Source organism: Kluyvera intermedia, assembly GCF_021440345.1.
GTDB lineage: Bacteria > Pseudomonadota > Gammaproteobacteria > Enterobacterales > Enterobacteriaceae > Kluyvera > Kluyvera intermedia_A.
Map to the genome: position 1 here is coordinate 1 of NZ_JAKCNS010000047.1, position 57,671 is coordinate 57,671.

Annotated in this window: 55 protein-coding genes, 1 other RNA gene and 3 pseudogenes (1 of these 59 running past the window's edge); 38 read left to right on the forward strand and 21 right to left on the reverse strand. The window is 55.2% G+C overall.

The features are described 5' to 3' along the window. Positions 1-489: 489 nt before the first annotated feature. A complete protein-coding gene (locus LZ634_RS14635) occupies positions 490-1,143 on the forward strand; it encodes a LuxR C-terminal-related transcriptional regulator (RefSeq protein ID WP_234506579.1) in 654 nt (217 codons plus the stop codon). 169 nt (positions 1,144-1,312) lie between these two features. On the opposite strand, the gene ruvX is transcribed toward LZ634_RS14635, so the two are convergent. The 8 genes from ruvX to metK all read right to left on the reverse strand — a co-directional run bounded on the left by ruvX (position 1,313) and on the right by metK (position 8,627). Further along, entirely contained in the window at positions 1,313-1,729 is a 417-nt protein-coding gene (gene ruvX, locus LZ634_RS14640) for a Holliday junction resolvase RuvX (RefSeq protein WP_234506582.1), read from the reverse strand. Further along, a complete protein-coding gene (locus LZ634_RS14645) occupies positions 1,729-2,292 on the reverse strand; it encodes a YqgE/AlgH family protein (protein ID WP_234506584.1) in 564 nt (187 codons plus the stop codon). The genes ruvX and LZ634_RS14645 overlap by 1 nt, the downstream gene beginning before the upstream one ends. A gap of 146 nt (positions 2,293-2,438) precedes the next feature. Then, positions 2,439-3,386: a glutathione synthase gene (gene gshB, locus LZ634_RS14650; RefSeq protein ID WP_234506587.1), complete on the reverse strand. Its 948-nt coding sequence runs from the start codon at positions 3,384-3,386 to the stop codon at positions 2,439-2,441. Positions 3,387-3,398: 12 nt separating this feature from the next. Further along, on the reverse strand, positions 3,399-4,130 hold the full coding sequence (gene rsmE, locus LZ634_RS14655; protein WP_234506589.1) for a 16S rRNA (uracil(1498)-N(3))-methyltransferase: 732 nt from the start codon (positions 4,128-4,130) through the stop codon (positions 3,399-3,401). A gap of 192 nt (positions 4,131-4,322) precedes the next feature. Beyond that, the gene (gene endA, locus LZ634_RS14660) at positions 4,323-5,030 is read right to left on the reverse strand and encodes a deoxyribonuclease I (RefSeq protein ID WP_234506592.1); all 708 of its coding nucleotides are present in this window, start codon (positions 5,028-5,030) and stop codon (positions 4,323-4,325) included. 94 nt (positions 5,031-5,124) lie between these two features. Then, on the reverse strand, positions 5,125-5,625 hold the full coding sequence (locus LZ634_RS14665) for a SprT family zinc-dependent metalloprotease (RefSeq protein ID WP_234506596.1): 501 nt from the start codon (positions 5,623-5,625) through the stop codon (positions 5,125-5,127). A 76-nt stretch (positions 5,626-5,701) separates the two neighbouring features. Continuing rightward, complete coding sequence (locus LZ634_RS14670) at positions 5,702-7,096, reverse strand: sugar porter family MFS transporter (protein ID WP_234506599.1); 1,395 nt, start codon at positions 7,094-7,096, stop codon at positions 5,702-5,704. 376 nt (positions 7,097-7,472) lie between these two features. Next, positions 7,473-8,627, reverse strand: coding sequence for a methionine adenosyltransferase (gene metK / locus LZ634_RS14675; RefSeq protein WP_234506601.1), 1,155 nt, complete (start codon positions 8,625-8,627; stop codon positions 7,473-7,475). Between the two features lie 426 nt (positions 8,628-9,053). On the opposite strand from metK, the gene LZ634_RS22675 reads away from it, so the two are divergent. The 4 genes from LZ634_RS22675 (at position 9,054) to speB (ending at position 12,532) form a co-directional block, all read left to right on the forward strand. Further along, a complete protein-coding gene (locus tag LZ634_RS22675) occupies positions 9,054-9,191 on the forward strand; it encodes a hypothetical protein (protein WP_320673461.1) in 138 nt (45 codons plus the stop codon). A 96-nt stretch (positions 9,192-9,287) separates the two neighbouring features. Continuing rightward, positions 9,288-9,419 carry an acid stress response protein YqgB gene (gene yqgB / locus LZ634_RS14680; RefSeq protein ID WP_234506738.1) on the forward strand — a complete coding sequence of 44 codons (132 nt, stop codon included), beginning with the start codon at positions 9,288-9,290 and terminating at the stop codon, positions 9,417-9,419. A gap of 8 nt (positions 9,420-9,427) precedes the next feature. Next, positions 9,428-11,404 carry a biosynthetic arginine decarboxylase gene (gene speA / locus LZ634_RS14685; protein ID WP_072129034.1) on the forward strand — a complete coding sequence of 659 codons (1,977 nt, stop codon included), beginning with the start codon at positions 9,428-9,430 and terminating at the stop codon, positions 11,402-11,404. Between the two features lie 207 nt (positions 11,405-11,611). Then, entirely contained in the window at positions 11,612-12,532 is a 921-nt protein-coding gene (gene speB / locus LZ634_RS14690) for an agmatinase (RefSeq protein ID WP_025757725.1), read from the forward strand. Between the two features lie 3 nt (positions 12,533-12,535). Here speB and LZ634_RS14695 read toward each other — a convergent pair whose 3' ends face one another. Next, entirely contained in the window at positions 12,536-13,747 is a 1,212-nt protein-coding gene (locus LZ634_RS14695; RefSeq protein WP_234506604.1) for an MFS transporter, read from the reverse strand. 417 nt (positions 13,748-14,164) lie between these two features. Here LZ634_RS14695 and LZ634_RS14700 point away from each other — a divergent pair. From LZ634_RS14700 to LZ634_RS14765, 14 genes and pseudogenes are all read left to right on the forward strand, one after another. Beyond that, positions 14,165-14,487: pseudogene (locus LZ634_RS14700) on the forward strand (non-heme iron oxygenase ferredoxin subunit). Beyond that, positions 14,484-14,792: a recombinase-like helix-turn-helix domain-containing protein gene (locus LZ634_RS14705; protein ID WP_112204537.1), complete on the forward strand. Its 309-nt coding sequence runs from the start codon at positions 14,484-14,486 to the stop codon at positions 14,790-14,792. The pseudogene LZ634_RS14700 and the gene LZ634_RS14705 overlap by 4 nt, the downstream one beginning before the upstream one ends. Before the next feature lie 10 nt (positions 14,793-14,802). Then, positions 14,803-15,825 (forward strand): aromatic ring-hydroxylating oxygenase subunit alpha, encoded by a 1,023-nt coding sequence (locus LZ634_RS14710; RefSeq protein WP_052281958.1) that lies wholly within the window; start codon positions 14,803-14,805, stop codon positions 15,823-15,825. Then, a complete protein-coding gene (locus LZ634_RS14715; protein ID WP_234506607.1) occupies positions 15,825-16,574 on the forward strand; it encodes an SDR family oxidoreductase in 750 nt (249 codons plus the stop codon). The genes LZ634_RS14710 and LZ634_RS14715 overlap by 1 nt, the downstream gene beginning before the upstream one ends. Before the next feature lie 13 nt (positions 16,575-16,587). Beyond that, positions 16,588-17,376, forward strand: a complete 789-nt coding sequence (locus LZ634_RS14720) for an IclR family transcriptional regulator (protein WP_234506610.1) — start codon at positions 16,588-16,590, stop codon at positions 17,374-17,376. Between the two features lie 88 nt (positions 17,377-17,464). Further along, positions 17,465-18,390 (forward strand): annotated as a pseudogene (locus tag LZ634_RS14725) (VOC family protein). After that, entirely contained in the window at positions 18,387-19,574 is a 1,188-nt protein-coding gene (locus LZ634_RS14730; RefSeq protein WP_234506613.1) for an NAD(P)/FAD-dependent oxidoreductase, read from the forward strand. Before LZ634_RS14725 ends, LZ634_RS14730 begins: the two are co-directional and overlap by 4 nt. 26 nt (positions 19,575-19,600) lie before the next feature. Continuing rightward, the gene (locus tag LZ634_RS14735) at positions 19,601-20,857 is read left to right on the forward strand and encodes an MFS transporter (protein ID WP_234506614.1); all 1,257 of its coding nucleotides are present in this window, start codon (positions 19,601-19,603) and stop codon (positions 20,855-20,857) included. A gap of 10 nt (positions 20,858-20,867) precedes the next feature. Next, complete coding sequence (locus LZ634_RS14740; protein WP_234506618.1) at positions 20,868-21,398, forward strand: cupin domain-containing protein; 531 nt, start codon at positions 20,868-20,870, stop codon at positions 21,396-21,398. 9 nt (positions 21,399-21,407) lie between these two features. After that, complete coding sequence (locus tag LZ634_RS14745; RefSeq protein ID WP_234506740.1) at positions 21,408-22,178, forward strand: alpha/beta fold hydrolase; 771 nt, start codon at positions 21,408-21,410, stop codon at positions 22,176-22,178. Then, complete coding sequence (locus LZ634_RS14750; RefSeq protein ID WP_234506621.1) at positions 22,162-22,956, forward strand: SDR family oxidoreductase; 795 nt, start codon at positions 22,162-22,164, stop codon at positions 22,954-22,956. The genes LZ634_RS14745 and LZ634_RS14750 overlap by 17 nt, the downstream gene beginning before the upstream one ends. Positions 22,957-22,965: 9 nt before the next feature. Continuing rightward, entirely contained in the window at positions 22,966-23,736 is a 771-nt protein-coding gene (locus tag LZ634_RS14755; RefSeq protein ID WP_234506625.1) for an aspartate dehydrogenase, read from the forward strand. Between the two features lie 9 nt (positions 23,737-23,745). Further along, a pseudogene (locus tag LZ634_RS14760) lies at positions 23,746-25,215 on the forward strand (aldehyde dehydrogenase). Positions 25,216-25,228: 13 nt separating this feature from the next. Beyond that, the gene (locus LZ634_RS14765; protein WP_234506628.1) at positions 25,229-26,869 is read left to right on the forward strand and encodes a thiamine pyrophosphate-binding protein; all 1,641 of its coding nucleotides are present in this window, start codon (positions 25,229-25,231) and stop codon (positions 26,867-26,869) included. A gap of 71 nt (positions 26,870-26,940) precedes the next feature. Here the strand turns inward: LZ634_RS14765 and LZ634_RS14770 are convergent, their stop codons facing one another. Further along, on the reverse strand, positions 26,941-28,209 hold the full coding sequence (locus tag LZ634_RS14770; RefSeq protein ID WP_234506630.1) for an OprD family outer membrane porin: 1,269 nt from the start codon (positions 28,207-28,209) through the stop codon (positions 26,941-26,943). A 389-nt stretch (positions 28,210-28,598) separates the two neighbouring features. After that, positions 28,599-29,357, reverse strand: a complete 759-nt coding sequence (locus tag LZ634_RS14775; RefSeq protein WP_234506633.1) for a M48 family metallopeptidase — start codon at positions 29,355-29,357, stop codon at positions 28,599-28,601. Between the two features lie 268 nt (positions 29,358-29,625). On the opposite strand from LZ634_RS14775, the gene tkt reads away from it, so the two are divergent. Then, the gene (tkt, locus tag LZ634_RS14780; protein ID WP_234506636.1) at positions 29,626-31,617 is read left to right on the forward strand and encodes a transketolase; all 1,992 of its coding nucleotides are present in this window, start codon (positions 29,626-29,628) and stop codon (positions 31,615-31,617) included. A gap of 49 nt (positions 31,618-31,666) precedes the next feature. On the opposite strand, the gene LZ634_RS14785 is transcribed toward tkt, so the two are convergent. Genes LZ634_RS14785 through LZ634_RS14805 form a run of 5 tightly spaced genes read right to left on the reverse strand, consistent with a single transcriptional unit; the run spans position 31,667 to position 34,725 of the window. Beyond that, positions 31,667-32,338: an ABC transporter ATP-binding protein gene (locus LZ634_RS14785; RefSeq protein WP_234506640.1), complete on the reverse strand. Its 672-nt coding sequence runs from the start codon at positions 32,336-32,338 to the stop codon at positions 31,667-31,669. Then, entirely contained in the window at positions 32,332-33,009 is a 678-nt protein-coding gene (locus tag LZ634_RS14790) for an ABC transporter ATP-binding protein (protein ID WP_234506644.1), read from the reverse strand. Before LZ634_RS14790 ends, LZ634_RS14785 begins: the two co-directional genes overlap by 7 nt. Beyond that, positions 32,997-33,704 (reverse strand): energy-coupling factor transporter transmembrane component T, encoded by a 708-nt coding sequence (locus LZ634_RS14795; RefSeq protein WP_234506646.1) that lies wholly within the window; start codon positions 33,702-33,704, stop codon positions 32,997-32,999. Before LZ634_RS14795 ends, LZ634_RS14790 begins: the two co-directional genes overlap by 13 nt. Next, a complete protein-coding gene (locus LZ634_RS14800; RefSeq protein WP_234506649.1) occupies positions 33,705-34,283 on the reverse strand; it encodes an ECF transporter S component in 579 nt (192 codons plus the stop codon). A 22-nt stretch (positions 34,284-34,305) separates the two neighbouring features. After that, positions 34,306-34,725, reverse strand: a complete 420-nt coding sequence (locus LZ634_RS14805; RefSeq protein WP_234506652.1) for a PPC domain-containing DNA-binding protein — start codon at positions 34,723-34,725, stop codon at positions 34,306-34,308. Between the two features lie 373 nt (positions 34,726-35,098). Here LZ634_RS14805 and epd point away from each other — a divergent pair, with 373 nt between their 5' ends. The 7 genes from epd (at position 35,099) to LZ634_RS14840 (ending at position 41,978) form a co-directional block, all read left to right on the forward strand. Next, a complete protein-coding gene (gene epd / locus LZ634_RS14810; RefSeq protein ID WP_234506653.1) occupies positions 35,099-36,127 on the forward strand; it encodes an erythrose-4-phosphate dehydrogenase in 1,029 nt (342 codons plus the stop codon). A gap of 39 nt (positions 36,128-36,166) precedes the next feature. Beyond that, positions 36,167-37,330 (forward strand): phosphoglycerate kinase, encoded by a 1,164-nt coding sequence (gene pgk, locus LZ634_RS14815; RefSeq protein WP_052281974.1) that lies wholly within the window; start codon positions 36,167-36,169, stop codon positions 37,328-37,330. Positions 37,331-37,417: 87 nt separating this feature from the next. Beyond that, positions 37,418-38,497 (forward strand): class II fructose-bisphosphate aldolase, encoded by a 1,080-nt coding sequence (fbaA, locus tag LZ634_RS14820; RefSeq protein ID WP_234506656.1) that lies wholly within the window; start codon positions 37,418-37,420, stop codon positions 38,495-38,497. 177 nt (positions 38,498-38,674) lie between these two features. Continuing rightward, complete coding sequence (gene mscS / locus LZ634_RS14825) at positions 38,675-39,538, forward strand: small-conductance mechanosensitive channel MscS (RefSeq protein ID WP_234506659.1); 864 nt, start codon at positions 38,675-38,677, stop codon at positions 39,536-39,538. Between the two features lie 318 nt (positions 39,539-39,856). Further along, positions 39,857-40,192, forward strand: a complete 336-nt coding sequence (locus LZ634_RS14830; protein ID WP_234506662.1) for a hypothetical protein — start codon at positions 39,857-39,859, stop codon at positions 40,190-40,192. A gap of 306 nt (positions 40,193-40,498) precedes the next feature. Continuing rightward, positions 40,499-41,134, forward strand: coding sequence for an arginine exporter ArgO (gene argO / locus LZ634_RS14835; RefSeq protein ID WP_234506665.1), 636 nt, complete (start codon positions 40,499-40,501; stop codon positions 41,132-41,134). 85 nt (positions 41,135-41,219) lie between these two features. Then, positions 41,220-41,978 (forward strand): oxidative stress defense protein, encoded by a 759-nt coding sequence (locus LZ634_RS14840; RefSeq protein ID WP_234506668.1) that lies wholly within the window; start codon positions 41,220-41,222, stop codon positions 41,976-41,978. A 49-nt stretch (positions 41,979-42,027) separates the two neighbouring features. Here the strand turns inward: LZ634_RS14840 and argP are convergent, their stop codons facing one another. Continuing rightward, on the reverse strand, positions 42,028-42,921 hold the full coding sequence (gene argP / locus LZ634_RS14845) for a DNA-binding transcriptional regulator ArgP (protein WP_052281981.1): 894 nt from the start codon (positions 42,919-42,921) through the stop codon (positions 42,028-42,030). Positions 42,922-43,134: 213 nt separating this feature from the next. On the opposite strand from argP, the gene rpiA reads away from it, so the two are divergent. The 3 genes from rpiA (at position 43,135) to LZ634_RS22750 (ending at position 45,581) form a co-directional block, all read left to right on the forward strand. Further along, the gene (gene rpiA, locus LZ634_RS14850; RefSeq protein WP_234506671.1) at positions 43,135-43,794 is read left to right on the forward strand and encodes a ribose-5-phosphate isomerase RpiA; all 660 of its coding nucleotides are present in this window, start codon (positions 43,135-43,137) and stop codon (positions 43,792-43,794) included. A 265-nt stretch (positions 43,795-44,059) separates the two neighbouring features. Beyond that, positions 44,060-45,292: a phosphoglycerate dehydrogenase gene (gene serA, locus LZ634_RS14855; protein WP_234506673.1), complete on the forward strand. Its 1,233-nt coding sequence runs from the start codon at positions 44,060-44,062 to the stop codon at positions 45,290-45,292. Positions 45,293-45,521: 229 nt separating this feature from the next. Continuing rightward, positions 45,522-45,581, forward strand: a complete 60-nt coding sequence (locus LZ634_RS22750) for a type I toxin-antitoxin system Ibs family toxin (RefSeq protein ID WP_185669884.1) — start codon at positions 45,522-45,524, stop codon at positions 45,579-45,581. Positions 45,582-45,672: 91 nt separating this feature from the next. Here LZ634_RS22750 and LZ634_RS14860 read toward each other — a convergent pair whose 3' ends face one another. The 3 genes from LZ634_RS14860 to zapA all read right to left on the reverse strand — a co-directional run bounded on the left by LZ634_RS14860 (position 45,673) and on the right by zapA (position 46,844). Then, on the reverse strand, positions 45,673-46,269 hold the full coding sequence (locus LZ634_RS14860) for a 5-formyltetrahydrofolate cyclo-ligase (RefSeq protein WP_234506677.1): 597 nt from the start codon (positions 46,267-46,269) through the stop codon (positions 45,673-45,675). 20 nt (positions 46,270-46,289) lie between these two features. Beyond that, positions 46,290-46,473, reverse strand: a non-coding RNA gene (gene ssrS / locus LZ634_RS14865) — 6S RNA. A 41-nt stretch (positions 46,474-46,514) separates the two neighbouring features. Beyond that, positions 46,515-46,844 carry a cell division protein ZapA gene (gene zapA, locus LZ634_RS14870; protein WP_052281984.1) on the reverse strand — a complete coding sequence of 110 codons (330 nt, stop codon included), beginning with the start codon at positions 46,842-46,844 and terminating at the stop codon, positions 46,515-46,517. A gap of 157 nt (positions 46,845-47,001) precedes the next feature. Here zapA and LZ634_RS14875 point away from each other — a divergent pair, with 157 nt between their 5' ends. From LZ634_RS14875 to LZ634_RS14910, 8 genes are all read left to right on the forward strand, one after another. Beyond that, a complete protein-coding gene (locus tag LZ634_RS14875) occupies positions 47,002-47,580 on the forward strand; it encodes a YecA family protein (protein WP_234506679.1) in 579 nt (192 codons plus the stop codon). A gap of 65 nt (positions 47,581-47,645) precedes the next feature. Beyond that, a complete protein-coding gene (pepP, locus tag LZ634_RS14880) occupies positions 47,646-48,962 on the forward strand; it encodes a Xaa-Pro aminopeptidase (protein WP_234506682.1) in 1,317 nt (438 codons plus the stop codon). Then, positions 48,959-50,137, forward strand: coding sequence for a 2-octaprenyl-6-methoxyphenyl hydroxylase (ubiH, locus tag LZ634_RS14885; RefSeq protein WP_234506686.1), 1,179 nt, complete (start codon positions 48,959-48,961; stop codon positions 50,135-50,137). Before pepP ends, ubiH begins: the two co-directional genes overlap by 4 nt. Positions 50,138-50,157: 20 nt before the next feature. Next, the gene (gene ubiI, locus LZ634_RS14890) at positions 50,158-51,360 is read left to right on the forward strand and encodes an FAD-dependent 2-octaprenylphenol hydroxylase (protein WP_234506689.1); all 1,203 of its coding nucleotides are present in this window, start codon (positions 50,158-50,160) and stop codon (positions 51,358-51,360) included. Between the two features lie 392 nt (positions 51,361-51,752). Then, positions 51,753-52,847, forward strand: a complete 1,095-nt coding sequence (gcvT, locus tag LZ634_RS14895) for a glycine cleavage system aminomethyltransferase GcvT (protein WP_234506742.1) — start codon at positions 51,753-51,755, stop codon at positions 52,845-52,847. Positions 52,848-52,873: 26 nt separating this feature from the next. Then, positions 52,874-53,263, forward strand: coding sequence for a glycine cleavage system protein GcvH (gene gcvH / locus LZ634_RS14900; RefSeq protein WP_052281990.1), 390 nt, complete (start codon positions 52,874-52,876; stop codon positions 53,261-53,263). Positions 53,264-53,480: 217 nt separating this feature from the next. Beyond that, a complete protein-coding gene (gene gcvP / locus LZ634_RS14905) occupies positions 53,481-56,354 on the forward strand; it encodes an aminomethyl-transferring glycine dehydrogenase (protein WP_234506692.1) in 2,874 nt (957 codons plus the stop codon). 60 nt (positions 56,355-56,414) lie between these two features. Beyond that, positions 56,415-57,158: an SDR family oxidoreductase gene (locus LZ634_RS14910; RefSeq protein WP_234506694.1), complete on the forward strand. Its 744-nt coding sequence runs from the start codon at positions 56,415-56,417 to the stop codon at positions 57,156-57,158. Positions 57,159-57,199: 41 nt separating this feature from the next. Here the strand turns inward: LZ634_RS14910 and bglA are convergent, their stop codons facing one another. Beyond that, on the reverse strand, positions 57,200-57,671 hold the end of the coding sequence (gene bglA / locus LZ634_RS14915) for a 6-phospho-beta-glucosidase BglA (protein WP_234506697.1). It continues 962 nt past the right edge of the window; 472 of the gene's 1,434 nt are visible here — the last part of the coding sequence; its start codon lies off the right edge, out of view — the gene reads right to left on this strand; it ends in the stop codon at positions 57,200-57,202.

Below are 57,671 nucleotides of genomic sequence, written 5' to 3' on the forward strand. Positions count from 1 at the left end.
ACCATGAAATATTGATTCCCTTAAACAAATTTGCCGCTAGCATATCATTCATATTAGTAATGTGATTTGTGCTTTGTTTTGTTATTAATATTGAATTAATAATTTGTTTATTTACCGCAGGTTGTAAACTTTGATTTTATCACTGTTGCATTAATGTATTTTTTTGTAATGTTAGAGTGATTTTTTAATAGGCGGAAGTATAACTTCCTACGACATTTATTCTAATATGATCATGGTGAGGTAAATCATAAGGATGAGATTAATGTAATTAACTGATTACATTGTGTTGCGTAGACTTACAAAAAAAGGTTGATATTCTTTTGACACCTCCAAGGAGTTCGTTCTATGCTATTTGTGTAATTAGGACTAATCTTATGAAATAAAGTTTCACAAATTGATTGGTTCTTATTATTAATGGTATTAGGTTTGCCTTTGCTTTGACTTATTTAATCACCATGATGGTGGATATGAACTATGGAGAGTTTCAAAATGTTTGAAGTGACAGAGAGTGTATCTAATTCCCGTAAAATTATTTTAATCACCCATCCGTCCGTGCAGGCAAACGCGTTTGCAAACTACCTCACTAATTTACTGTCAGTTTCTGTTGATGTTCATAACATCAATAAGCCCCTGGTACAGCGCCTGAGTAAGGGAACTGTGGTGTTGTTCGATATCGCGGTTTCTAACAAAAAGCTGAACGGTATTTGGCGTGACATTATTCGTGCTCAGTTCGACTCCCCACGTCTGCTGATTATTAATAGCGCGCAGAAGTATGAATTATACGAAATGGCGCAGTGGCCTGCATTGTATGGCGTATTCCGTCACGACGATGAAGAATCGCGCTTAATTGAGGGCGTCAAAGCGGTGTTAAACGGCGAACAGACGGCTGAATTGAGCGTGATGCACCCGGCAATGTACGCAGTAGAACAAACCCCTGATACGAATGATAGCGTGCCGCTGACTGAGCGTGAATGCGAAATTCTGAACGAGTTACGCCATGGTGCAACCAATATGGATATTGCTCGTGCCTTGTTCATCAGTGAAAATACCGTGCGTACCCACCTGTATAATGTTTTCCGTAAACTCAGCGTGAAAAACAGAACTCAGGCGGTAAGCTGGGCGAACGAAAATCTGCGCCACTAATCGATAAACCATACCTGATAAAACACGCATTTCAGGACGGCGGTAAGCGCGAACTGATTTAAGTCAGTGATTCGAGTAAACGACTACCGCCAAGGTATATGCAATTTGCAATATGACGAGCGTAGTTATGTTGGCGAGTTCCCGGGAGGTTATTCCCGGGGCCGTCTGCCTAGAATCCCTGCTCGAAGAAGCTTTCCAGAATCACCACGGCAGATGCAGAGTCTACGCTGCCTTTGTCCAGCGCACGGAATCCACCGCGTTCAAACAACCCTGCGCGAGCCTCTACGGTACTCAATCTTTCGTCATGCAGCGTAATCGCCACGCCAAAGCGGCCATGAATTTTATTGGCAAAATTGCGTGCCCGGGCAGTTAACGGTTGCTCTGTGCCATCCATATTCAGCGGCAGACCCACGATCACCGATTCTGGCTGCCACTCTTTGAGCAGACGGCCAATAATATTCCAGTCCGGCGTACCGTCCTGTGCCTTGATAGCCGCCAGCGGGCGCGCCGTACCGGTAATGCGTTGGCCGATGGCCACGCCAATGCTGCGCGTGCCAAAGTCGAATGCCAGCAGTGTTCCACTCATTATGCGTGCCCCGCAGTGCCTGACATGGTCAGGATATTGATACCAATAAGCTTCGCCGCATCTTTCCAGCGATCGCTAATAGGCGTTTTAAACAGAATATTCAGATCGGCCGGGGCGGTAAGCCAGGCGTTATCGAGGATCTCTTGCTCAAGCTGCCCTTTTTCCCAGGATGCGTATCCCAGAGCAACCAGTACGTCCGACGGTTGACGTTCGGTACCCAGCGTTTCCAGTACGTCGCGTGATGTCGTGACAATGGTGTTGTCAGAGATGCGGATGCTGGAGGAGAACGCTGCCGGAGGCGTATGCACGATAAAACCGCGATCTTCTGCCAGTGGGCCACCCAGCATGACCGGTTTATCCAGACGGATAGACGGATCGCGAGGGTCTGGCGTGATCTTCAGTTTTTCGAGGATCCCTTCGATCTGCAAATTATCCAGCGGTTTATTGATGATGATCCCCATTGCACCGTCATCGTTATATTCGCAGATATAGACCACGGAACGACGGAAGATAGGATCCTGAAGGGTTGGCATAGCAATGAGAAAGTGATGCTGTAAATTCATTATCAGAGGTTCTTGTCCTGTTTCAAAAAGCAGCAGCGCCCAGTATGAGGGGAAAGCGCACTGCTGTCACCAGGCTTGCCCGCTTGCTCAATGACTCAGGTGCCTGACTGGCGGCGGGTTCCCTCCCGCCGTTTAAATACAACGTCTTATTTTTGCAGACGTTTTTCGATAGCATCCATCAACATACCGGTGATGGAAATCGGATATTCCGCTTCGATTTCACGCACGCAGGTTGGGCTGGTGACGTTAATTTCTGTCAGGCGGTCGCCGATGATATCGAGGCCAACGAAGATCAAGCCTTTTGCTTTCAGCGTCGGGCCGACTTTACGGGCGATAGCCCAATCGCTTTCGCTTAACGGACGCGGCTCACCGCGACCACCGGCGGCCAGGTTGCCGCGCGTTTCGCCGCCCTGCGGGATACGGGCCAGGCAGTAAGGCACCGGCTCGCCGTCAATGACCAGCACGCGTTTGTCGCCATCTTTGATAGCCGGCAGGTAGTTTTGCGCCATGCAATAGCGACTACCCAGCTCGGTCAGTGTTTCAGCAATCACACCGATATTCGGATCGCCTTCCTTCACGCGGAAGATAGACGCGCCGCCCATACCATCCAGCGGTTTCATAATGATGTCGCCGTGTTTTTCCCAGAACGCTTTCAGCTGTGCTTTATTACGCGTCACCAGCGTTTCCGGCGTCAGGTCGGAGAACCATGCGGTGAACAGCTTCTCGTTACAGTCGCGCAGGCTCTGCGGCTTGTTGACGATAAGCGTACCTTGCTCTTCTGCGCGCTCAAGAATATAGGTCGCGTAGATAAATTCAGTATCGAACGGCGGATCTTTACGCATCAAAACAACGTCGAGATCGGCCAGCTTAATATCCTGCTCGCTGCCGAACTCGTACCATTTGTCGTAGTTCTGCTCAACGCTCAGCAGACGCGTTCGGGCGTGCGACACGCCGTTTTCCAGATACAGGTCATTCATCTCCATATAGTGGAGTTCGTAACCGCGACGCTGTGCTTCCAGCAGCATAGCGAAGCTGGTGTCTTTCTTGATGTTGATGCTTGCGATGGGATCCATCACGATGCCGAGCTTGATCATTATTGTTCTCCTTTAACCCAAATCGCCAAAGCGCACCTGCAGTGCGGTGATGGCGGTGAGTGCGGTAGTCTCTGTGCGCAAAACGCGAGGCCCCAACAGAATATCAGTAAACTGGTAGCGTGCGGTCATGGCAATTTCATCCGCTGACAGGCCGCCTTCTGGGCCAATCAGTAACCTTACACGTTCCACCGGCTGCGGCAGGGTGTTAATGCTGGCGCTGGCGCGTGGATGCAGATTCAGTTTCAGCGCATCATCCTGTTCAGCGCACCACGCTTCGACGTCCATTGCCGGGCGAATCTCCGGTACGACGTTGCGGCCACACTGCTCGCAGGCAGCAATGGCAATTTTTTGCCACTGCTGGAGCTTCTTATTCAGACGCTCGGCATCCAGTTTAACCCCGCAGCGCTCAGAAAAAAGTGGCGTAATGAGGCTTACACCCAGTTCTATCGATTTCTGGATAGTGAATTCCATTTTGTCGCCCCGCGACATCACCTGACCCAGATGAATATGCACCGGAGATTCACGGTCATCCGTCTCGCCGCGCTGGATCTCGACCATCACATTTTTCTTGCTGGCATCGGTAATGACGGCTTCAAAAACCTGATTGCTGCCGTCGAATAGCTGAATCGCCTGGCCCTTACCCATGCGCAGGACACGGCCAACGTGGTTAGCGGCATCCTCGCACAGGGGGATCTGCGTGCCGACGGTTATCGATTCCGGGTGGTAGATGCGGGGGATACGCATAGTCTGAATTCCATCTGTAGCTATGCCCTCAACTTATGAAGAGGGCAGGGAAAATGAACGATTGCCGCTAGTGTATACGTAAAATCATGCAAGATGCATCAAGGCGGCAAGAGAGTACATCCCGATGAGCTTATTTAGGTAAGTGATTCGGCAGCCGCCGCCGAGGCCGCCTGAAGGATAACGTCTATTGGGTTAGCTCTTTTGCGCCTGACAAGCCTGCTGGACATAAGGATTGTGATTGCCCTGTACTTTGGCGATACGCTCGTCTCGCTGACACTCCCAGCTGCTGACCGGATACATTTTATTCCAGGCGTTGAACAGCTGAGTTTGCTGGCGGGAAAGGGTCAGGCTGTAGCGGTCGCGCATATAGAAGTAAATGCGGGCAATCGCCCCGCGCGAACGTTCCGGTGGCTCGGCAACTTTGGCTTTGAAATCGACCTTCATGCCGCACTGGCCGTACTGACCTTCGCCACCATTCCACTGGCTGTACATGAAATTAGCTCGGTCACCGTTAACCTCGCCGACGGCGGGCTGCAGGTTATGCATATCGCTTTCTATTTTGCGATACTCCGGATCTTTGGCGCAGTTTTTTCTGCCGCCGTCCTGCCAGCACTGACGCTGATGGCCAAACTGCCATGCCGGTACCACGTGTTCCCATTCGACACGGCTGGCGCGGTTTTCGTTTTTACGCACTTTATAGCCGCAGGATTCCAGATCGATAACGCCTTTCTTACCCTGCCAGTTGATTTTACAGCCGCAGTAAAAGTCGCCGGGAACGTCATTATTGACCTTCACGCCCGCTGCTTTAGCCTGGGAAAAATTATTGATGCCTTCGGCTAATGCCTGGCCTGAAAGCGCCGTCGCCAGGAACGCGGCGGCAAAAGACAATTTACGGTACATCACGAACTCCATCTCAAAACGAGCCCGCAACGTAACGAATGTGGTTGTCAGATGCAATCAGTTAGAACGGAAAACTTCCTGAAATTTCCAATGGTTACATTTCTGCAACTAATGGCTCGCCGCAGTGAACGCAGCGGTAGGTGGCTTCACCGCGCAGTACACGGTTATGGCGACGGACGGTGAGCTGATGTAGTTGGCAGCGGCAGCGATAGGGGAAGGTTTGGCGGCGCACGGATTCCAGCTCAAACTGATGCGTACGGCGAGCGGGTACGCCGAGTACGCTCTCCATCATCCATTTCCACTCTTTACCGTGTGGCGGCACACGGCCAAAGTGCTTCCATACCAGTAGATGCGCCAGCTCGTGTGGCACCACTTCATCAATAAACGCCTGCTGATTCTCCTGCAATAGCACCGGATTGAGGCGGATTTCATACTGCTGAAGCCACGCGGTGCCGGCTGAGGTGCCGCGCTGTTGATAAACCAGCTTCGGTTCCGGGTAGTTTCGGCCCAGCGCAAGGTTGGCCTGGGCGAGTTTTTCCCGCAGGCTGCGCATAACGTTTTGCTGGATGGCGATAGGAATTCGAGGGCTTTTCATAACGGCTGAGGATAAAACGTGAGGCGGGGTGGTGCAAGGGGAAGCTTCCTCCCGCAGGAGGAAGCGTCATTCAGGGTTAGTCGCGAGCGCCAATTTCGCGCAGCGGACGGCCCTTCATCAGGTTACGTTCAATGTGTTCCAGAGAGACGTTTTTGGTTTCTGGAATCAGCCACAGGGTCAGGAAGATGAACAGCACGTTCAGGCCGCCGTAAACCCAGAAGGTATTGGCGCTGCCCAGCGAGTTCAGCATCGTCAGGAAGGTCGCGCCGACTATCATGTTGGCAATCCAGTTGGTGGCGGTCGAGCAGGTGATACCAAAATCACGGCCTTTCAGCGGCTGGATTTCAGAACACAGAACCCAAATCAGCGGACCGGCGCTCATTGCAAAACCGACGATGAACATCAGCAGCATCAGAACCGCAATGTACTGCGCGGCGGCAGAGTGAATGCCAATGTGCATCATGCTGCCCAGTACGCCCATGCCGACGGCCATGACGATAAAGCCGAGAATAAGCGTTGGTTTACGGCCCCAGCGGTCAACCAGACCGATAGCGATAAAGGTCGCCAGCACGTTGGTTAAACCAACGATAACCGTTCCCCACATCTGCTCGGTGGTGTTGATGTAACCCGCCAGTTCGAAAATCTTCGGCGCGTAGTACATGATGACGTTCATCCCGGTGAACTGCTGCATCACCTGCAACAGAATGCCGAGGAACACCGCGCGGCGGAAGTTGCTGTTCTCTTTAAACAGCGCCCAGCCGCTCTGTTTTACCTTCAGGCTTTCACGGATTTCGTCCAGTTCACGTTTGGCTTCGGCGCTGGTATCACGCAGACGCAGCAGCACGCGCTCAGCATCGTTGAAGCGACGTTTGGCGGCGAACCAACGCGGGCTGTCCGGCAGGAAAATGACGCCAATCAGCAGCAGGATTGCAGGGATGATGATAACCCCCAGCATCCAGCGCCATGCGCCGCTGTAGCTGAATGCGGTATCGGACAGGTAGGCGCCGAGAATACCGATGGTGATCATCAGCTGGTACATAGAGATCATGCTGCCGCGAATTTTCTCCGGGGCAATCTCAGACAGGTACAGCGGGGCGGTGTAGGACGCCACGCCGACGGCCAGACCCAGCAGCACGCGGGACACCAGCAGTACTTCGACGTTTGGCGCGGCGGCAGAGAACAGGGAGCCGGCAACAAACAGGATCGCGCCGATCATCAGGCTTTTCTTACGACCCAAACGGAAGGAGAGCCAGCCGCTGCCGACGGCACCCACCGCAGCACCGAACATCATGGAGCTCACCACCCACTCTTGCGTATGTGCACTGAGCTGGAAATCGGTAGTAATAAAGGGCAATGCACCGGCAATAACGCCGATATCAAGGCCGAACAGCAGTCCGGCCAGAGCGGCTAAAAAACAGACAAAGAAGGTCATTGTCTTGTTAGAGCGACCCTGTTTTTTGTTGTTAGGCATAATGCCCTCCAGTTGAGTCATTGATTTTGTAGATGCTTAGGGTAGGAGAGTACGAAGTAAAAAAATGTGATAACAATCACGACTGTGTAATCGGTTACACTACGGTTTTGGTTAAAATTAAGTTAAAACACAATGAAATCAAATGTATTTGTCTATTTTTACCAGGTGATAAAAGCAAATAATGAGAATTAACTGAAACACAACGCATAAAGATGAAAAGGCGTTTCAGTGCGACGTGGAGGGGCTTTGTCCACGCCATTTTAATTATGTAATCGCTTTCATCAATTTGTGTGGAAGTGTAAATTAATACGTAGATGGGGAATAGGCAGGCATAAAAAAGCCAGCGCGAGGCTGGCTTTTATCGAGGAGGCGGGACTTATTTCAGGCCAGCGGCTTCGCGCAGCTGGGCTGCTTTGTCGGTTTTTTCCCATGGGAAATGTTCGCGACCGAAGTGACCGTATGCTGCCGTCTCTTTGTAGATTGGGTGCAGCAGGTCCAGCATCTGAATCAGGCCGTATGGACGCAGGTCGAAGAACTCGCGTACCAGCAGGGTCAGCTGTTCAGTTGGCACTTTTTCGGTGCCAAAGGTTTCAACCATGATGGAGGTTGGCTCTGCCACGCCGATAGCGTAGGAAACCTGAATTTCACAACGGTCAGCCAGGCCAGCAGCAACGATGTTCTTCGCCACATAACGTGCGGCGTACGCTGCGGAACGGTCAACTTTAGAAGGATCTTTACCGGAGAATGCACCGCCACCGTGACGAGCCATGCCGCCGTAGGTATCAACGATGATTTTACGACCGGTCAGACCGCAGTCACCCATTGGGCCACCGATAACGAAACGGCCGGTTGGGTTGATGAAGAATTTGGTCGATGCGTTCAGCCACTCGGTTGGCAGAACTGGCTTGATAATCTCTTCCATCACCGCTTCCTGCAGCGATTTCTGATCGATGCTTTCAGCGTGCTGGGTAGACAGAACCACGGCGTCAATACCAACAACTTTGCCGTCGTCGTACTGGAAGGTCACCTGGCTTTTCGCATCCGGACGCAGCCACGGCAGGGTGCCGTTTTTACGCACTTCAGCCTGACGCTGCACCAGACGGTGTGCGTAGGTGATTGGCGCTGGCATCAGCACGTCGGTTTCGTTGGTTGCATAGCCAAACATCAGGCCCTGGTCGCCAGCACCCTGTTCCAGCGGGTCAGCGCGGTCAACGCCCTGGTTGATGTCCGGAGACTGTTTACCGATAGCGCTCAGTACCGCACAGGAGTTGGCATCAAAGCCCATATCCGAATGCACATAGCCAATTTCGCGAACGGTTTGACGGGTGATCTCTTCGATATCAACCCATGCGCTGGTGGTGATTTCACCGCCGACCAGCACCATACCGGTTTTGACGTAGGTTTCGCACGCTACGCGGGCTTTAGGATCCTGCTCGAGGATCGCGTCCAGCACGGCGTCAGAAATTTGGTCCGCAATTTTGTCAGGATGCCCTTCGGATACAGACTCGGACGTAAAAAGGTGTTTTGCCATATTTAATATCACCCAATAGGAATTTGGTTAGCTCGAACTGTCGTGCTGCATAGTCACGATGGAGGATTCTACCACGGACTTGTACGTTGCTGTCACTGGCAGTCTGAGTGTTAATCGGTATAGATGGATTAACATCTGGACGGCTATTTTAGGTCACATCTTCATCCCATTGCCAGTTTTTTTTGAGATGCCTCTCATTCTGCTGCTCAATGGAATGGAAATTTTTCCTGACACTGTCGTCAACGTACACATTTATGTTTTGCTTTTTTCCTGCCTTATGGGTATAAAACGCCGCGCGCGGCTCATACCAATAAGCACACGTCATTTTCTACGTGTCGCCACTTCCAGCCGGGCTAAAACTTTTGCTTTGGCTTGTTGGTTCGTCCTTTTATCTATGTGGGGCGACCGTGGAGGTGATACGAGATAATGAACCGTTGTATTCTGCCGATTTTGTCGTGCCGTTCTGGCGCGGACATACTCCCCGCAACCCCCATTTCTGCTTTGCATACCAGCCGATGTTATACCCATTTCGGCGCTTCTCAGGACTCCAGAGCCGGTAGGTAACTGAAGACTGAACAAGGGCGCTCTTGCTGCGGCAAGGGTTTTCTCGTGGTTTCGCTGAACCGTCATACCAGGTTCAGGTGCGTGTTTTACAATGATATGAATAAGAAACCGGTCGCACAGTCGGTGCGTCAGCATGTTCTGCTGGCTAATCCGTCTGTTTATGGGTTGTTATCGCAACGTTACGCTGCGATAGTAGTTAACTGTTTTACACTTGTTACAAATAATTGAGGTTCGCTATGTCTGACGACATTTCATTGGATTCGCTTTCGTCAGCAGGCGAACGCGGTGTACTACGTTCCATGCAGGAGGTTGCGATGAGCTCCCAGGAAGCCAGCAAAATGCTACGCACATACAACATTGCCTGGTGGGGCAATAACTACTACGACGTCAACGAGCTTGGCCACATCAGCGTCTGTCCGGACCCTGATGTTCCGGACGCCCGCGTTGATCTTGCTGAGCTGGTTAAGGCCCGTGAAGCGCAGGGGCAACGTCTGCCTGCGCTGTTCTGCTTCCCGCAGATCCTGCAGCATCGTCTGCGCTCGATTAACGCGGCGTTTAAACGCGCGCGTGAATCCTATGGCTATAAAGGCGACTACTTCCTCGTCTACCCAATCAAGGTGAACCAGCATCGCCGCGTTATCGAATCGCTGATCCACTCCGGTGAACCGCTGGGGCTGGAAGCCGGCTCGAAAGCCGAGCTGATGGCCGTGCTGGCGCATGCGGGCATGACGCGTAGCGTGATTGTCTGTAACGGCTATAAAGACCGTGAATACATTCGTCTGGCGCTGGTCGGCGAGAAGATGGGTCATAAGGTCTATCTGGTCATCGAAAAAATGTCAGAAATCGCCATCGTGCTGGAAGAAGCCGAGCGTCTGAACGTGGTTCCTCGTCTGGGCGTGCGTGCGCGTCTGGCATCCCAAGGCTCCGGTAAGTGGCAGTCTTCCGGCGGTGAAAAATCCAAGTTTGGCCTGGCGGCCAACCAGGTGCTGCAACTGGTCGAAATTCTGCGTGAACGCGGTCGTCTGGACAGCATTCAACTGCTGCACTTCCACCTCGGTTCGCAGATGGCCAACATTCGCGATATCGCCACCGGCGTGCGCGAATCCGCCCGTTTCTACGTTGAACTGCATAAACTGGGTGTGAATATTCAGTGCTTCGACGTCGGCGGCGGTCTGGGCGTGGACTATGAAGGTACGCGTTCGCAGTCTGACTGCTCCGTGAACTACGGCCTGAATGAATACGCGAATAACATCATTTGGGCGATTGGCGATGCCTGTGAAGAACATGGCCTGCCGCACCCAACGGTGATCACCGAGTCCGGCCGTGCGGTAACCGCGCACCATACGGTGCTGGTTTCTAACATTATCGGCGTTGAACGTAGCGAAAACACCGAGGCCACGCCTCCGGCTGAAGACGCGCCACGTGCCCTGCAAAGCATGTGGGAAACCTGGCAGGAGATGCATGAGCCGGGTACTCGTCGCTCACTGCGCGAATGGCTGCACGACAGCCAGATGGATCTGCACGATATTCATGTCGGCTACTCTTCAGGCACCTTTAGCCTGCAGGAACGAGCGTGGGCGGAACAGCTCTATCTGAACATGTGCCATGAAGTGCAAAAGCAGCTCGACCCGAGCAACCGCGCGCACCGTCCGATTATCGACGAGCTGCAGGAGCGTATGGCGGATAAGATTTACGTCAACTTCTCCCTGTTCCAGTCGATGCCGGATGCGTGGGGTATCGATCAGCTGTTCCCGGTGATGCCGCTGGAAGGGCTGAATCAGGCGCCAGAACGTCGTGCGGTGCTGCTGGATATCACCTGTGACTCCGATGGCGCTATCGATCATTATGTCGATGGTGACGGTATTGCCACCACGATGCCGATGCCGGAATACGACGTCGATAACCCGCCGATGCTGGGCTTCTTTATGGTCGGCGCGTATCAGGAAATCCTCGGCAACATGCACAACCTGTTCGGTGATACCGAAGCGGTGGACGTGTTTGTCTTCCCTGACGGCAGCGTGGAAGTGGAGCTGTCCGATGAAGGGGATACCGTGGCGGATATGCTGCAGTACGTACAGCTCGATCCGAACACGCTGTTAACCCAGTTCCGCGACCAGGTGAAAAACACCGATCTGGACGCCGAACTGCAGCAGCAGTTCCTGGAAGAGTTTGAAGCCGGGCTGTACGGCTATACTTATCTCGAAGACGAGTAAGTTGACGGAGCCGTCACCCTAACGCTCTCCCTCAAGAGAGGGGACAGGGTGAGGGGACAAGCGCAAGATACCTGATGCGCTTGTATCCGCACAAAATAACGGCGATAATTCGCCCATATAAGCAGTTACCCAAATCAATCCCTTCCTCGTCGGGCCTAACGACGCGGAGGGGATTTTTTTTAGCATGATTTTACAAGAGGTCAGCACATGAGCACCTTAGGTCATCAATACGACAACTCCCTGGTTTCCAACGCGTTTGGTTTTTTACGTCTGCCGATGAACTTCCAGCCGTACGACAGCGACGCGGATTGGGTGATTACCGGCGTACCGTTTGATATGGCGACCTCCGGTCGCGCCGGTGGCCGTCACGGCCCGGCGGCGATCCGTCAGGTTTCCACCAACCTGGCCTGGGAGCACAACCGCTTCCCGTGGAACTTCGACATGCGTGAACGCCTGAACGTGGTTGACTGCGGCGACCTGGTTTACGCTTTCGGCGATGCCCGTGAAATGAGCGAAAAACTGCAGGCGCACGCGGAAAAACTGCTGGCGGCCGGTAAGCGCATGCTCTCCTTCGGCGGCGACCACTTTGTGACCCTGCCGCTGCTGCGCGCGCACGCCAAGCATTTTGGCAAAATGGCTCTGGTGCACTTTGATGCCCACACCGACACCTATGCTAACGGCTGCGAATTTGACCACGGCACCATGTTCTTCACCGCGCCAAACGAAGGTCTGATTGACCCTAATCACTCGGTGCAGATTGGTATTCGTACCGAGTTCGATAAAGACAACGGCTTCACCGTGCTCGACGCCTGCCAGGTTAACGATCGCGGCGTGGACGATATCATCGCGCAGGTTAAGCAGATTGTTGGCGATATGCCGGTTTACCTGACCTTCGATATCGACTGCCTGGATCCGGCGTTTGCACCGGGTACCGGTACGCCGGTGATCGGCGGTCTGACCTCCGATCGCGCGATTAAACTGGTGCGTGGCCTCAAAGATCTCAACATCGTCGGTATGGACGTGGTTGAAGTCGCTCCGGCCTACGACCAGTCAGAGATAACTGCGCTGGCCGCTGCGACCCTGGCGCTGGAAATGCTCTATATCCAGGCGGCGAAAAAAGGCGAATAAGCCTTAGACGCTCACTGCTGCTGCGCGACGCATGCGCAGCAGCAGCATTCCCCCCGCCAGCAGCGTGATAATCTGCGAGGCAACCAGCACCGAAAATCCGGAGCTGACCGAACCCACCGACTTCATGACGATACCCATCAACAGCGGAATAAACGCCGCGCAGATATTGCCAATACCATTGATAATCCCATAAGCACTGCCCACCACTTCCCGCGCAGCGTGATGTTGTACCACCGCCGGAATTGCCGCGCCCTGTAATCCCCAGAAGATATTCGCCGAAAGCATAAACAGCGCCAGCATCGCCGGCTGATGGCTTAACATCAGCGCCATCACCGAAAGCGCCGTCAGCAAACCGCCGGCCACAAACAGCAGCGGTGCCTGTTCCGGACGCATTTTGTCGAGCAGGACGCCGCCGAGAAACTTAGAACCCAGGCTCAGGATGAAAGGAATGGCCGCGAGAAAACCGGTCGCGTGCAGCGAGAAATGGTGTTCATCACGCAGCCATGCCGGCAGCCAGGCGCTGCTGCCCCAGAGGTAGCTCAACGTGGCGATTTCGACCAACAGGATCCAGCCCAGCAGTGGTGTCCGCCAGGCAAGGCTGAAGGTTTGCACAAAGCCTGCGCTGTGGCGTTTGGCTTCTCGGTGAGGAGCGGGGAGAAAGCGCCAGATGAGGCCGCCGCCGAGCAAAAGGTTCATCACCGCCAGCGCGTAGAACGATCCCATCCAGCCAAAGTGGGTCATTGTCCAGGTGACCAGCGGAAAGCCAACCGCCAGCCCCAAAGAGACGCCCAGCGCGGTAACCGCGTTGGGTTTGCCTATCTCATCAGCGCTAAAGTTATCGCTGATAAACCGCGTTTTCAGTGAGAACAGCGGCCCCTCGGCGATGCCCAGAATGATGCGCGCCACCAGCATGCCCATCAGCGATCCCAACAGCGGTGATATGGCGCACACCACCGCCCAAATAAGGATACTGCCCAGCAGTCCCTGTCGGTAATTGAGGCGATTTTCAATAACCGGAGTTAATAGTAAAGCGGAAAAACCATAACCCAGAAGAAAGCAGGTCATTAGCATTCCTTGTAACATTCTGTTTTCATTTAAGCGGAAATGATCGGCGAATTCCGGGTTGAGGATCATCACCGAGATATTTACCCGGTCGACGTATGAAATAATAATTAACAATAGTAATGCTATTGTGCCTTGCCATCTTGCCGTCATGAATTCTGCCTCAATGATTTTTATCGGTTTATATTGTTATTCTGGTTACTACCACGTAGCTAAAATGGTTCATATATGAAACTCATTGTTTTATATGTAGAAAATAATCAATAGTTTCATCTATGAAACCGCTTCATGGTAGCCTTTAATAATTTTTAGAGACTAATCAAGGAACAAGTCAATATCTATTTTTAAAAAATCGAGGTCATTAATAAAACGTATTCATGACGTTTCTTTTTATGAAAATTTCATATCTCTGCATTTTTTCGTGATCCTTTGCACACTTAGTTAATTAAACCCCTAAATATTAACAATTCGGTCACATTCACACTTGACGTAAAACTCATCGCTTTTATATTGACCGTATTAAATAAGAAACAGAGTTTCATATATGAAACAAAAGCCTGGAGGATCGCGATGAGCTGGATAGGCGTATGTGACGCAGAGCAAGTACAGGAAGATTTCCCTTTTAGCGGCAATATCGAAGGCAAAGAGATCGGCATTTATCTGATCGACGGTGAATATTTTGCCCTGGAAGATGTATGCCCCACGCCTATGCGCTGTTGAGCCAGGGCTTTGTCGAAGACGGCAAGGTGGAGTGCCCACTGCACGAGGCCGTTTTCGATGTCAAAACCGGCCAGTGTCTGCACGGTCCCGGCGGGCGCAATCTCAACCGCTACCCGGTTCGGGTATTTGAGAACCAGATTCAGATTACGTTTATCGAGGAGACCGTGGCATGAGCGAGACCCAGGATTTTAACCCGGCGCTGCCGGAGAGCCGTCAGTTCACCCCGCCAGCCGAAGGCGGCAACGGTGCGATTCATAAACCGGGCAGCTACGAAAACCTCATCTGGCAGACCCGCAGCCGCGTCCCGGAAAACTGGGAACTGAATCTGATTGCAGCGCTGGAGACACTCTTCGAGCAGGGCGTTGATACGCTCCCCGCGCTGGTTAACGGGCTGAACGCGGCCCGCATGCATGACCAGCAGGGTGAGCCGTGGAGCGACAGCAGCTTCCAGGCATTCTTACAGGTTAATGGTTACTGAGGGCAGGGCGATGACGACGAGCGTACAAAACTATCTCGACACGGGCCTGCGCGGCCTTTGGTATCCGGTATTGGCTAGCTGGGAAGTCCAGTCGGCGCCGGTGGGTATTACTCGCCTTGGCGAACAGATTGTGGTCTGGCGTAACAAAGATGGCCAGGTTCAGGCGCTGGAAGACCGCTGCCCGCACCGCGGGGCGCGTCTGTCGATGGGCTGGAACCTGGGCGACCGTATCGCCTGTTGGTATCACGGGGTTGAAGTGGCGGGTAACGGCGAAGTCAAAGATGTCCCCGCCGTCGATAAATGTCCGCTGGTGGGCCAGCAGTGCGTGCGCAGCTACAACGTGCAGGAAGCGCACGGCGCGATTTTCCTGTGGTTTGGCGTCACCGCCGATCAGCAGCCCGATGAGTTAACCTTCCCAACGGAATTGGCCGACGGCGAAGCCTACAGCAACTTCCTGTGCACCGCGGCGTGGGACTGTAACTATCAGTACGCGCTGGAAAACGTGATGGATCCGATGCACGGTACCTACCTGCACTCCTCCTCGCATTCGATGGCTGAAGGCGATCGCAAAGCCGATATGGTACTGCAGCCCACAAAGACCGGATTCATTTTTGAGAAAAAAGGCCAAAGCGGCGTCAACTTTGACTGGGTGGAGCTGGGCAACAGCGGCACCTACTGGATGCGCCTGTCGATCCCTTACAAACAACGCTTTGGGCCGGGTGGCCACTTCTTTATCGTCGGCATGGTGGTGCCGGAAGATAACGATCACTGCCGCGTGTTCTTCTGGCGTATCCGCCGCGTACAGGGCTGGCAGCGCGATATGTGGCGCTTCATGTACCGCAATCGCCTGGAAAAACTGCATTGGGAAGTGCTGGAACAAGACCGCGTGGTGCTCGAAAGCCTGGCGCCAAACGCCCGTGAACACGAATACCTCTATCAGCATGACGTTGGGCTGTCCCGCCTGCGCCGCATGATGCAAAAGGCGGCCAAAGAACAGCTGGCCGTCCGGGAACAGCAGCAAGGAGCGGCCTGATGAATGGCCTTCTGAACGGTAAACGGATTGTGATTACCGGCGCGGCGCGCGGGCTGGGCTACCACTTTGCCAAAGCCTGTGCGGAACAGGGCGCGGCGGTGGTGATGTGCGACATTCTGGCAGGTGAACTTGCCGAAAGCGCCCACGGGCTGCGCGAGCAGGGCTATACCATCGAATCGCACGTTATCGATCTGGCGGATGCCCGCGCGATCGACAGCACGTTCAGCGCGATCGCTGAAAAGGGCCAGATTGATGGTCTGGTCAACAACGCGGCGATGGCCACCGGCGTTGGCGGTAAAAACATGCTCGATTACGATGCGGATCTTTGGGATCGGGTGATGACCGTCAACGTCAAAGGCACCTGGCTTGTCACTCGTGCGGCGGTGCCGCTGCTGCGCGAAGGGTCGGGCATCGTCAACGTGGCTTCGGACACCGCGCTGTGGGGCGCACCGCGTCTGATGGCCTACGTTGCCAGCAAAGGGGCGGTGATTGCCATGACGCGTTCCATGGCTCGTGAGCTGGGTGAAAAACGCATTCATATCAACGCCATTGCGCCGGGGCTAACCCGCGTCGAGGCCACAGAATATGTGCCTGCGGAGCGTCACCAGCTGTATGAAAACGGGCGCGCGCTTAGCGGCGCGCAGCAGCCGGAAGATGTCACCGGCAGCGTGGTCTGGCTGTTAAGCGACTTGTCGCGGTTTATTACCGGCCAGCTGATCCCGGTCAACGGCGGTTTTGTTTTTAACTGAGGGTGGAGTTCATATGGCGAACGATCAGGAAGTGAAATATCTGGTGCCGGGGCTGGAACGTGGCTTACAGCTGCTGTTGGCCTTCGGTGAGCAGCATCGCGATCTGACCTTTGCCGAACTGCACCGGCTGGTCGATATGCCGAAAGCCACCGCCTATCGCGTGGTGCAGACGCTGGAGTATATGGGGTTTCTGGAGCGCAATACGCGCACCAATACCTTCTCGCTCGGCATGAACGTGCTGCGTCTGGGCTTTGAATACATCGCCTCGCTGGATGTTGCTCAGGTGGGTCAGCCGGTGATTGAACAGCTGCGCGACACCAGTCAATGCAGTAGCCATCTGGCGATTCGCGATGGCCGCGACATTATCTATATCGCCCGCGTCAGCGCCGCCGGTTCACGGATTAATCAGGTCAGTATCGGTACGCGACTGCCGGTGCACTGCACGTCGCTGGGGCGCATGCTGTTGACCGATCTCTCCCGCGCCGATTTTGAACAGCTGTTCCCGCAGGAGCGGCTGCCGGGTAACACGCCGGGCCAGCTTTTCGAGCGTGAAGCGCTGTGGCAAATGGTGCAGGAGGATAAAGCGCGCGGTTATGTGATTGGCGAATCCTTCTTCCGCCACGGCATCTCTTCCATCGTCTATCCGGTCTATGACCGAAGCGGCCGGGTGGCCGCGGTGGTGAGCATTCTGGTGCCCGCCGAGGAGATCCCGCAAACCGACAGAGTGCGTTTGCAGCAGGAGGTTCGCCTGGCGGCGGACAAAATTTCTGGCTTCTTAGGGTATCTTTCTCAAGCCAGTTAAATCAGTGAGTTAACTCTAGGCGCCGAAGGGCGTCGGGCATGTCTTACGCCCAAATTTGGGCGATAAACGGTAAATGAGGCAACCTGTGATGAGCGTGATTGGAATAGAAAAGCTGGAATTTGGCGTCGATAACCTGACGCATTGCGCCAAATTTATGCATGATTTTGGCCTGACCGGCGATGCCAGCGGCCAGCGTTTTACAACCTTAAGCGGCGCGAGCGTTGAGCTGAACGCTACCGATTGTCCCGATCTTCCGCCGGCTTTTGAGGCCGGGAATACCCTGCGCCGAATGACATGGGCAGTGGCAGACTCACAAAGTCTTGAAGCGCTAAGACCGAAACTGGCGGTTCAGCCGGGCTTTCGCGAAGTGGACGGCGCGCTGGAGTGTCTCGACCCGAACGGCATGACGCTGCGGGTGCAGGTTAGCCAGCAGGTGCCGGTTGAACTCAACGTTGAGCCGATTAATCAGTGGGGCGACGTGCGCCGCATCGATACCCCAAGTCCGGTTTACCAACGCGCCCAGCCGATTAACGTCGGTCACGTGGTGTTCTTTGTTGAAGAGCTGGCGGCGGTGGAGAAATTCTATCGCGACGTGCTCGGTTTCCAGGTCTCTGACCGCTACATCAACCGCGCGGTGTTCCTGCGCTGCGGCGCACGCGGCGGCCATCACAACCTGTTTTTACTCCAGTTGCCTAATCGGAAACGTGGGCTGAACCATGTGGCGTTCACCGTGCGTGATATACATGAGGTGATTGGCGGCGGTATCGCCATGAACAAGCACGACTGGAGCACGTTTATCGGTCCTGGCCGCCATCCTGTCTCCTCGGCCTATTTCTGGTACGTCAACAGCCCAACCGGCGGCGCGTTTGAGTACTACACCAACGATGACTACCTGACGGAAAACTGGCAGCCGCGCGAGCTGGAGCACTCTTTGGTGTCGTTTACCGAATGGGCGGTGAAGGCGGGATTGATCATGATACTCGTCGCCAGCAGCAGAAGTCGGAGGCGGTATGACGGTGCGCATTGTCATTATTGGCGGCGGTCAGGCGGGCGGCTGGGCAGCAAAAACGCTGCGTGATGAAGGCTTTAGCGGCGAAATCTGCGTGGTGGCGGAAGAGGCGTGGGATTTTTACGAACGCCCTCCGTTGTCGAAAGCCTCCCTGTTGGAGCCCGATGCCGCGCTGCCGCGTCTGTTCAGCGAAGAGGTGCAGCAGAATCTGAATCTGCGCTGGTATCGCCCGCAGCGCGCTGAGGTGATTGATCGCGTGGCAAAAACGGTACGCCTGAGCAACGGCGAATCTCTGGCCTACGACCAGCTGCTGATCGCGACCGGCGGCCGCGCACGCCTGCCGGGCGCATCGTGGGCTAATCACCCGCAGGTCTATACCTTACGCCACTGGCAGGATGCGCAGCGTCTGAAACAGCGGCTGGCGCAAAGCCAACGGCTGGCCATTATTGGCGGCGGTTGGATTGGGCTGGAAATTGCCGCCTCGGCGCGCAAGTGCGGCGTGGCGGTGACGTTATTCGAGCAGCAGCCGGCGCTGTGCATGCGCTCGGTCAGCCGCGATGTTTCAGCGCATTTAGCGCTGATGCATCGCCAGCAGGGCGTAGATATTCGCACCGGCTGCGGTGGGCTGGAGCTGGGGGACGATAATGGTCGCCCGGTGATTCAATGCGACGGCAAACGCGAAACCTTCGACGCGGTAGTGGTGGGGATCGGCGTCGATCTCAACCTCGAACTGGCGCGCAATGCCGGGCTGAACATCGCGCAGGGGATCGTGGTGGATGCGCAGGGGCGTACTTCTGATCCGGCTATCTTCGCCGCCGGTGACGTGGCTCAGCATCATCACTATGGCCTGTGTATTCAGTCGTGGGCCTTTGCGCAAAACCAGGCGGTGGCAACGGCCAAAGCGATGCTCGACCCGCAGGCCGCAGGCTATGACGAAGCGCCGTGGCTGTGGTCGGATCAATATCAATACAACATTCAGATCCTCGGGATCCCATCCCGGGGGAGTGAAACCATCGTTCGCGATAATGCCCTTTATTTCTCGCTGGATGATAACGGACGGCTCACGCAGCTGGTGGCGTTTAACGATGCGCGCACCGTCAAGCTGGCAAAACGCTGGATGGCGGCGGGACGAGATTTGTCGGATGTACCGCTCGCTGACCCGACCTTTTCACTGATGTCATTACGCTAAAACACGCGCACCCTCAGGGGGGATAAATGACCACATTAGAGACGAACACCGCGCCGGTTGAGGCGAGCGGTGAGGGCATCCGTACGCCTGAAAAAGCCGTTCGCTGGGCCATTCCGCTGTCGCTGTTGGCCTGCGTACTGTTGGCCTTTTTCGACAAAATCAGCATTGCCGCGCTGTTTTCCGACGGCCATTTTCAGCAGGCGATGGGCATTGATTTCGACACCACGCGCCTTGGTATTCTGATGAGCGCCTTTTTGTTGAGCTACGGCTTTTCCTCCGTTTTTTTAAGCGGACTCGGTGACAAGATTGCGCCGCTGCGCCTGCTGACCGGCATGATGGCGGTGTGGTGCGTGCTGATGGTGGCGATGGGCTTTACCCATAACTACACGCTGATGATTGTGCTGCGCATTTTACTCGGCATTGCCGAAGGGCCGCTGTTCCCGCTGGCGTTTGCCATCGTTCGCCACAACTTCCCGCAGCACCTGCAGGCGCGGGCTACCATGCTGTGGCTGCTCGGTACGCCGGTGGGCGCGGCGATTGGTTTCCCGCTTTCTCTCTGGCTGCTCAACACCTTTGGCTGGCAGAGCACCTTCTTCGTGATGGCCATGCTCACCGTGCCGGTGCTGATTTTTGTGCGTATCGGTCTGCGCGGCATTCGTCTGGAGACGAAAACCGCGACAACCCAGACCTCGCAAGACGAACGGCGGGCGGCGCGCCGCGAGCTGTTCGTCAGCCCGCACTTCTGGATTATCTGCATCTTTAATATCACCTTCCTGACCTATCTGTGGGGCATCAACGGCTGGCTGCCGGGCTATCTGATTAAGGGCAAAGGTATCCACCTCGAACACGCGGGCTGGCTCTCGTCGATGCCGTTTATCGCCATGCTGGCGGGGGAAGTGATTGGCGCATGGCTGTCGGACCGGGTCGATAAACGCGCCGCCGCCTGCTTTATCTCGATGGCGGGCGCCGGTGTTGGGCTGGCGGTGGTGATGCATCTCGATACCCCGCTGGCGATTATCGCCGCGATGAGCTTTAGCACCTTTATGTGGGGAACCGGTGCGCCCAACATTTTTGCCCTGCTAGCCAAAGCGACGCATCCACGGGTGAGCGCCACGGCGGGGGGGATTTTCAACGGGCTGGGAAACTTTGCTGGGGCGTTGTCGCCAGCGGTAATGGGCGCGCTTATCGCGTTCACTCACAGCATGGATTCCGGATTGATTTTTCTGGCGGTGATGGCGGCGGTGGGCTGCTTCCTGTTACTGCCGCTGCTAAGACGTTATTGAGGAGAGTGTCATGACTGATTCAACTGTAACCGCAAAACCGGGCATTAAACCTGACCATCTGACCATGGAAGAGTGGGTCGAATCGCGTATCGCGCGTTTCGAAGGGCGCAAATACGACTGGAATGCGTTGAAGTTCCAGGCCGACTACGACCCGAAATATCGCCGCGCGCAGATGCGCTATATCGGCACCGGGGCGACCGGCGTGGCGAGCGATACCAACACCGTTCCCGCCGAACATTTCACCTTTTCGACGATGGTGCTGCCGTCGAAGTGTGAAGGGCCACTGCATCTGCATGATGATGTTGAAGAGGTGTTCTTCATGCTCAAAGGGCAGATCACGCTGATGATCCAGGACGGCGGCCAGTACACCGAAACCGTGCTGCACGAACGTGACCTGATTTCTGTTCCGCCGGGAATCTACCGCGGGCTGTTTAACCACGGCGAAGAAGAAGCGCTGATGTGCGTCATGCTCGGCACGCAGAAGCCGCATATTCCGACCTATCCGGCGGATCACCCGCTGTCCAAAGTGAAGCGGAGCTAAGGGGGCATGATGACGGGTTTTCGTGAGCAGGGAACCGGTATCCCGCTGATGCTGCTGCACGGTATTAGCTCCGGAGCCGCCTCGTGGCATAAGCAGATGGCGCTCCCCGGTTTTCGCGTCCTGGCGTGGGATATGCCGGGTTATGGCGAAAGCCCGATGTTAGCCGCGACGCGTGCCAATGCCGGTGATTACGCCGATGCATTGGCGGCGTTACTCGACAAAGCCGGCGTGACGCAAACGGTGCTGGTGGGCCATTCGCTCGGTGCGCTGGTGGCCTGCGCCTTTGCAGCGAAGTACCCGCAGCGCGTGCTGCACATGGTGCTGGCCGATGCGGCGCAGGGCTACGGTCAAAGCTCGCCGGAGCAGCGTGAAAACGTGTGGCGCAGCCGCGAGCAGCAAATCGCGTTAGGCGGCGAAATCCTGGCGCAGACCCGCGCGGCGAAGCTGCTGCGCCCTGGTGCGCGCGAAGCGGATATCGCCACCGTGGCCGCCGGGATGCGCAAGCTGCGTTCCGAGGGCTATCTGGCGGCGTCGTGGATGCTGGCGCACGACGACATTCACGGCTGGCTGAAATCTTATGCCGGGGCGTTTGAGGTGTGGTGCGGCGAGCAGGATGCCATTACCCAACCGGAGCTGGTACACGGGCTGGCGCTGCGATACGCCATGCCGTACACCGCGATACCGCAGGCCGGGCACGCCAGCTATCTCGATAACCACGAGTTTTTCAATCAACAGCTTTTACGGATTAAAGAAGAGGTGCGCGATGAATGCACAAATTGATGGGCGCGTAGCGGTAGTCACCGGAGGGTCTTCAGGCATCGGGTTTGAAACGCTGCGCCTGCTGCTGGGAGAGGGGGCAAAAGTCGCCTTCTGCGGCCGCGATCCCGACCGGCTCGCCAGCGCGCACGCGACCTTACAAAACGAATACCCCGCAGGCGAGATTTTCTCTCGCTGCTGCGACGTGCTTAAAAGTGAAGAGGTGCAGGCGTTTGCCGACGCGGTGAACGCGCGCTTTGGTGCCGCCGACATGCTTATCAATAACGCCGGACAGGGCTACGTGGCGCATTTTGCCGATACCCCACGCGAAGCATGGCTGCATGAAGCGGAGCTCAAACTGTTTGGCGTTATTAACCCGGTGCAGGCGTTTTTGCCACAGCTGGAGCAGTCGGATATCGCGTCGATTACCTGCGTGAACTCACTGCTGGCGCTGCAGCCGGAAGAGCACATGATTGCCACGTCGGCGGCTCGCGCGGCGCTGTTGAATATGACCCTGACGCTGTCAAAAGAGCTGGTGGATAAAGGGGTTCGCGTGAACTCCATTCTGCTGGGGATGGTTGAGTCTGGTCAGTGGCGACGTCGCTTTGAGAACCGCAGTGATAAAAGCCAGGGCTGGACGGAGTGGACGGCGGAAATCGCTCGTAAGCGCGGTATTCCAATGGCGCGCCTTGGCAAACCGCAGGAACCGGCGCAGGCGCTGTTATTCCTCGCCTCTCCGCTGGCCTCGTTTACCACCGGTGCAGCGCTGGATGTCTCCGGCGGTTTCTGCCGTCACCTTTAAGGACGCGTCATGAAAAAGATCATGTTAATTGGCTACGGTGCCATGGCGCAGGCGGTGATTGAACGCCTGCCGCCGCAGGTGGCGATTGGCTGGATTGTGGCGCGCGAACCGCATCATGCGGCTATTCACGCCCAGTTTGGCACTACGGTGGAAGCGCTGAGTTCACCGCTGGAATGCCTCGACGCGCCGGATTTGGTGCTGGAATGTGCCAGCCAGCAGGCGGTGGCGCAATACGGTGAAGCAGTGCTGGCGCGCGGCTGGCATCTGGCGGTGATTTCCACCGGTGCGCTGGCCGATAGCGCGCTGGAGCAACGTTTGCAGAATGCCGGGGGCCAGTTAACTCTGCTGTCCGGCGCGGTGGCGGGGATTGACGGTCTGGCGGCGGCGAAAGAGGGTGGCCTGGAACACGTGACCTATCAGTCGCGTAAAAGCCCGGCCAGCTGGCGCGGCAGCTACGCCGAGCAGCTTATCGACCTCAATACGGTTTCTGAGGCGCAGGTGTTTTTTGAGGGCAGCGCCCGCGAGGCGGCCAGACTGTTTCCGGCCAATGCCAACGTGGCGGCGACCGTAGCGCTTGGCGGCGTCGGCATGGACGAAACCCGGGTGCAGCTGATGGTCGACCCGGCCACTCAACGTAATACCCACACCATTCACGTCAAAGGGTTGTTTGGCGAATTCCATCTGGAACTCAGCGGGTTGCCGCTGGCGAGCAACCCTAAAACCTCCACCCTGGCAGCATTAAGCGCGGTTCGCGCCTGCCGTGAACTGGCGCTGCGCTAAGAGGTTGTTATGGAAACATTATCGATTTTTATTGGCGGCAGATGGCGTCTCGGCGGTGGAGAGGCGATGCGCAGCTATTTCCCGGCCGACGGCTCCGTCAACGCTACGCTGAATGCGGCAAGCCTTGAGGATTTGCAGGAAGCGGTTGAGTGTGCAGAGCGCGCGTGGCGTGACCCGCAGTGGCGTAATACGCTGCCGCACCAGCGGGCGAAGTTGCTGCATAAGGTAGCGGACGCTATTGAATCGCGCGTTGATGAGCTGGCGCGGATGCAAAGCCGTGACAACGGCAAACCGCTGGCGGAAGCGCGCGGGCTGGTGATGAGCGCAGCGGGTACCGCGCGCTATTTTGCCGCTGCCTGCGAATAACTGGAAGGCGAGCTGCCGACCCCGCGTCAGCAGGATTTACTGACGTTGAGCCGCTATGAGCCGCTGGGCGTGGTGGCAGCCATTACGCCGTGGAACTCACCTATCGCCAGCGAGATGCAAAAAGTCGCCCCGGCGATTGCCGCCGGTAACGCGGTGATCTTAAAACCCGCCGAAGCCACGCCGCTGATGGCGCTGGAGCTGGCGCGTATTTTTGAGCAAGCCGGGCTTCCTGCGGGCCTGCTGAGCGTGCTGCCGGGCAAAGGCTCGGTGATTGGCGATGCGCTGGCGCGCCACCCTTTGGTGCGAAAAATCTCCTTTACCGGCGGCACAACCACTGGACGCCATCTGGCGCACGTGGCGGCGGAAAAACTGATCCCTACCTCTCTCGAACTGGGCGGGAAATCACCGACCATCGTGCTGGAAGATGCCGATATTGAACTGGCCGCACGCGGGATCTGCTACGGCATTTTTAGCTCTGCCGGGCAGGCCTGCATTGCCGGATCGCGCCTGTTCATTCACGAGCAGGTTTATGCACCGCTGATGGCTCGCCTGCTGGAGTTAACCCGCGGTTTACGCGTCGGCCATCCGTTTAGCGCCGATACCCATCTGGGGCCGCTTATCAATGAAAAGCATCGTCAGAGCGTGTTGGAGTATGTCGAGCTGGCGAAGCGCGAAGGCGGGCGAGTGCTGTGCGGCGGTGAGGTTCCGGCCGACCCGGCGCTGGCGGCGGGCAGCTTCTTTATGCCGACCATTATTGAGGGGCTGAATAATCAGGCCCGCGTCTGTCAGGAAGAGATCTTCGGACCGGTGGTGATTGCCATACCGTTTAGCAACGAAGCGGCGCTCATTACCCAAGCCAACGATTCTATCTACGGCCTGGCCGCCGGTATCTGGACGCGCGATACCGGGCGGGCGCTGCGCTTAAGCGACGCGCTGGAAGTCGGCACGGTGTGGATCAACACCTACAAAGTCTTTTCGATTTCGACCCCGTTTGGGGGCTTTAAAGAGAGCGGTCTGGGCCGCGAAAAGGGCATACAGGGCTTAAAAGCCTGGATGCAGCAAAAGAGCATTTATCTGGCGACGGGTAATGGCGTCAACCACTGGTGCGACTAAGAAAGGGTGAGCAATGAGCGAAATGATTACCGTCGGCGACGCTATCGCCAGAACGCTGGAGCAGTATCACGTTGAAGCCATTTATGGCGTCATCTCTATTCATAACCTGCCGATTGCCGATGCGGTCGGCCAGCGTGGCAACATCCGCTTTGTGCCGGCGCGCGGCGAAGCGGGCTCGGTCACCATGGCGGATGCCCATGGCCGTTTTTCTGGCCTTGGCGTGGCGCTGACCAGCACCGGTGCCGGGGCGGGCAACGCGGTGGGTGCGCTGGTGGAAGCGATGAATGCCTGCACGCCGCTGCTGCATTTGACCGGCCAGGTGGAAAAAGCGTGGCTGGATGCGGATACCGGTTTTATCCACGAAACCCGCGATCAGCTGACCTTCCTCAAGGCCAGCTCGAAGCGCGCCTATCGCATCAGCAATGCCAATCAGGCTATCGCCATTTTGCACAAGGCGATTCAGGAGGCACAAACGCCGCCGTGTGGCCCGGTGTCGGTCGAAATCCCGATTGATATTCAAGGGGCGAAGATCCCGCTGTCGCTGGTGACCGCGCCGGTCAAAGCGCGCGGCGTTGAGAGTGTGGACAGCAACGTGGTGGACGCACTGTGGGCGCAGCTCAAGCAGGCGAAACTGCCTTTGCTGTGGCTGGGCGGTGGTGCGCTCGGTTGCGCTGATGCGGTGAAAAAGCTGGCGGATGCCGGGATGACCGTTATCTCCAGTACTCACGCGCGCGGCGTGTTGCCGGATAGTCACCGCGCGAGCCTGCGGGCGTTCCACAACTCGCCGTCGGTTGAAGCGGTGATGTCGGGCTGTGATTTTACGCTGGTCGCCGGATCACGGCTGCGCAGCAATGAAACGCGCTCGTGGACGCTGGAACTGCCGCATCCGCGCGTGCAAATTGATATCGACCCGGCGGCGGCCAGCCGCAACTATTTGATGGATAACACGCTGATTGCCGACTGCTCGTCGCTGCTGACGGCGCTGGCGGACAGAGTGCAGGGGCGCGAGTGGGGCAACGCGCAGTGGGATGCGCTGGTGCGCGGCGCGGTGGTGAAAGCCGAAGAGGGGCTGCGTGAGCAGTGCGGCGAGTATGCCAAACTCAACGATGCCATCGCCCAGGCGCTGCCGGAGGATGGCCTGTTGGTTCGCGATATTACCGTTTCCGGCAGCCTGTGGGGCAGCCGTCTGTTCCGCGCTAACGGCCCACTCATGAATATTCATTCGTTAGCCGGGGCGATTGGCATGGGGCTGCCGATGGCAATCGGCACCGCAATTGCCAATCCCCAGCGCAAGGTTGTTGGGCTGGTTGGTGACGGTGGTCTGAGTCTGAATCTCGGCGAGCTGGCGACGCTGGCGCAGGAGAAGGCCAACGTGACGTTGCTTATCATGAACGATGGCGGCTACGGCGTGATGCGCGGCATTCAGGATAAGTATTTCGGCGGGCGCCAGTACTTTAATGAGCTGCATACACCTGACTTTACTCTGCTGGCGCAGGCGATTGGTCTGCAGGCGTGGAGCGTGGATCGGGCGGAGGATTTCACTGCGGTGATGACCGAAGCGCTCGCCATGCCGGGCCCATCGGTGGTTGAAGTCAAAATGGGGCAGATTGGCGCGCTGAAGTTTGCCGGGCCGCCGCAGAAGACGCTGTACTAAGGCTAAAAAAATGGCCCCTCTCCCTGGCGGGAAAGGGGCCTGTTTATTCTCACCGAACGGTGGGGAAAATCTTAAAACGCGTTGAACGGATATTCGACGTATACGCGAACTTCGTTGCCGCTGACGTTATAGTCGCTGGCATTGCTGGATACACGCAGTACCGAGTAGCGAACTTTGAATTTCAGATCTTTCGCCGGGCCGTCCTGGACCTGGTATTGCACCTGGTTAAACCACTCGTGCTCTTTACCGTTGCTGGTCTCAGCCGTCTTGATGTTGTCACCGCGAACGTAGGCGGTGGTCCAGCTCAGACCCGGTAAGCCCAGACCGCCGAAGTCCAGCGCATAGGACGCCTGCCATGAACGCTCATCTTCGCCGTTAAAATCAGACCAGTAGGAGTTTGCCAGCCAGATGGTATTGCCGCCGTCGCCGACGCCGCCATGGTTCTGGTAGCCGCCGTAGTTATAGCCGGTGCTGCCGCTGCTCTGCTGGTAGGCGATTTTGAAGGTGTGGATATCCCAGATGTAGCTGGTGGCCAGGCTCCAGATGGAGTTGCTGCGGCCGGTATCCAGTGAATCGGCATATTCCTGCTCAAGGCGAGAGTTGTAGCCGTTGAAATCGAAGACCAGCTTCTGAGAGTCGGCCAGCGGCTGTGCGTAGTTCAGGCCAAGATACTGCTTGTTCAGGACGTCTTCCACGTGGGAAGCGTAGAGCGCGCCGCTCAACTGGTCGTTGAACTGATAGCTGGCACCGCCGAAGGTAATGCTCTTCAGGCCGGTGTTGTGGCTGTCGTCGCTTTTACGCTGCTCGTCGGTCAGGTAACCGGCGTTAACTTCCAGACCGGCGATCTCTTGCGAAGTCAGCATGGTCCCGGTGTAGCTTTCGTACAGCAGACGCGACTCGTCGGCGGTGATAATGGGCAGCGCCGGACGCTGGCTACCGTAGCTTAATACGGTGTTGGAGAAACGCATTTTGGCGGTGGCGCCAAACTTCGCCAGGTCGGATTTCGCGCGACCATCGTTGTCCTGAGCAAAGAAATCAATGCCGCCTGCACCGCTGTTACCGCGGCCGCCATCAAGGCGTACGGCGTACTGCGCGATACCGTCTACGCCAAAGCCGATAGGGCCCTGAGTAAAGCCGGATTCGAAGGTGGCAATAATTCCCTGGCCCCATTCGCTTTTATCATGCAGGCCATCGCGGTAATCGCGTTTGATATAGGCGTTGCGTAAAAATAGATCCAGGTGACTGTCATCAACGAATCCCTGGCTCTCAGATTGTTGGCTGGCGAAAGCTGGCGCAGAGGCAATAATACTTAAGGCAATTAAGGCTAATTTATTTTTCACGGCGGGAACTTCTCTATTTATATCACTGTCGAATTGTGTTGTTACAATTTCGATAGTCGCCTGAAACCGTGTCAAAAGCAATCACTGTATGAGCGGATGTTTCGCGTCTCTTGGCCTTGCGGAGCTTGCAGCGACGGGTTTCTTTGAGAGGGTGTAGACTATTTAAAAATATGGTTAAAGGTCTTTCTGGAAGAGAATTAATATATTTTTGTTTTCATTTTTAGAAGGACTGTTTGAGAGCGGAGGGAGTTGCTTATATATTCCTCCTGGTTGACATTTAATCGTATTTAACAGTTTGTGCGCTTAAATTATCAATTAATGCCGTTTAGCTATTTTTAATATTTTTTGCTTATTATAGCAAGGGGGCAATATTGCCCCCGGTAAAATGATTATTTAATTCCGTCGGCGTTCAGGCGATCGCGGATGTGCTGCGCACGTTCCTGCGAGCCAGGGTGATCGTCAAACATCGAGCTTTGACGGCCATCTTCGAGTTTCGCCAGCTTCTCAAAGCTGGTGGCAAGGCCGGTTGGGTTAATGCCGCGTTTGCGCAGCAGATCGTAGGAATAGTCATCTGCTTCTGACTCCTGGCGCTGGGAGAACTGCGAATTCACCAGCTTCTCACCCAGATCGCCCAACTGCGACTGTGACAGGCTGCCGACGATACCCCCTGCGGAGGCTGCCGCAGCGCGAAGGGCGTTGGTACCAATGGCCACCTGCATGCCTTTCTTCACGTGGCCTAACGCGACGTGGCCCATTTCATGGCCGACAACCGCTTCGACTTCGTTATCATTCATCAGGTCCATCAGACCGCTGTAAACGCGGATGCAGCCGTTGGCCATTGCGAAGGCGTTAACATCTTTCGCCACGTAGACTTTGTAGTTCACCGGCTGGCCGTTGATGTTGTCGCCAAGGGCTGCGGCAATCTTATTCAATCGTTTAACGTAGTCGCTGCCGGCTGGAGCGATGGTCGCTTTGCTGTCCATATCCTTGCAGGCCTGATCGCTCAGGGCTTGTACCTGCTGATCGCTTAAGGAAAACGCCTGCAGTGCGCCGGTACTTGAACTTAATAAGCCGTTTGAATCCATATTCTGGCAGCCGCTAAGCAGTAAAGTCGTGCCGAAAGCCAGAACTATCGCCCGTTTTTTCATGAGAGTGCTTCCAAAGTCGTTTATCTGATAGTGCCCTGGAATGGTATCGCCAGAGTGACGTTAAGTATAAAGAATATCGTCAGTTGCGGGCGAGTGGATTACATCTCGTTAACCTCTGTTCCAGAGATTTCTGAATTCGCAAAAGGATGCTCCATGTACATGCTTTGTCGCATAGGTTACATTGTTGGCACTTTTTTCTGGCACAGCCCGTAACGTGCGCGCCTCGTGGCGTTAGGGTTAGCCTTCAACAGTCCGAACTGGAGTCAAAATGTCCTCACGTAAAGAGCTTGCTAATGCTATTCGTGCGCTGAGCATGGACGCAGTACAGAAAGCCAAATCCGGTCACCCGGGTGCCCCTATGGGTATGGCTGACATTGCCGAAGTCCTGTGGCGTGATTTTATGAACCATAACCCACAAAATCCGTCCTGGGCTGACCGTGACCGCTTTGTACTGTCTAACGGCCACGGCTCCATGCTGATCTATAGCCTGCTGCACCTCACCGGCTACGATCTGCCGATGTCTGAGCTGAAAAATTTCCGTCAGCTGCACTCCCAGACTCCGGGCCACCCGGAAGTTGGCTACACCGCTGGTGTTGAAACCACCACTGGCCCACTGGGTCAGGGCATTGCAAACGCCGTGGGCATGGCGATTGCAGAAAAAACGCTGGCGGCGCAGTTTAACCGTCCAGGCCACGACATCGTTGACCACTTCACCTATGCATTCATGGGCGATGGTTGCATGATGGAAGGCATTTCTCACGAAGTGTGCTCCCTGGCCGGTACCCTGAAACTGGGCAAACTGGTTGCGTTCTACGATGACAACGGCATCTCCATCGACGGCCACGTTGAAGGCTGGTTCACCGATGATACCGCTAAGCGTTTTGAAGCCTACAACTGGCACGTCATCCGCGGCATCGACGGTCACGACGCTGAAGCGATTAAACGCGCAGTAGAAGAAGCACGCGCTGTTACCGACAAACCGTCCCTGCTGATGTGCAAAACCATCATCGGTTTCGGTTCTCCGAACAAGCAAGGTACTCACGATTCCCACGGTGCGCCGCTGGGTGACGCTGAGATCGCACTGACCCGCGAACAGCTGGGCTGGAAATATGCGCCGTTCGAAATCCCGGCTGACATCTATGCGCAGTGGGATGCAAAAGCGGCAGGCCAGGCAAAAGAAGCTAGCTGGAACGAGAAATTTGCTGCTTACGCGAAAGCCTTCCCTCAGGAAGCGGCTGAATTCACCCGTCGTATGAAAGGTGATATGCCAGCAGACTTCGACGCGAAAGCGAATGAGTTCATCGCTAAACTGCAGGCCAATCCATCCAAAATCGCGAGCCGTAAAGCTTCTCAGAACGCGATTGAAGCCTTTGGTCCATTGCTGCCAGAATTCCTCGGCGGCTCTGCTGACCTGGCGCCGTCTAACCTGACTATCTGGTCTGGTTCTAAACCAATTAACGAAGACATCGCGGGTAACTATATCCATTACGGTGTGCGTGAATTCGGTATGACCGCGATTGCTAACGGTATCTCCCTGCACGGCGGCTTCCTGCCATACACCTCGACCTTCCTGATGTTCGTTGAATACGCACGTAATGCCGTACGTATGGCTGCGCTGATGAAAAAACGTCAGGTCATGGTTTATACCCACGACTCCATCGGTCTGGGCGAAGATGGCCCGACTCACCAGCCGGTAGAGCAGGTTGCTTCTCTGCGTGTGACCCCGAACATGTCCACATGGCGTCCATGTGACCAGGTTGAATCTGCGGTAGCGTGGAAATACGGCGTAGAACGTCAGGACGGCCCAACCGCGCTGATCCTCTCCCGTCAGAACCTGGCACAGCAGGAACGTACCGAAGAGCAGCTGGCGAACATCGCTCGCGGCGGCTACGTGCTGAAAGACTGTGCGGGTCAGCCTGAACTTATCTTCATCGCGACCGGTTCTGAAGTTGAGCTGGCGGTTGCCGCTTACGAAAAACTGACTGCCGAAGGCGTGAAGGCGCGCGTGGTTTCCATGCCGTCAACCGACGCATTCGACAAGCAGGATGCGGCTTACCGTGAATCCGTGCTGCCAAAAGCGGTCTCCGCTCGCGTGGCAGTGGAAGCGGGTATCGCTGACTACTGGTTCAAATACGTGGGTCTGAACGGCGCTATCGTCGGCATGACCACCTTCGGCGAGTCTGCTCCGGCAGAGCTGCTGTTCGAAGAGTTCGGCTTTACCGTCGACAACGTTGTCGCGAAAGCGAAAGCGCTGCTGTAGTTTTAAGGCAGTGGAAAACGGGTCGCTCAGGCGGCCCGTTTTTTTTTGTCTACACGAAAGGTGAGGCGTTGGCGGCGCGTAAGTGGCCGTTTTCAAGGCGAACCACGCGAGGAAAGTGGCGCTCGGTAAAGCGGCTGTCGTGGCTGATGGCGACCACGCTGGTTCCTCTCTGGCGGCAAACCGCCAGCCAGTTTTCGAATACGGTCAGCCAATAGTCATCAAAATCACGGCTCGGTTCGTCGAGCATCAGAATCGCGGGTGCCATGGCTTCAAGACTGGCGACGGCGACCATCCGCCGCTGGGCGGTATGCAAATCCAAAGGGTGCGCTTCGGCAACGTCTGTCAGTTGGCACAATTGCAGAGCATCAGCGGTGCGTTGCGCAACTTCCGCGGCGGGCAGTTTTTGCAGCCGCAGGCCAAAGGCCACTTCTTCTGCCACATTGCTGTGAAATATTTGATTTTCTGCCTCCTGAAACAGCACGCCAATCAGCGTTGCGCGCTCACGGTTTTTCAGTTGCGCAATCGGGCTGTCGTGTAGTGTTATCGTGCCGGACTCCGGTGACAATAAGCCCGCCATCACCCGCAGCAGCGTGGATTTTCCCGCGCCGTTGTCACCGGTTAACGCCAGCCACTCCCCAGCGTTAAGCTGTAGCGAGATATCTTTCAGACAAGGTGCTGAGGTATTCGGCCAGCGAAAACTGACTCCATTTAAAATCAACATAGCGTTGCCAATGCCCCGTTTTGCAGTTGCCAGGCCTGCTGGCAAAAATCGATGAATGGAGTGCGGTTGCGCTCGAACAATATCACCAGCGAGCCTTGTTTCTGTGCCCAGCTCTGCAGACGCGCCAGGAGCAGGCCGGTTATCCCGGCGGTCAGGCGACTGAATGCTTCGTCGAGGATTAAAATCTTCGGCTGCATCGCCAGCGCGCAGGCTATCACCACCCGCTGGGTTTCACCGCCGGAGAGGGTTCCCGGATGACGCTGACGCAGCGGCTGACATTCCGTCAGGGTCAGCGCGTTATCTATCCGGCGCAGAATTTCATCTTCTGGCAGGCAGAGATTCTCCGGGCCAAAAGCCACCTCTTCCTCCACGCTGAAGGTACAGCCCGACAGTTGCAGGTAGGGTGATTGTTGGACCAGTTGAATGGTTTGCGACTGCTCGACCAGCGAGAGCTGGCCGATGGGCGATCCCAGCAGCTTTCCAATACCCTCAATGCTGCCGGGCAGAAAATCGGGATACCAGCCGGCCATCAGCTGCGCCAGCGTACTTTTACCACTGCCGTTATCGCCAAAAATAGCGACCATGCCGGGGGCATCGTAGTGAAAGTTGATACTGGCCGATGGACGCGCTGCATGGGTTGGTAGATAGCGAAACTGTTCTAACGTAACCATAGCCATACCCCTGTTTCGATTAGTATCGCTAGCACCATGGTGTATCGGGCCGCACGTTGCAAAGCGCTGTCCTCGGGAGCCCATAGGGTCGTGCGCCGAGGATGCAGACGAAAAGCACGCATATCGAGTGCGGCACCGCGAACCACCAAATCGTTGAGCGCATTGTGCGTCAGCGGGACTATCAGCGCGGGCATGGCACGCAGGCGCTGATACCAGCGTTCATCAAGCGGTACACCGCGTGCTCGCTGGGCCTCGTGAATAATCGCCAGCTGTCGTTTGAGCTGCTCAACGACCAGCAGCGGGCCGGCAAACAGATAGGCAACGCCAGGCGGTAGGCGAGAGGCAAACAGGGCGCGGATAAACCGCGATATCGGGACGTAGTGCATCCAAAGCTGCGACGTCGAGACAATCGCCAGGATCCGCAGCCACAGCGTGGTGGCATCGGCCCAGCGTTCCGGCGTGCGCGGTTGCCCGCTAATCCACTCCGTTAGCCAACCGCCGTGGACCAGCCACAGGCCAATTCCCAAAGGAACCATCAACCAGACCACATACTTTGCCCGAGGACGCGTGGCCTTCATACACACCAACAGCAGGAATACCGTCGCGCTGTAAACGTTAAGCGCGATGCCGGCTGGCAGCAGTAGCGTGGAGCACGCGGCGAGCGCCCACAGGGTCAGCGAGGTAAACGGATGCATTTAGCGTACGGCGGCCATCGTCGGGAAGTGACGTGTGGTGCGCAACGGGAGTTGGCGCAGCAGTACCCAGACAATCACCGCCGTCAGAATTTTATCCACCAGATTGGCCCCTATCACCGTGACGGCAACGGACTCCACCAGATCCTGACCAGCCGAGTGCATCCAGGCGACAAATAAATCGGCGCCGCTGCCGGTGACGCCGCCAAACAGCGTGGTGCGGATAGGCACGGCCACGATGGTCACGGCAAGGGTAATCACTACGCCGCTAGCCACCACTTTGGGCAAGGTGCGAAACCAACCTGCCCGCGCCAGCCATCCGGCGACGAGACCGATAACCATCGCTACCGGCGCGAAGGCGGCGGCGATAGGGTCGGTCAGGATCCCCCACAGCAGGTTGGTGAGCAATCCGGTTAACATTCCCACCACCGGGCCCAGCAGCACCGCGCTGATTAAAGTGCCAATGGAGTCGAGAAAAATGGGCAATTTCAACATGCTGATGAGCTGGCCACCGACCATATTGATAGCGATAGCAATGACAATCAGCGCCAGGGACTGGCTGGAAAATTGGCGACGCGCCATAAAAACCTCTTATCAGTGAATTTTATCGGGAAGTAATAACCAGTTCGTCATAGCCAGAGACGGCACACGGCTGGCGGCTAAATGCCAGTGCGTTGAGCTCGCCAATGACCAGTTCAAGCGTGGTTCGCACGGTGCAGCCCGGCATCATGTGGCCGCCCAGCATCGCCCCCTGCGGGTCAGAGACCGCCAGATGGAGATGTTCGCCGGTGAGTTCCAGCGTGCCGTTAAGGGAAATGACTTCAAACGTACCGTTCAACAGGGTGGTTTCGTCCTGACCGGCATAACGTAAGGCGACGTCCGTCAGGCTTCCGGTACAACCGGCAATCCACGCGGCCTGTAGCGAGTTCTGTTGGATAAATTCGTGAAGCTGAGCGAATACTTCCTGACCCGGAAGTAAGCGAAGCGCATAAAAGCGAGCGGTTGAAGAGTGGGGCGCAATCATGTTTGGGGGACTCCGAGACTCGGACGTGGCGGTGATAATATCGACACTGGATAATTTGCTTTCTGATATAAATCAGGATTTACGCCGCAGCAACGAAATTATCTTGCTACGCTTATGCACAATTCTGGGATGTGGAATAAATTGGCCTTCTCATTGCGCAAAAATGTGACGCAAGTCAGATAACCGCTTTCTGTAACTGGACAATCATTCCTTTTATTCCGTGTTTCGCTTATTCTAGCTGAAGCGTTTCAGTTGGCAGTTTGTTCGACATTTAACCAATCAGTCACTGTTTGTGGCGGGTAAGGTTTCCCAGAACTCGTGGCTGCATTACTCTGTGAGCCACTTTGCTTCGGGATAACCTTGCAGGAGACCTATGACCGTACGCGTAGCGATTAATGGCTTCGGTCGCATTGGACGTAACGTGGTTCGTGCTTTGTATGAATCCGGACGCCGTGCGGAAATTACCGTAGTGGCTATCAACGAACTGGCCGATGCTGCCGGCATCGCGCATTTGTTGAAGTATGACACCAGTCATGGGCGCTTTGCCTGGGATGTCCGCCAGGAGCGAGAGCAGCTCTACGTCGGCGACGATTCCATCCGTCTTCTGCATGAGCGCTCAATAGACGCGCTCCCCTGGCGTGAACTGTCGGTGGATGTGGTGTTGGACTGTACCGGCGTATACGGTACGCGCGAAGACGGCGAAGCGCATATTGCCGCCGGCGCGAAGAAGGTGCTCTTTTCACATCCTGGCAGCAACGATCTTGACGCCACTGTCGTATTCGGCGTTAACCAACATGAACTGCGCGCGGAACACCGCATTGTTTCCAATGCCTCCTGTACCACGAATTGCATCATTCCCGTCATCAAACTGTTAGATGATGCTTACGGCATTGAATCCGGTACGGTCACGACTATTCACTCCGCGATGCATGACCAACAGGTGATTGACGCCTATCACCCGGATTTACGCCGCACGCGCGCGGCAAGCCAATCGATCATTCCGGTAGATACTAAACTTGCGGCGGGTATTGCCCGTATTTTCCCTAAGTTTAGTGACCATTTTGAGGCGATTGCGGTGCGCGTACCGACCATCAACGTGACGGCGATTGACCTGAGCGTAACGGTGAAGAAGCCGGTAAAAGCCCATGAAGTCAACCAGTTGCTGCAAAAAGCAGCACAGGGTACATTTCATGGTATAGTTGACTATACGGAATTACCGTTGGTCTCGACTGATTTTAATCACGACCCGCACAGTGCCATTGTTGATGGTACGCAGACGCGGGTGAGTGGAGCACATCTGATCAAAACGCTGGTCTGGTGTGATAACGAATGGGGCTTTGCTAACCGAATGCTCGACACGACGTTAGCAATGGCAGCTATTGGTTTCAGGCTCGACGCTTGAGCGTCGACAAAACTTTAAGTATCAACGAGAGGATTCACCATGTCTGTAATTAAGATGACCGATCTGGATCTGGCTGGTAAACGCGTTTTCATCCGTGCGGACCTGAACGTACCAGTTAAAGAAGGGAAAGTAACCAGCGACGCGCGTATCCGTGCATCTCTGCCGACCATTGAGCTGGCTCTGAAGCAGGGCGCAAAAGTGATGGTCACTTCTCACCTGGGTCGTCCGACCGAAGGCGAGTACAACGAAGAATTCTCTCTGCTGCCGGTTGTTAATTATCTGAAAGACAAACTGTCTGCTCCAGTACGTCTGGTGAAAGATTACCTGGACGGCGTTGAAGTGGCGGCCGGTGAGCTGGTTGTTCTGGAAAACGTTCGCTTCAACAAAGGCGAGAAGAAAGACGACGAAGCGCTGTCTAAAAAATATGCCGCACTGTGCGACGTATTCGTGATGGACGCATTCGGTACTGCACACCGTGCACAGGCTTCTACTCACGGTATCGGCAAATTTGCTGACGTCGCTTGCGCTGGCCCACTGCTGGCCGCTGAGCTGGACGCACTGGGTAAAGCACTGAAAGAACCAGCACGCCCAATGGTTGCTATCGTTGGCGGTTCTAAAGTTTCTACCAAACTGACCGTTCTGGATTCCCTGTCTAAAATCGCTGACCAGCTGATCGTTGGTGGTGGTATTGCTAACACCTTCGTTGCTGCTCAAGGCCACAACGTCGGTAAATCCCTGTATGAAGCGGATCTGGTTGACGAAGCAAAACGTCTGCTGACCACCTGCGACATCCCAGTCCCAACTGACGTTCGCGTAGCGACCGAGTTCTCTGAAACTGCGGCTGCAACCCTGAAATCTGTTAACGACATCAAAGATGAAGAGCAGATTCTGGACCTGGGCGACGTTTCTGCACAGAAACTGGCTGACATCCTGAAAAACGCCAAAACCATTCTGTGGAATGGTCCGGTTGGCGTGTTCGAATTCCCTAACTTCCGTAAAGGGACTGAAATCGTGGCTAACGCTATCGCAGACAGCGAAGCGTTCTCCATCGCAGGCGGCGGCGATACTCTGGCTGCTATCGACCTGTTCGGTATTTCCGACAAAATTTCCTACATCTCTACTGGCGGCGGCGCATTCCTCGAATTCGTGGAAGGCAAAGTACTGCCAGCAGTAGCAATGCTCGAAGAGCGCGCTAAGAAGTAAGCCATTTAAGGGCAGGGAAACCTGCCCCATTATTAACGCGCTTTAGGGCGCGCCCCTTTCCAAGGCCGAAGATACAGGACTCGTAACATGTCTAAAATTTTTGATTTCGTAAAACCAGGCGTAATCACTGGTGATGACGTACAGAAAGTTTTCCAGGTAGCAAAAGAAAACAACTTTGCTCTGCCAGCCGTTAACTGCGTCGGTACTGATTCCATCAACGCCGTACTGGAAACCGCAGCAAAAGTTAAAGCACCGGTTATCGTACAGTTCTCCAACGGCGGCGCTGCGTTCATCGCAGGCAAAGGCGTGAAAACCGACGTTCCTCAGGGTGCTGCAATCCTGGGGGCTATCTCTGGTGCACATCACGTTCACCAGATGGCTGAGCACTACGGTGTTCCAGTTATCCTGCATACCGACCACTGCGCGAAAAAACTGCTGCCGTGGATCGACGGTCTGCTGGACGCAGGTGAAAAACACTTTGCCGCTACCGGTAAACCACTGTTCTCTTCTCACATGATCGACCTGTCCGAAGAGTCCCTGCACGAAAACATCGAAATCTGCTCCAAATACCTGTCCCGCATGTCCAAAATGGGCATGACTCTGGAAATCGAACTGGGTTGCACCGGCGGTGAAGAAGACGGCGTGGACAACAGCCACATGGACGCTTCTGCACTGTACACTCAGCCAGAAGACGTTGATTACGCTTACACCGAGCTGAGCAAAATCAGCCCGCGTTTCACCATCGCGGCTTCCTTCGGTAACGTACACGGCGTGTACAAACCAGGTAACGTGGTTCTGACCCCAACTATCCTGCGCGATTCTCAGGACTATGTTTCTAAGAAACACAACCTGCCGCACAACAGCCTGAACTTCGTGTTCCACGGCGGCTCCGGTTCTTCTGCTCAGGAAATCAAAGACTCCGTAAGCTACGGCGTAGTGAAAATGAACATCGATACCGACACCCAGTGGGCAACCTGGGAAGGTATCCTGAACTACTACAAAGAAAACGAAGCTTACCTGCAGGGTCAGCTGGGCAACCCGAAAGGCGAAGACCAGCCGAACAAGAAATACTACGATCCACGCGTATGGCTGCGTGCCGCTCAGACCTCTATGATCGCCCGTCTGGAACAGGCTTTCACTGAACTGAACGCGAAAGACGTTCTGTAAGAAAAGACCGACTTTTCTGCAAAAGCCCGCCTTATGGCGGGCTTTTTTATTGTCTTTTCAATGTTATGGTCAGGTGTAGAAATGTGATCAATTTGGCAAAATGCTAATTTTTTGTTTACTCTTTATACCTGCCTGTACTTTTTCAGGCCGCTTTTTGTTTCCCATAAGGAATATTGAATGGAAGATTTAAACGTTGTCGATAGCATAAATGGCGCAGGTACGTGGCTGGTGCGCAATCAGGAATTACTGCTGAGTTATGCCGTCAATATCGTTGCGGCAATTGCCATTGTTATCGTTGGGATGATTGTGGCGCGTATTGTATCGAATACCGTCAACCGTCTGATGCTGGCGCGTAAAATTGACGCCACCGTGGCTGATTTCCTCTCCGCGATGCTGCGTTACGCCATCATCGCCTTCACGCTGATCGCCGCGCTTGGCCGTATTGGCGTGCAGACCGCGTCGGTTATCGCGGTACTGGGTGCCGCTGGTTTAGCCGTCGGCCTGGCGCTGCAGGGCTCGCTTTCCAACCTTGCCGCAGGCGTGCTGCTGGTGATGTTCCGTCCGTTCCGTGCGGGGGAGTATGTTGACCTGGGCGGCGTGGCAGGGACCGTGCTGAGCGTACAGATTTTCTCCACCACCATGCGTACAGTGGATGGCAAGATTGTCGTTATTCCAAACGGTAAAATTATCGCCGGTAACATTATCAACTTCTCTCGCGAACCGGCTCGTCGCAATGAGTTTATTATTGGCGTCTCTTACGATGCGGATATTGATAAGGTTAAGCAGATCCTGACGCGTATTCTGGAATCAGATAATCGTATCCTGAAAGATCGCGACATTACCGTGCGCTTAAACGAGCTGGCGCCGTCGTCGGTGAATTTTGTGGTGCGTGCCTGGAGCCTGAGCGGCGACCTGCAAAACGTCTACTGGGACGTACTGGAGCAGATTAAGCGCGAGTTTGATGCTAACGGGATTAGTTTTCCTTACCCGCAGCTCGATGTGAATATGAAGCCGGTAAACACGCAGAATGAATCGGCGTAAATTAGCGGTGCGATTGCCTGGTCAGTGAGAGGCAAACGACGATAAATGGCTTCCTTCGGGAAGCCATTTTTTTAGGTAATATTCACGGTAGCGATAAATTTTATTGGATAAATATTCGAAGATGATATTGCCAGCAGAAAGTTTATTTCAGTATTGATAATGCGTGCTGCTGCAATAGTCGCCAGGTTTTAAAGTCAGTACACTCACGCGGAAGATGCACAACATTGCCGCGAATTAATCAGCGCTGACCGTTTGAGCCTGCTTTGAGACCCAAGGTCAGGCTGCACGCGCTGAATTCGTGAAAACATAAAATAATGAATGACAGCCACTGAAATGTTTATTCCTAAAGCTTACTTACTTAACCAGACTTACAAAAAGCATCGTTCTGATTTGACTCAGCGCATCGCTAATGAAAAATCGCTGATCTCCGGAGACCTGGTGCGTTTATTAAGAGATCCGAAAAAGCATAAGAGGGGGGTTGTCTCCGCTTTTTTTAGCCGGGAGAAATTCCCGATTCTAGGTAACGAAGGCGCAGAAGAGGAACTGGAGAAAATCATGAAACTGTTTCGCGACTCCGGCTATCAAGTCTCTCTGGAAAGGTCGGATGATGGGTTCTCGCTTGATCTCGACTGGACGGAGGCGAGCCTACCCTGAATGTTCACCGTTCTGACCTCTGAGAATGATGCAGAGAGTGGCTCTGTGTGGTTGCTCTGCGATCTTTTGCTGAGTTTCATCGCGTTGTGAATATCCTCGAGCTATCCGTCCTTGTACACGGCAAGGACGGATTCAGTTTGTGGCAATGAAATGCGGTAACACGCATAGCCACTGAATGAATATGCAGACCGTGCTCGGTGGTGTATTATTAGTTTAACTAATAACCTATTAAAACAATCCATTTCATCTAATGATTATCCCGCGCTATAGTCTCGCTACATACTAACATTAAGTGAAAAATACACCGTGTTATCTTACTATTTTCAAGGTCTTATGCTTGGCGCTGCCATGATTCTTCCACTTGGGCCGCAAAATGCTTTTGTCATGAACCAGGGCATTCGTCGTCAATATCACCTGATGATTGCGCTGCTCTGCGCGGTTAGCGACTTATTGCTTATCTGCGCCGGCATTTTTGGTGGCAGCGCACTGCTGATGTCATCCCCGTGGCTGCTGGCGCTGGTGACATGGGGCGGCGTCGCCTTCTTGCTGTGGTACGGTTTCGGCGCGCTGAAAACGGCCATGGGCAGTAATATTGAACTGGCCAACGCGGAAGTGATGAAGCAGGGGCGCTGGAAGATTATCGCCACCATGCTGGCGGTGACCTGGCTTAATCCGCATGTGTACATTGATACCTTTGTTGTACTGGGCAGTTTGGGCGGGCAACTGGATGTGATGCCTAAACGCTGGTTTGCACTTGGTACCATCAGCGCATCGTTTTTATGGTTCTTCGCGCTTGCGCTGCTGGCAGCCTGGCTGGCACCGCGTCTGCGTACGGCGAAAGCTCAGCGAATTATCAACGTAGTGGTCGGTCTCGTGATGTGGATTATCGCTTTTCAGCTGGCAAAAGAGGGTGTTGGACACCTGCAGGCACTCATTAACTAAGCGTCATCTGATGGACTTTCATCTGGCAACGGCTAAGCTTGCAGGCAAGACCCCGTTGTCGGGTGATAACCATGGAGATACAACAGTGAAGTTTAAAGTGATGGCTCTGGCTGCAGTAATCGGGTTTAGCGCAATGTCAGTGCAGGCAAATGAATTGCCGGATGGTCCACATATTGTCACGTCAGGGACAGCGAGCGTGGATGCGGTGCCTGATATCGCGACGCTTTCTATCGAAGTGAATATTGCTGCTAAAGATGCCGCGAGTGCCAAGAAACAGGCCGATCAGCGCGTTGCGCAATATCTCTCTTTCCTTGAACAAAACGGCGTAAACAAGAAAGATATTAGCTCCGCTAACCTGCGAACCCAGCCGGATTACGACTATCAGAATGGGAAAAGCGTACTGAAAGGCTATCGTGCAGTACGTACCGTGGAAGTCACGTTGCGCCAGCTGGATAAACTCAATTCTCTGCTCGACGGCGCCTTAAAGGCCGGGTTGAATGAAATCCGCTCGGTATCGCTGGGCGTTGCGCAGCCGGATGCATACAAAGATAAAGCGCGGAAAGCGGCAATTGAAGATGCTATTCATCAGGCGCAGTCGCTGGCGTCCGGATTCCACAGCAAGCTGGGGCCGGTATACAGCGTGCGTTATCACGTTTCTAACTACCAGCCTAGCCCGATGGTACGCATGATGAAAGCCGACGCAGCACCGGTTTCTGCACAGGAAAGCTACGAGCAGGAAGCGATCCAGTTTGCCGATCAGGTCGATGTGGTGTTCCAGCTTCAGCCTGAACAGGCCGCAGCACCTGCGCCAGCAGCAGCTCCAGCTCCTGCAGCAGCGAAGTAATTGACGGTAATACTAAAAAGCCCTCGCGATGCGAGGGTTTTTTTTTACCTTAATCCTGACGCAAAACTTTGTGCCCGTAAGCGAGCAGGGCGTCGGTCACCTTGCGCATCATGCGGCTTTCAGGTGCGAAACGGTGCCAGTAGAGCATACGGCGCTGGAATAACCCTGGTGTCAGGTCGATAAGCTCGCCGCTGGCCAGCTCTTTCTCAATTTGCAGATGGGGGATCATACAGCAGGTCGTGCCCTGACGCGCCAGCTGTACGAACGCTTCCGACGAGTTAACGATATGACACGGTACGCTGCCCGGCGGCAGGTCGAAGTTCTGCTGTAAGAATGCCTGATGCATATCATCGAGGTGGTCAAAGGCAACAGCAGGGGCTTTCAGTAGCGCAGAACGCGTCACGCCATTCGGGAAATAACGTTCGGCGAAGGCTTTAGAACCCACAAACAGGTAATCAAGCGCGCCGAGCTGATCGACCAGACAGCTTGGCAATGCCTGCGGCTGAATACTCACCGCGCCGACCACTTCACCGCGACGCAGGCGTTCCTGGGTACGCGTTTCATCTTCCACCTGAAGGTTCAGGCGGATAGGGGAGTTGTTGAGAACCTCTGACAATGCGGGCAGCAGCCAGGTCGCCAGACTGTCGGCGTTGACCGCCAGCGACAGCAACAGAGGCGTTGAGCCGGTTTGTTCGTCACCCAGCCACTCTTCTTCCAGCAGCTCGACCTGACGCAGCAGCGCCAACAGCTTTTGCCCTTGTTCGGTTGGGCGTGGCGGGACAGTACGCACCAGTAGCGGCTGGCCGAACATGTTCTCCAGCTGTTTAATGCGCTGAGAAACGGCGGACTGAGTAATGCACAGTTTCTGCGCGGCGCGTTCAAACCCACGTTCCCTGATAACGGCATCCAGCGCCTGTAGTGTTCTGTAGTCCGGACGTTTCATTGCTCTGAGGTGCTCCCGTATAGGTGTTATCTGCACTATGACATAAATTGACCGTAGATACAGACGAAAATGGTTTGCACATTACTGTGATGTTGCTCACGTGTTGGGCCTCTCGTCCACGATGCCCAGCGAGAGCCCGGCGGGCGACTCGAATTGTGGCAGAGTTCTGTTCTATAATGCGCGGCAAATGATGACACCACAGGCGAAACTATCATGACGCAGGATGAACTGAAAAAAGCAGTAGGCTGGGCGGCACTTCAATACGTACAGCCAGGTACGATTGTCGGTGTAGGCACGGGATCTACCGCGGCACACTTTATTGACGCGCTGGGTACCATGAAAGGACAAATTGAAGGCGCGGTCTCCAGCTCTGATGCCTCTACTGAGAAGCTGAAAAGCCTCGGTATCACCGTTTTCGATCTGAATGAAGTCGACCGTTTGGGCATCTATGTTGATGGTGCGGATGAGATCAACGGCCACATGCAGATGATCAAAGGCGGTGGTGCGGCGCTGACGCGTGAAAAAATCATTGCTTCGGTGGCGGATAAATTTATCTGCATCGCCGATGCCTCTAAGCAGGTTGATATCCTGGGCAACTTCCCGCTACCGGTTGAAGTTATTCCAATGGCGCGCAGCGCCGTAGCGCGTGAACTGGTTAAGCTGGGCGGTCGTCCGGAATATCGCCAGGGCGTAGTGACCGATAACGGTAACGTGATCCTCGATGTGCACGGCCTTGAAATCCTTGACGCAATTGCTCTGGAAAATGCTATCAATGGTCTTCCTGGCGTGGTTACCGTCGGTCTGTTTGCCAACCGTGGTGCCGACGTGGCGTTGATCGGTACCGCCGATGGCGTGAAAACTATTGTGAAATGATCTGACCCGGGGGGAATGACTATTTCCCCCATTTTTTTTATTCAGGCTAAATTTGGTGACTTGTGTCACATTTACAACCCCATTCTTATTAACATCCCACGTTTAGTTTTCCGCTTAGCATTTTATGCTGGCATTTTGCCCTGCGTGACCGTTCTTCATGACCCCGACGCAAACGTTCATATTGCCGCAATATTTATTTTTGATATGTTGCTTAGATGAACTTTCGTTCAGCACAACATCAGTAAAACAAAGACAGGACGGGGAAATGGCTAAGGTATCACTGGAAAAAGACAAAATTAAGTTTCTGCTGGTTGAAGGCGTGCACCAGAAGGCGCTGGATAGCCTTCGCGCAGCAGGTTACACCAATATCGAATTTCACAAGGGTGCGCTGGATAGCGAACAGCTGAAGGAGTCGATCCGTGATGCTCATTTCATCGGCCTGCGATCCCGCACGCACTTGACGGAAGAGATCTTAGCGGCCGCTGAAAAACTGGTGGCGGTAGGTTGTTTCTGTATCGGTACCAACCAGGTTGACCTGAAAGCGGCGGCAAAACGCGGCGTTCCCGTGTTTAACGCCCCATTCTCCAACACTCGTTCCGTGGCGGAGCTGGTGATTGGCGAACTGCTATTACTGCTACGTGGTATTCCTGAAGCTAACGCCAAGGCGCACCGCGGCGTGTGGAATAAACTGGCGGCGGGCTCCTATGAAGCGCGCGGTAAAAAACTGGGCATCATCGGCTACGGCCACATTGGTACTCAGCTGGGGATTCTGGCTGAATCGCTGGGGATGCACGTCTTCTTCTACGACATTGAAAGCAAACTGCCGCTGGGCAATGCGACTCAGGTGCAGCATCTCTCTGACCTGCTGAACATGAGCGATGTGGTTAGCCTGCACGTGCCGGAAAACGCCTCCACCAAAAACATGATGGGCGCGGAAGAGCTGGCGCTAATGAAGCCTGGTGCGCTGCTGATTAACGCCTCACGAGGTACAGTCGTCGATATCCCAGCGCTGTGCGCCGTGCTGGCGAGCAAACACCTGGCCGGTGCTGCCGTTGACGTATTCCCAACGGAACCTGCGACCAACAGCGAACCGTTCACATCGCCGCTGTGCGAATTCGACAACGTTATCCTGACGCCGCACATCGGTGGTTCTACTCAGGAAGCGCAGGAAAATATCGGTCTGGAAGTGGCCGGTAAACTGGCGAAGTACTCCGACAACGGTTCTACGCTGTCTGCGGTGAACTTCCCGGAAGTATCTTTACCGCTGCACGGTGGCCGTCGTCTGCTGCACATCCATGAAAACCGTCCGGGCGTACTGACGGCGCTGAACCAGATCTTCGCCGATCAGGGCGTCAACATTGCCGCACAGTATCTGCAAACTAACTCCGATATGGGTTATGTGGTTATTGATATTGAAGCGGAAGAAGATGTGGCTGAAAAAGCGCTGCTGAGCATGAAGGCAATTCCGGGCACTCTGCGCGCACGTCTGCTTTACTAATCTCTCTTTCACGGGCAGGCCAATGGTCTGCCCGTATTCCGTCAGCCCTTCCTGCGTCATCTTCCTTTCTGCAAGCGATACATCTCATTTACGAGCCTCGCCGCAAACGGTGATTAAAGGCTTCGCTGTACCTTGTCCACGTGAGAAAGCCACTTACGATAGAGGCTCAGCATGGGGCTGAAACGGAAAAGCCCCTACCGAAGCAGGGGCTCTTAAAAGGAAAGGGACAATGATGAGACTCGTCATCATACTGCTGATTCTGTTAATCATCGCTTGGCCAGCATATTAACAGTCTTTATGCAGGAGGGAGGTTCGCCTCCCTCACCCTTTACCGAGGAATTTAGGTCAAAAATGCAGCGCTGTCAATCGACGAAAAACACCTACCACTGCCACACTTTTGATGGTGTGACGACGGCGGGAAGGGGGATATCCCACTCTTCGACCGGCAGCGCGGTCACCTGCTGGCAGTCATGAGCGTAGCCAACGGGCTGGATGCCGTGCGCCTGCCAGTTTTGTAAGGTGCGATCGTAAAAACCACCGCCCATACCCAAACGCTGTCCGTGTTCATCAAAGGCAACCAGCGGCGTAATGAGAACATCCAGCTGATTCAGTGGCAGCACGTCGCGCACGTCGAGTTTCGGCTCGTTGATTTTCAGGCGGTTTATCACCAGATTGCTTTGCGGATGGTAGTGCAGAAACAACAGGTTGCCCGGGCTGAACGGATGCAACACCGGTAGATAAACGCGCTTGCCCGCTTGCCAGAGTTGTTCAATCAGCGGTTGGGTATCAAGTTCACCGTCAAAGGACAAAAACACAGCGACGGTTTGCGCCATGACAATTGGCGGCCAGGCCATCATTCGGGCCGCGGCCTGTTGGCCAAACTGAGTTTGTTGCTCTGATGTGAGCGCACGACGACGCTGCCGGATTAGCTGACGAATTTCTTGTCGGGAGAGAATGTGCTCTGGAAGCTGTGTCATAACGACCGGTAGGTAGAAGGGGAATCTCCGAGATGCCGCCGCAGGCTGTAACCCTTGAACCCTTGGTTCAAGGTGAATGCGTCGTCACAGTTTTAAGGCTTCTCGGACGGACCGAGCATGCTCACCAACCGTGGAGCGCCACATTCTTGTGGTATGAAATATCGGCTCAGGGGACTGGCCCGCTTGCGAACATCTCAGAGAAATTTTTTCTTCACAGTTACTCTACCATAGTAAACTGCAAAGTGTTATTCAAACTTTGGCCCTGACTTATCAGATGTGCGACCCTGGTCAAGCAACGCTTGTTCAATGGTCTGCTGCAGCATCCGAATGCGCTGTTCCATGCTCGAAGCATAGTCGCGCGTCTTCGCCTTTTCCTGAGTTAACTCGTAGCTGATGTTCAACGCGGCGATGAAAACCAGCTGCTCAGTATTTGTGACTCTAGTGCGTTCTTTCAGATCTTGCAACCGCTGATTCAGATCGTCCGCAGCCTGATTCAAAGCATCCCTTTGTTCAGGCGGGCAATTCACTCGCAGTGAACGGCCAAAAATATGGATATCGACGGGTTCTGCAGACATGCCACCTTCCTGCTGATTGACTGCGCGACCTTCACTCTCAGGATGTGAAGGGGCGACACTATAGCTACCCTGGTATGAACATACAAGCCCTTTTCTGGTATCCCCAGGGTCCAAAGTGGTAGCATATCATGAAATCCTCCCAACAATGACGAATGCCATGTCTATACAGAACGAAATGCCGGGTTACACCGCGGTGAACCAGCAATTAAACCAACAAGGGGTAGGCCTGACGCCTGCTGAAATGCACGGTCTGCTAAGCGGCCTGCTGTGTGGCGGCAATAAGGACAGCTCCTGGCAGCCGCTGGTTCATGACCTGACTAACGAAGGTCTGGCCTTCGGTCATGAACTGGCTCAGTCATTGCGTTCAATGCATGCCGCGACCAGCGATGCACTGGAAGATGACGGTTTTCTTTTTCAGCTTTATCTGCCTGATGGCGATGAAGTCAGCGTGTTTGAACGCGCTGACGCACTCTGTGGCTGGGTGAATCACTTCCTGCTAGGGTTGGGCATGGTGCAGCCAAAGCTCGATAAAGTGAAAGGTGAAACAGGCGAAGCCATTGACGACCTTCGTAATATTGCGCAACTTGGTTATGAAGAAGATGAAGACCAGGAAGAGCTGGAGATGTCGCTGGAAGAGATTATCGAATACGTCCGCGTAGCCGCGCTGCTGTGCCACGATTTGTTCACTCGCCCGCAGCCAACAGCACCGGAAGTACAAAAACCAACATTACACTAACCGTACCTGCTCCGTTTACTGCGCAAAGACGCTGACGGGGCGCTAAGGGATTGAAAGGAGATGTCATGACACAGCAAGCGTTTCTCCGCCGTCGCCAGCAGCTGCTGGCGCAGATGAAGCCAGGCAGCGCGGCGTTGATTTTTGCCGCGCCCGAGGTGACTCGTAGTGCGGACTCCGAGTATCCCTATCGCCAGAACAGTGATTTCTGGTACTTCACCGGCTTTAATGAGCCGGAAGCCTTGCTGGTGCTGATTAAAAGTGATGAAACCCACAACCATAGCGTTCTGTTTAACCGCGTCCGCGACCTGACCGCAGAAATCTGGTTTGGCCGCCGTCTGGGCCAGGATGCGGCACCAGAAAAACTGGGCGTCGACCGCGCGCTAGCCTTCAGCGAAATCAATCAGCAGCTGTATCAACTGCTGAATGGCCTGGATGTGATTTATCACGCGCAGGGCGAATATAGCTGGGCCGACGAAATCGTCTTCACCGCGCTGGATAAGCTGCGCAAGGGTTCGCGTCAGAACCTGAGCGCGCCGGACTCGATTGTCGACTGGCGTCCTATGGTGCATGAAATGCGCCTGTTCAAAGACAGCGAAGAGATTGAAATCCTGCGTCGCGCCGGTGAAATCAGCGCGCTGGCGCATACCCGCGCGATGGAAAAATGCCGTCCTGGGATGTTTGAATATCAGTTGGAAGGAGAAATTCTGCATGAGTTCTCCCGCCACGGAGCCCGTTATCCGTCCTACAACACCATCGTCGGCGGTGGTGAAAATGGCTGTATCCTGCACTACACCGAAAATGAATCCGAGCTGCGCGACGGCGAACTGGTGCTGATTGATGCTGGCTGTGAATACCAGGGCTACGCCGGGGATATCACCCGTACCTTCCCGGTTAACGGCAAATTCAGCCCGGCTCAGCGCGCCATTTACGACATCGTGCTCGCCTCGCTGCACAAATCGCTGGAGCTTTATCGTCCAGGCACTTCCATTCAGGAAGTCACCACCGAAGTGGTGCGCATCATGGTGACGGGTCTGCAAGGGCTGGGGATCCTTAAGGGCGAAGTCGATCAGCTGATTGCCGATAACGCTCATCGTCCGTTCTTTATGCACGGTCTGAGCCACTGGCTGGGACTGGACGTCCACGACGTGGGTGCATACGGGGCCGATCGCTCTCGCGTGCTGGAGCCGGGCATGGTGCTGACCGTTGAGCCGGGCCTGTATATCGCCCCGGATGCCGATGTGCCGGCGGAGTATCGCGGCATCGGCATTCGTATTGAAGATGACATTCTCATCACCGAAGACGGTAACGAAAATCTCACCGCCGATGTGGTGAAAACGGCTGATGACATTGAAGCGTTAATGGCGGCGGCGCGTCAGCTATGAGCCTGATTATTGTCGGCGGCGGGATGACCGGTGCAACGCTGGCGCTGGCGGTCTCGCACCTCACTGAGGGCCGTTTGCCGGTACACCTGGTCGAGGCGGCAGATATCAATGCTGCCCAGCATCCGGGATTTGACGCCAGGGCGATTGCGCTGGCGGCGGGTACCTGTCAGCAGTTGGCGAAAATTGGCCTTTGGCAGGCCATCGCCGACTGCGCGACGGCTATCACCACCGTTCACGTCAGCGATCGCGGACATGCCGGTTTTGTAACTTTAGACGCGGCTGATTACCGTCTGGCGGCGCTGGGAAATGTGGTTGAACTGCACGATGTGGGTCAACGGCTTTTCACCCTGCTGCGCAAAGCTCGCGGCGTGACGCTGCACTGCCCTTCGCGGGTGACGCAGGTAGCGCGGCAAGCCGACGGCGTCAGCGTGACGCTGGATAACGGTGAAACGCTGAACGGCAAACTGCTGGTGGCCGCCGATGGCTCGCGCTCCACGCTTGGAGAACAGTGTGGTATCCACTGGCAGCAAGAGCCTTATAACCAGGTAGCGGTGATTGCTAACGTTACCACCGCCGTTGCTCATCAGGGGCGCGCATTTGAGCGCTTCACTGAACATGGGCCGCTGGCGATGCTGCCAATGTCGCAAAATCGCTGCTCGCTGGTGTGGTGCCATCCGCTGGAACGCCATGACGAGGTATTAAGTTGGTCCGATGCACGTTTTTGCCATGAGTTGCAGCAGGCATTTGGCTGGCGCTTAGGGCAAATCACGCAAGCAGGTGCACGTAGCGTCTATCCGCTGTCGTTGACCACCGCTACGCGAACGGTATCGCACCGACTGGCGCTGGTAGGTAATGCCGCGCAGACGCTGCATCCGATTGCCGGGCAAGGGTTTAATCTCGGTATGCGTGATGTGATGACGCTGGCGGAAACGCTGACACAGGCGCATAACGTCCAGCAGGATATCGGTGACTATGCGCTACTTTGTCAGTATCAACGCCAGCGCGCGGAGGATAAATCCGCGACTATCGGCGTCACCGATAGCCTGGTACATCTGTTCGCTAATCGTTGGGCTCCTTTGGTTGCCGGGCGCAACGCAGGGCTGATGGCGATGGAATTGTTTACCCCCGCACGCGATGTGCTGGCGCAGCGGACGCTGGGCTGGGTCGCCCGCTAGAAGCAGTTTAAGGAGTTAATGTGCAGAGTGTTGATGTTGCCATCGTAGGCGGTGGAATGGTTGGGCTGGCGGTGGCCTGCGGTTTACAGGGCAGCGGCCTGCGGGTTGCGGTGCTGGAGCAATCATTGCCACACGAACTGGCAGCCGACGCGCCACCCGCGCTGCGCGTGTCGGCCATTAATGCCGGCAGCGAAAAACTGTTGTCGAAGCTGGACGTCTGGTCGGCGATTGTCGCCCAGCGCGCCAGCTGCTATCACGGTATGGAAGTGTGGGATAAAGACAGTTTTGGCCGCATCGCGTTTGACGATCGCAGCATGGGCTACAGCCACCTCGGTCATATCGTCGAGAACGCAGTGATTCATCACGCTTTATGGCAGAAAGCCGAGCGCTGTGCCGACGTAAGCCTAATGGCTCCCGCCGAACTCCAGCAAGTGGTGTGGGGCGAGAACGAAGCTTTTCTGACGCTGAAAGACGGCAATATGCTGACCGCTCGTCTGGTGGTCGGGGCCGACGGTGCCAACTCCTGGCTGCGTAATAAGGCCGATATTCCGCTGACCTTCTGGGACTATCGCCATCACGCACTGGTAGCGACGGTACGTATTGAGGAGCCGCACGAAGCCGTTGCGCGTCAGTGCTTCCATGGTGAAGGCATTCTCGCGTTTCTGCCGTTGTCCGATCCAAACCTGTGCTCTATCGTTTGGTCACTATCGCCGCAGGAAGCCGAACGGATGCAGCAGGCCAGCGAGGCCGAGTTTAACCAGGCGCTGAATATTGCCTTCGATAATCGTCTGGGGCTGTGCAAAGTCGAGAGTGAACGGCAAATTTATCCGCTGACCGGGCGTTACGCGCGCCAGTTTGCGGCGCATCGCCTGGCGCTGGTGGGCGACGCGGCGCACACCATTCATCCGTTAGCCGGGCAGGGCGTCAATCTGGGCTTTATGGATGCGGCTGAGCTTATCGATGAGCTCAAGCGTCTACACGCACAAGGGAAAGATTTCGGCCAGCATTTCTATTTGCGTCGCTATGAGCGCAGCCGTAAGCACAGCGCTGCGATGATGCTCGCGGGGATGCAGGGTTTCCGTGAACTGTTCGCAGGCGAAAACCCAGCCAAAAAACTGTTGCGTGATATTGGCCTGAAATTGGCGGATACGCTTCCCGGCGTGAAACCACAGCTGATTCGTCAGGCTATGGGCCTGAATGACCTGCCAGAGTGGCTTCGTTAAGCCGATCACACTTTTGCTCCCGGTGGCCCCGCCGGGAGTCTGACTCCTCATTTGAAAAAATCTAATTTCACGCTGTTTTTCGCATTAGATTTTTTAATCCGCTCGTTTTCATGTTACGGAAAACACGCCTAATTTTCCGCATGAAATATCATCTTATGCTGAATCTATCGCCATTGTTGTTAATTATATGTGGTGTATTTCGCTTTTTTGTAGTCAATCATTCTGTATGATTTTTCGCGACTTTTGGCCATAAGCTAATGTGATGTCCCCTTTTTCCTGATGGTTTAGCACCGTGTTCAGTGGTAAGTTCAAGGAAAAGAGAACGTTTGCGTCGGCACCTGAAGAGGCGTCGTCGTTAGGTTTTGTGGTGCGATATATTCAACGAGGACATGATGGCTCAACAAACGCCTTTGTATGACCAGCACGTGTTATGTGGCGCGCGCATGGTAGATTTCCACGGCTGGATGATGCCGCTGCACTATGGCTCACAGATTGATGAGCACCACGCGGTGCGCACTGACGCCGGGATGTTCGATGTGTCGCATATGACCATCGTTGATCTTCACGGCAGCCGGACCCGTGAGTTCCTGCGCTACCTGCTGGCGAACGATGTCGCTAAGCTCACCAAACCCGGTAAAGCGCTTTATAGCGGTATGCTAAATGCATCGGGCGGCGTGATTGACGACCTTATCGTTTATTACCTCACCGAAGATTATTTCCGCCTCGTCGTCAACTCAGCCACCCGCGAAAAAGACCTCTCCTGGATTACCCAACACGCCGAACCATACGCCATCGATATCACTGTCCGTGACGATCTGTCGCTGATTGCGGTGCAGGGCCCGAACGCACAGGCGAAAGCAACCAGCCTGTTTAGCGATGAACAGCGTCACGCGGTTGAAGGGATGAAACCTTTCTTTGGCGTACAGGCGGGCGATTTCTTTATCGCCACCACGGGTTATACCGGTGAAGCTGGCTACGAAATTGCGCTGCCAAAAGAGCAGGCCGCTGATTTCTGGCAGAAACTGGTACAGGCGGGCGTGAAGCCTTGCGGTTTGGGCGCGCGCGATACGTTGCGTCTTGAGGCTGGCATGAACCTGTACGGCCAGGAGATGGACGAAAGTATTTCTCCGCTGGCGGCCAACATGGGCTGGACCATCGCTTGGGAACCGGCCGACCGTAACTTTATCGGTCGTGAAGTACTGGAGCTGGAACGCGAAAAAGGTACCGAGCAGTTGGTCGGCCTGGTTATGACTGAAAAAGGCGTGCTGCGCGGCGAGCTGCCGGTGCGCTTTACCGATGCCAACGGCAACGCCCGTGAAGGGGTCATCACCAGCGGAACGTTCTCCCCAACGTTAGGCCACAGTATTGCGCTGGCCCGCGTCCCGGCAGGGATTGGCGAGACGGCGATTGTACAAATCCGTAACCGTGAAATGCCGGTAAAGGTCACTAAACCTATTTTTGTACGCAACGGTAAGTCCGTCGCGTAACCGATTATTATTCTGGAGATTTCTTGATGAGCAACGTACCAGCAGAACTGAAATACAGTAAAGAACACGAATGGCTGCGCAAAGAAGCTGACGGCAGCTACACCGTAGGCATCACCGAGCACGCGCAGGAATTACTGGGCGACATGGTGTTTGTAGACCTGCCGGAAGTTGGCGCGACCGTTAGCGCGGGTGACGACTGTGCGGTAGCAGAGTCCGTTAAAGCGGCCTCCGATATTTACGCGCCAATCAGCGGCGAAATCGTTGCTGTCAACGACGAGCTGGGCGACTCTCCTGAGCTGGTTAACAGCGAACCGTACGCCGGCGGCTGGATCTTCAAAATCAAAGCCAGCGACGAAGCCGAAGTTGCCGCGCTGCTGGATGCGACCGCATACGAAGCTCTGCTCGAAGACGAATAAATACGCTTCATACTTCGCGCTGCAGGCGCGTTGGCTGCGTTCGTTCAGCCCAGTCACGTACTTATGTACGCTCCTGGGCATTCACTTACTTGCTGCCTCCCTGCGACGTGAATTATTTTGCGTATTTGGCGTAGTTTGTAGGCCTGGTAAGCGAAGCACCACCGGGCAACTTAGTTAGAAAATCACGATTCACCGCACGTTTCAGGAACCATCGCTCATGACACAGACTTTAAGCCAGCTTGAAAACCGTGGCGCGTTTATTGAACGTCACATCGGGCCGGATGCCCAGCAGCAGCAAGAGATGCTCAAAACAGTTGGCGCGGAATCATTAAACGCACTGATTGGACAGATCGTGCCGAAAGATATCCAGCTTGCTACGCCGCCGCAGGTAGGCGACGCCACCACAGAATTCGCCGCGCTGGCGGAGCTGAAGGCGATTGCCGGCCGCAACAAGCGCTTTAAGTCATACATTGGCATGGGCTACGCCCCAGTGCAGCTGCCGCCGGTTATCCTGCGCAATATGCTGGAAAACCCGGGCTGGTATACCGCATATACTCCGTATCAGCCGGAAGTTTCTCAGGGTCGCCTCGAAGCGCTGCTCAACTTCCAGCAGGTGACGCTGGATCTGACTGGTCTCGACATGGCTTCCGCTTCTCTGTTGGATGAAGCGACCGCTGCCGCCGAAGCGATGGCGATGGCTAAACGCATCAGTAAACTGAAAAATGCGAACCGCTTCTTCGTGGCGGCCGACGTGCATCCGCAAACGCTGGACGTTGTTCGTACTCGTGCGGAAACCTTCGGCTTTGACGTGATTGTCGACGATGCAGCGAAAGCGCTGGATCACCAGGACGTGTTTGGCGTGCTGTTGCAGCAAGTTGGCACGACCGGTGAAGTTCACGACTACTCGGCGCTGATAGCCGAGCTGAAATCCCGCAAAGTGGTGGTGAGCGTCGCCGCTGATTTTATGGCGCTGGTGCTGTTAACCGCACCGGGCAAACAGGGCGCGGATATCGTCTTCGGCTCTGCTCAACGCTTCGGCGTACCGATGGGCTACGGTGGCCCGCACGCGGCATTCTTTGCTGCAAAAGATGAATTCAAACGCGCTATGCCGGGCCGTATTATCGGCGTATCGAAAGATGCGGCGGGTAATACCGCACTGCGCATGGCGATGCAGACTCGCGAGCAGCATATCCGCCGCGAGAAAGCGAACTCCAACATCTGTACCTCCCAGGTGCTGCTGGCCAACATCGCCAGCCTGTATGCGGTTTACCACGGCCCGGTTGGCCTGAAACGTATTGCCAACCGTATTCACCGCCTGACCGACATTCTGGCAGCGGGCCTGCAGCAGAAAGGTCAGAAACTGCGCCATGCGCACTACTTTGACACCCTGTGCGTGGAAGTGGCGGATAAAGCCGCTGTGCTGGCACGCGCGCAGGCTGCTGAAATTAACCTGCGTAGCGATATCCTGAACGCCGTAGGCATCACCCTGAACGAAACCACCACGCGTGAAGATGTGCTGAGCCTGTTTAGCGTAATTCTGGGTGATAACCACGGCCTGGACATCGACGCCCTGGACAAAGACGTGGCGCTCGATAGCCGCTCTATCCCACAGGTGATGCAGCGTGATGACGCGATTCTGAGCCATTCGGTGTTTAACCGCTATCACAGCGAAACCGAGATGATGCGCTATATGCACTCTCTGGAGCGTAAAGATCTGGCGCTGAACCAGGCGATGATCCCGCTGGGATCCTGCACCATGAAGCTGAACGCCGCGGCGGAAATGATCCCGATCACCTGGCCAGAATTTGCTGAGCTGCACCCGTTCTGTCCGGTTGAACAGGCTGAAGGCTACCATCAGATGATCGGTCAGCTTTCCGATTGGCTGGTGAAGTTAACCGGTTACGACGCACTGTGTATGCAGCCAAACTCCGGCGCACAGGGTGAATACGCGGGCCTGCTGGCGATTCGCCACTACCACGAAAGCCGCAACGATGGTCATCGTGATATCTGTCTGATCCCAAGCTCGGCGCACGGCACCAACCCGGCTTCCGCACAGATGGCGGGGATGCAGGTGGTGGTCGTTGCCTGTGACAAGAACGGCAACATTGATCTGACCGATCTGCGCGCGAAAGCGGAACAGCATGCGGCGAATCTCTCCTGCATCATGGTGACTTACCCGTCCACCCACGGCGTGTATGAAGAAACCATCCGCGAAGTGTGCGAAATCGTCCACCAGTTCGGCGGCCAGGTTTACCTCGACGGCGCGAACATGAACGCGCAGGTTGGCATTACCTCTCCGGGCTTTATCGGCGCGGACGTTTCGCACCTTAACCTGCATAAAACCTTCTGTATCCCGCACGGCGGCGGCGGCCCAGGTATGGGGCCAATCGGCGTGAAAGCTCACCTGGCGCCATTTGTACCAGGGCACAGCGTGGTGCATATCGAAGGGATGCTAACCCGCCAGGGCGCAGTTTCTGCGGCACCATTCGGCAGCGCTTCCATTCTGCCAATTAGCTGGATGTATATCCGCATGATGGGCGCAGAAGGCTTAAAACAGGCAAGTCAGGTGGCGATTCTTAACGCCAACTACATTGCGACCCGCCTGAAAGATGCCTATCCGGTGCTGTACACCGGTCGCGATGGCCACGTAGCGCACGAATGTATTCTGGATATTCGTCCACTGAAAGAAGAGACCGGCATCAGCGAGCTGGATATTGCTAAGCGTCTTATCGACTACGGCTTCCATGCGCCAACCATGTCATTCCCGGTTGCGGGGACGCTGATGGTTGAGCCAACCGAATCGGAAAGCAAAGCCGAGCTGGACCGCTTTATTGATGCCATGCTGGCCATTCGCAGCGAGATTGACCGCGTGAAAGCCGGTGAATGGACGCTGGAAGACAACCCGCTGGTCAACTCTCCGCATACCCAGAATGAGCTGGTGGCAGAATGGAATCACGGTTACAGCCGTGAAGTTGCCGTCTTCCCTGCGGGCGTGGCGAACAAGTACTGGCCGACGGTGAAACGCCTTGATGACGTTTACGGTGACCGTAATCTGTTCTGCTCCTGCGTTCCGATGAGCGAATACCAGTAATCAGCTGATTACTCTATCTTTTAAAGGCGCTTCGGCGCCTTTATTTTTTGGGAGGATGGGATGGCACTTGCACTGGTGACCGGCGCAAGCCGGGGGATTGGCCGGGCGACAGCGCTACAGCTGGCGCAGGAAGGCTATACGGTAGCGGTGAACTATCACCAGAACGCGCTGGCGGCGGATGAGGTGGTGAGCGCCATTAAAACGGCAGGTGGAAAAGCGTTTGCCGTGCAGGCGGATATTGGCGATGAACAGCAGGTTGAAGCCATGTTTGCGTGGCTGGATAAACAGTCCGAACCGTTAACGGCTCTGGTGAACAACGCTGGTATTCTGTTTGCCCAAAGCCGCGTGGAAGCGCTGAGCGCCGAGCGCATTAATCGGGTTTTAAAGACCAACGTTACCGGCTATTTTCTGTGTTGCCGTGAGGCGGTAAAACGCATGGCAGTTCCGCATGGCGGCTCTGGCGGCGCGATTGTTAATGTCTCCTCGGCGGCGTCACGGCTGGGCGCACCTTTCGAATATGTCGATTATGCGGCCTCAAAGGGGGCGGTCGATACGCTGACTACCGGGCTGGCGCTTGAGGTGGCGGCGCAGGGAATTCGCGTCAACTGCGTGCGTCCGGGGCTTATCTACACCGAGATGCATGCCTCCGGTGGAGAGCCGGGCCGGGTGGATCGCGTGAAGTCGATGCTGCCGATGCAGCGCGGTGGGCAGCCGGAAGAGGTGGCGCAGGCGATTGTCTGGTTACTCAGTGATAAAGCGTCGTATGTGACCGGAAGTTTTATCGAGCTGGCGGGCGGTAAATAGCGAAGTTAGCCCCTCTCCCCGTGAGGAAGAGGGGCTATTGATTACAGGTTTTCGCCGTTGCTGGCGATCACTTCTTTGTACCAGTTAAAGCTCTTCTTGCGTGAGCGAGACATATCGCCGGTCCCGTCATCATGCTTATTCACATAAATAAAGCCGTAGCGCTTGCTGTACTGCCCGGTAGTGAACGACACGCAGTCGATGCAGCCCCAAGGCGTATAACCCATCAGATCAACGCCATCATAGGTGACGGCCTTCATCATCTCTTCGACGTGCGCGCGCAGATAGTCGATGCGGTAGTCATCGTTAATGCTGCCGTCGTCTTCAACTTTGTCGTACGCGCCGAAGCCGTTCTCCACGATAAACAGCGGCTTCTGATAACGTTCATACAGTTCGCACAGCGAGTAGCGCAGTCCAACCGGGTCAATCTGCCAGCCCCAGTCCGAGGCTTTCACATGCGGGTTAGGCACGCTGCCTTCAAAGCCTGAAATCGCATCGCCGCTGCCGCCTTCAGCC

Coding starts and splice junctions, on each gene's coding strand:
- tkt (WP_234506636.1), top strand. CDS start 29,626: ATGTCCTCACGTAAAGAGCTTGCTAATGCTATTCGTGCGCTGAGCATG.
- LZ634_RS14765 (WP_234506628.1), top strand. CDS start 25,229: ATGAGCGAAATGATTACCGTCGGCGACGCTATCGCCAGAACGCTGGAG.
- gcvT (WP_234506742.1), top strand. CDS start 51,753: ATGGCTCAACAAACGCCTTTGTATGACCAGCACGTGTTATGTGGCGCG.
- LZ634_RS14805 (WP_234506652.1), bottom strand. CDS start 34,725: ATGATTGCGCCCCACTCTTCAACCGCTCGCTTTTATGCGCTTCGCTTA.
- yqgB (WP_234506738.1), top strand. CDS start 9,288: ATGAATAAGAAACCGGTCGCACAGTCGGTGCGTCAGCATGTTCTGCTG.
- LZ634_RS22675 (WP_320673461.1), top strand. CDS start 9,054: ATGAACCGTTGTATTCTGCCGATTTTGTCGTGCCGTTCTGGCGCGGAC.
- pgk (WP_052281974.1), top strand. CDS start 36,167: ATGTCTGTAATTAAGATGACCGATCTGGATCTGGCTGGTAAACGCGTT.
- metK (WP_234506601.1), bottom strand. CDS start 8,627: ATGGCAAAACACCTTTTTACGTCCGAGTCTGTATCCGAAGGGCATCCT.
- LZ634_RS14670 (WP_234506599.1), bottom strand. CDS start 7,096: ATGCCTAACAACAAAAAACAGGGTCGCTCTAACAAGACAATGACCTTC.
- LZ634_RS14785 (WP_234506640.1), bottom strand. CDS start 32,338: ATGTTGATTTTAAATGGAGTCAGTTTTCGCTGGCCGAATACCTCAGCA.
- LZ634_RS14750 (WP_234506621.1), top strand. CDS start 22,162: ATGAATGCACAAATTGATGGGCGCGTAGCGGTAGTCACCGGAGGGTCT.
- pepP (WP_234506682.1), top strand. CDS start 47,646: ATGACACAGCAAGCGTTTCTCCGCCGTCGCCAGCAGCTGCTGGCGCAG.
- LZ634_RS14710 (WP_052281958.1), top strand. CDS start 14,803: ATGACGACGAGCGTACAAAACTATCTCGACACGGGCCTGCGCGGCCTT.
- LZ634_RS14795 (WP_234506646.1), bottom strand. CDS start 33,704: ATGCATCCGTTTACCTCGCTGACCCTGTGGGCGCTCGCCGCGTGCTCC.
- LZ634_RS14860 (WP_234506677.1), bottom strand. CDS start 46,269: ATGACACAGCTTCCAGAGCACATTCTCTCCCGACAAGAAATTCGTCAG.
- LZ634_RS14705 (WP_112204537.1), top strand. CDS start 14,484: ATGAGCGAGACCCAGGATTTTAACCCGGCGCTGCCGGAGAGCCGTCAG.
- LZ634_RS14775 (WP_234506633.1), bottom strand. CDS start 29,357: ATGAAAAAACGGGCGATAGTTCTGGCTTTCGGCACGACTTTACTGCTT.
- zapA (WP_052281984.1), bottom strand. CDS start 46,844: ATGTCTGCAGAACCCGTCGATATCCATATTTTTGGCCGTTCACTGCGA.
- ubiH (WP_234506686.1), top strand. CDS start 48,959: ATGAGCCTGATTATTGTCGGCGGCGGGATGACCGGTGCAACGCTGGCG.
- LZ634_RS14665 (WP_234506596.1), bottom strand. CDS start 5,625: ATGAAAAGCCCTCGAATTCCTATCGCCATCCAGCAAAACGTTATGCGC.
- speB (WP_025757725.1), top strand. CDS start 11,612: ATGAGCACCTTAGGTCATCAATACGACAACTCCCTGGTTTCCAACGCG.
- rsmE (WP_234506589.1), bottom strand. CDS start 4,130: ATGCGTATCCCCCGCATCTACCACCCGGAATCGATAACCGTCGGCACG.
- LZ634_RS14715 (WP_234506607.1), top strand. CDS start 15,825: ATGAATGGCCTTCTGAACGGTAAACGGATTGTGATTACCGGCGCGGCG.
- epd (WP_234506653.1), top strand. CDS start 35,099: ATGACCGTACGCGTAGCGATTAATGGCTTCGGTCGCATTGGACGTAAC.
- LZ634_RS14735 (WP_234506614.1), top strand. CDS start 19,601: ATGACCACATTAGAGACGAACACCGCGCCGGTTGAGGCGAGCGGTGAG.
- rpiA (WP_234506671.1), top strand. CDS start 43,135: ATGACGCAGGATGAACTGAAAAAAGCAGTAGGCTGGGCGGCACTTCAA.
- LZ634_RS14910 (WP_234506694.1), top strand. CDS start 56,415: ATGGCACTTGCACTGGTGACCGGCGCAAGCCGGGGGATTGGCCGGGCG.
- LZ634_RS14740 (WP_234506618.1), top strand. CDS start 20,868: ATGACTGATTCAACTGTAACCGCAAAACCGGGCATTAAACCTGACCAT.
- argP (WP_052281981.1), bottom strand. CDS start 42,921: ATGAAACGTCCGGACTACAGAACACTACAGGCGCTGGATGCCGTTATC.
- LZ634_RS14730 (WP_234506613.1), top strand. CDS start 18,387: ATGACGGTGCGCATTGTCATTATTGGCGGCGGTCAGGCGGGCGGCTGG.
- LZ634_RS14745 (WP_234506740.1), top strand. CDS start 21,408: ATGACGGGTTTTCGTGAGCAGGGAACCGGTATCCCGCTGATGCTGCTG.
- gcvH (WP_052281990.1), top strand. CDS start 52,874: ATGAGCAACGTACCAGCAGAACTGAAATACAGTAAAGAACACGAATGG.
- gcvP (WP_234506692.1), top strand. CDS start 53,481: ATGACACAGACTTTAAGCCAGCTTGAAAACCGTGGCGCGTTTATTGAA.
- LZ634_RS14755 (WP_234506625.1), top strand. CDS start 22,966: ATGAAAAAGATCATGTTAATTGGCTACGGTGCCATGGCGCAGGCGGTG.
- mscS (WP_234506659.1), top strand. CDS start 38,675: ATGGAAGATTTAAACGTTGTCGATAGCATAAATGGCGCAGGTACGTGG.
- LZ634_RS14635 (WP_234506579.1), top strand. CDS start 490: ATGTTTGAAGTGACAGAGAGTGTATCTAATTCCCGTAAAATTATTTTA.
- LZ634_RS14875 (WP_234506679.1), top strand. CDS start 47,002: ATGTCTATACAGAACGAAATGCCGGGTTACACCGCGGTGAACCAGCAA.
- LZ634_RS14720 (WP_234506610.1), top strand. CDS start 16,588: ATGGCGAACGATCAGGAAGTGAAATATCTGGTGCCGGGGCTGGAACGT.
- ruvX (WP_234506582.1), bottom strand. CDS start 1,729: ATGAGTGGAACACTGCTGGCATTCGACTTTGGCACGCGCAGCATTGGC.
- serA (WP_234506673.1), top strand. CDS start 44,060: ATGGCTAAGGTATCACTGGAAAAAGACAAAATTAAGTTTCTGCTGGTT.
- LZ634_RS14645 (WP_234506584.1), bottom strand. CDS start 2,292: ATGAATTTACAGCATCACTTTCTCATTGCTATGCCAACCCTTCAGGAT.
- gshB (WP_234506587.1), bottom strand. CDS start 3,386: ATGATCAAGCTCGGCATCGTGATGGATCCCATCGCAAGCATCAACATC.
- speA (WP_072129034.1), top strand. CDS start 9,428: ATGTCTGACGACATTTCATTGGATTCGCTTTCGTCAGCAGGCGAACGC.
- LZ634_RS14800 (WP_234506649.1), bottom strand. CDS start 34,283: ATGGCGCGTCGCCAATTTTCCAGCCAGTCCCTGGCGCTGATTGTCATT.
- endA (WP_234506592.1), bottom strand. CDS start 5,030: ATGTACCGTAAATTGTCTTTTGCCGCCGCGTTCCTGGCGACGGCGCTT.
- fbaA (WP_234506656.1), top strand. CDS start 37,418: ATGTCTAAAATTTTTGATTTCGTAAAACCAGGCGTAATCACTGGTGAT.
- LZ634_RS14695 (WP_234506604.1), bottom strand. CDS start 13,747: ATGACGGCAAGATGGCAAGGCACAATAGCATTACTATTGTTAATTATT.
- LZ634_RS14830 (WP_234506662.1), top strand. CDS start 39,857: ATGACAGCCACTGAAATGTTTATTCCTAAAGCTTACTTACTTAACCAG.
- LZ634_RS14790 (WP_234506644.1), bottom strand. CDS start 33,009: ATGGTTACGTTAGAACAGTTTCGCTATCTACCAACCCATGCAGCGCGT.